Below are 57,671 nucleotides of genomic sequence, written 5' to 3' on the forward strand. Positions count from 1 at the left end.
CAGCTAACAATTTAGCAGCCGGTACTTATACCGCAGTTATCACAGATGCTAACGGATGTACTTCAAACGTAAGTGTAACAATCACGCAACCGGCAACGGCTTTAGCTTCTACGAACACTACTACTAATGTATCTTGCTTCGGCGGAACTACAGGAAGTACAACAGTAACAGCTTCAGGTGGAACAGCTCCTTATACTATTTTATGGTCTAATGGTGGCACTACATTTACAGCTAACAATTTAGCAGCTGGTACTTATATCGCAGTTATCACAGATGCTAACGGATGTACTTCAAACGTAAGTGTAACAATCACGCAACCTATGATAGCTGTTTCAGCTTCAATTGCATCTACCCATGCAACATGTTGTACCGGTGACAATGGAATCATAGTGGCTACCCCAACAGGTGGAACTGCTCCATACACCATTTTATGGTCAAACGGAAGTACCGCTTTTGGTATTAACGGTTTAACAGGTGGAACATACACGTATGTGGTTACAGATGCTAACGGTTGTACTGCAACAGGTTCTGTAATCATACTTTCTGTACCGGTTTTAGTTAGTACGCATACAGCTACTGCTTTAACATGTACTACAACTAGTGCATCGGCAACAGTGACCGCTACAGGTGGTACTCTGCCTTATGCAATTGTTTGGTCTACAGGAAGTACAGCTTTCACAGTGAACAACTTAACGGCAGGAACGTATACTTATTTAGTTACAGATGCTAACGGTTGTCAGTCTAATGGAACAGTAACTATTGCTACTGCTCCGGCTATCGTAGCTTCAACTACACAAACCAATGTAACTTGTTTTACAGGAGACAATGGAAGTGTAACTGCTACAGTAACGGGAGGAACAGCACCTTATACTATTTTATGGTCTAACGGAAGCACTACTTTTACAATAGACAATTTAGCCGCAGGAACTTATACTGCAGTGATTACAAGTGCTAACGGATGTACTGCAAACGTAAGTGCTACCGTAACACAACCCGCTGCTTCTTTATTGGCAACTACAACACAAATTAACATGGGTTGTATTGCGGGAAGCTTTGGAAGTATTACTTGTACAGTTACAGGCGGAACGGCACCGTACACTATTTTATGGTCGAATGGAGGTACTACCTTCACGATAAATGATTTAGCTGTCGGAACGTATACTGCTTTAGTAACAAGTGAAGACGGATGTACTGCAAACGTAACTGCAACGATAACACAAGACGCCATACAAGCAGCAACTACACAAACCAACGTATCTTGTTTTGCAGGAAACAATGGAAGTGTAACAGCTACAGTTTTAGGCGGAACAGCCCCTCACACTATTTTATGGTCGAACGGAAGTACTAATTTTACGCTAAACAATTTAGCTGTTGGAACGTACACCGGATCAATCACTAGTGCGACGGGATGTACTACAAGCGTAAGTGCTACAGTAACACAACCGGCATCAGCCTTGGCTATCACGATGTCGCAAACACCAATAACTTCAAGTGGAGGATTTGGAACAGCTACAGCAACCGTAACAGGAGGCACTGGTCCTTATACCTACAGTTGGAGTTCAACACCAACTCAAACGACACAAACAGCAAGTTTGCAAGTAGGTTTCTATACCGTAACGGCTACTGATGCTAATGGTTGTACCATTACAGGAAACGTTGCGTTGTTATTTGGTGAGTGTAGAGGATTCAACACAATTAGTCAAGAAGGTTATGCTATTACATGTTTGAGTAATGATGAAAATTGTTATTTGAATGCTAATTTCGCAACATCATTTCCAAATGGACTTGTAGTGGGCTCATCAACAAGGAATTTGAGATTTACTTCAGCTGACGCTGTTCGTAGTTTCTTACCTTCAAATGCCGCTCCAAGAGCACTGAATCAAGGAACGATTTCTAATCCTTCCAACAGTGCTTATGACAATGGATTAGCAGCACAATTGGTAACAGCCAAGTTGAACATCGCATTCGGTAAAAATGCCGACTTTGCTTCAACTGACCTTTCGATTGAAGACTTATACATTGCTTCAGGAACATTTGAAGGAATGAAAGTAAGAGAAGTGTTGATAGTGGCTAATGCTATACTAGGTGGCGGTACTACAAAATACGCAATAAACGATGTTTACGAAGCTTTGATTGCCATTAATGGTAATTATGAAGAAGGTTTCGACTTCGCTTACTTGAGTTGTACCGGCCCTTCTGACGGAGATTTTGAAGCACCGATACCACAATTGGTATCTTATAAAGTGTATCCGAATCCTGTTACTGAAGATGGCTTAATAGAATATAGCTTGAATGAAAGATCAAGCGTTAGTATACAATTATACAACGTTAACGGTCAGTTAATCAAAACTATTTTTGAAGGCGAAGCAGCGGGTGGTCAAACACACACTGTTAAATTTAATGCGAATGAAATGGCATCCGGAGTTTATTTCCTAAGATTAGTAACCAACGAAAGTGCGGCTACCAAATCAGTGGTCATTTCAAACAACTAAAACTAAGTTAGTACGCTAACTGAAAAGAAGCCGTCTCAAGTAACATTGAGGCGGTTTTTTTGTTTTACAACTTTCCTTGCTATAAAATACAATCAACTATCATTCTTATTGTCCCGAAGCCTTAGACTCGACACTTAGGGCCGGATTTCCATCCCACCATTTCAAACCAACCCACATACATTTCTATAAAGAAATCTGAATCATGCAAGTTTTTCAAATAATTATACAAGTAGTTCTCCTTATGGGTTTTGCATCTTTGTAGTAATCACTTTTTGATGTTTGATGCGAATGCTATTGCTATAGTAAATGCTAAAATAGAGCACTTCGCAAGTAACTTGGCATTTTTGAGAAAGTGCACTAATAGTACCCAAACCAACCTAATTTTAAACCATTCAAAAAGTGTTCGAAATAAGAGTAAAAGAACTAAGTAAACCAACAATCTATCATTACAAACCATTGCTTCAGGCAAGTAAAGAATCACAAGATGCAAACGATACTTCTCACTTCAAATAATCCTGCCCTTGCATTCAAACAATTGCAAAAACAGTTGGGTGGTACGTTGTTGTTAAAATCTAAAGAATATAGTTTAAAATTAAACAACGATAAGGCTTCAGGAACCATAACCGGTATTGCAGTTGAAAAAGCAATAAACTACATAGAATTTGATATAACAGTGACCGGTTCCTTGGCTATTCTCTATAAAACAGCTGATACCGATTCCCTTCATTTTGGTTATTGTTCAAAAGGGGAAATGCAACAAAGCTTTGGTAAAAAAAACACCAAAAATAAAATGGGGCAGTTTCAAACCGGTATCTTTTCAACATTTCAGAGAAACACCTTCTTCTTTTTTAAAAAAGAGAAAGAAGTTAAATTTTCAATAATTACAGTAAATGCAGCAACCGTTTCAGATAAGGAATTACAAAATCAACTAAGCAACACCTTTTTCAAAGAACCTAAACAAGACCGTTACTGCTACATTAGTTCTTTTAATGTGAAAATAGCAGAAAAAATTGAAGAACTCAACGCTATCAAGCAAAACGGATTGGTACGCAATCTAATGAACAACAGCATTGTGTTTTTGCTTTTGGCCTTAGAAATTGAACAACATACAACGGATCAAGCCAATGCTGAAAATCACTGTGCCTCGCTTACAAAATCCAACATGCAGGCTGTTAAAGAAATTGCACAATTCATTAGAAATTATCCCGAAATACACTATACACTGAAATACTTGAGTAGAAAAGCAGGTCTGGCACCGCTTAAATTACAACAAGGATTTAAAGTACTCCACGATAGAACGGTCTCCGATTATATTAGAAACGTTCGTGTAGAAGTAGCAGAAAATCTGATTAGAACTACCGAACTCAATATTTCGGAAGTGGTATACAGTGTGGGGTTAACCAGTAGAAGTTACTTTTCAAAAATCTTCAAAGAAAAATACAATTGCAGTCCCAAATATTATAAAAACAATCAAAATAGTTTGAGTAGCACCGCGTAGCACCAAGGTGAGGGAAACTGGAGGAAGCTGAATGACATCCTCTCAATTCCTGTAAAAAAAGAACACAACACTATTCATTTGAGTTACCATTTGATGTTTTTCGATTAATTACAAGTAAGATTAGTGATTACCTTTAGATGATAAACCAAAAATCAAAAGAGGAATAAACTATGAAAACATTACAAGAATTATTTGAACACCAATTAAAAGATTTGTACAATGCAGAAAGTCAATTGGTCGAGGCATTACCAAAGGTAATTGAACACACCAACGACAGCTCGTTAAAAGCGGCTTTTGAAGAGCACTTGCAGGAAACAAAAGAACACAAAAAAAGAATAGAAGCGATTTGCGATAATTTAGACATTGCTCCGAATGGTGAAACTTGCAAAGCCATGAAAGGTCTAATTTCAGAAGCCGAAAGTTTTATGGAAGAAGCAGAAGATGAAGACCTGATGGATGTGGGACTAATTGCCGGAGGACAACGGATAGAGCATTACGAAATCTCCGGATATGGAACTGCAGTAAGATTCGCTAAAGAGTTAGGACTGCACGATACTGCCGCCATATTGCAAAAAACCTTGGACGAAGAATACAAAGCCGATCAAAAATTAAACAAAATAGCAGAGAGCAGACTCAATCAAAAAGCTGTATAGTGTAATTTACAGCTGTTACTGCCTATAAAATAAGAAATGCTCACCCACCTTTCTTAGTTTATAGGCGGTATTTATTTAGACATATAGTCCTAAAAGGGAACCATAACGGAACAATGTAGCAAAAAAAGTTGTTCACATCAGTAAAAGTTAACCTATAATAAAAGCAAAATGGCGGTAACAGTGAATCGTAAAAGTTTGAGCATACAACCGGATTCGAGTAGAGTAGTAGCCCGCTTTTTTAACAATGGGGATGTTAGGACTACTAATTTGGTAAAACGAATCATGGCATTAAGTGAAATACAGGTCAAAGAGCTACTCGAAACTACTTTTAACACCTTTGCGAGTCGTCATAGAAATGTATCGGATATCTTCCTAAAACATGCCAATAACTACCAGAACTTAATTAATTCTATCGGAATTGATTACAAAAAACTGGCGTTAGAATGCAAACTGTTAATCGGTTCCTACAGCACTATGGAGTATTCGCTGGAATCGGCCGCTTTGTTTAATCCCTCTATTGTGGAAGATTTTGATCAAACCTTTTTGGAAGAAGGAGAAACAAGAGTGATTTTATCCTTGCGGGCTACAGGTGAAGGTCATTTGTCTTCCATCGTCTTCCGAAAAGGAATTCTCGATATCGCTAATAATTTGCGATTGGCTGTGCCCCATCAACATATCGATTTACCCGAAATTATAAAGAAAAAATCGTATGACAAGAAACGATTTATAAAAAAAATGGAGGAGATGAAAATCCCAAAATCACACACTACTTCAATAATGGACGGAATGCCGGATCGCTTTGAATATTATGATTTAAAAAATGCCGTACGAATGATGCAATCGTTCGATATTGGCGAACAGCGAAAACAAGCCCTAAAGGAAATGACCTGGCTGGTAGATTCCTATTATGATATTGAATTCCATAAAGATTCCGACATTTCAAGCCGTGCCATTCTCCCCATCTCTTCCTCTGAAAGTCGAGGTATTGAAGATGCCCGGTTTGTGCGTTTCACCGAAGACGACGGGACACAAAAAATCTATGCCACGTATACGGCCTATGATGGACTTACCGTTTTGCCCAAGTTACTCTCTACAAATGATTTTTTAAATTTTAGAGTGATGCCCATGCATGGTAATGGGGCACAAAATAAAAATTTTGCACTTTTTCCCCGAAAAATAAAGGGTAAATATGCCATGTTAGCCCGAATTGACGGGGTAAACAACTACCTTTTTTATTCCGATAGAATAACGCTTTGGAATAATCCGATAAAAATACAAGAACCAAAATACCCCTGGGAGTTTACCCAAATCGGCAATTGTGGTTCGCCCATTTTCACAGAACAAGGTTGGTTGGTCATTACTCACGGGGTCGGACCCATGAGACGGTATTGCATTGGAGCTTCACTTTTAGACTTGGAAGATCCTACTATTGAATTAGGAAGACTAAAGGAACCGTTGCTTTCACCACTCGAAGAAGAAAGAGATGGCTACGTACCTAACGTGGTTTACTCCTGCGGAAGTTTAATCCACAAAGACCACCTCATTTTACCCTACGCCGTTTCAGATTATGCCTCTTCCTATGTTACAGTTAATTTGAATGAACTATTGACAGCCCTTACTTCTGATGCGAATTCGATGGAGTAGAAGCTAATAAAACAGAACTAATTGCCAATCTTCTAAAAATCCATTTCACCATAACTTCGCTTTTTTGAAGTTTAACTGCAATCCCGATAATTAATTATCGGGAGCTAAGTTTAACGCAAAGTTCACAAGAACAGTGAATTGTTAAATTAAGATCGTATCAAATAAATAACGAACTGTCAGGCTGAGCCTGTCCGAAGCATTTTTTGTTGCTAATAGGGTGTTATTTAGGTAAAGATACTAAAGCGAACACCCACGTATACCCATGTCCCACCGGATTTTGTTCCGTTGATACTAAAGCATTAGGTCTGATTTCAATCCGTTTGCATCGAAATAGGAAACCATTTTCAATCCCTTTTGATACATCCCAATCAAGTACCATGCTGTCTTTTTAAACTTGTTTCAGCATCTCTTTCATATCAAACAAATATCATCCTAATACAAACTAAACTTATTAACAAAAAGACAATCTAACTTGTTGATAGTATATTCTTCAAACAAGATAAAAACATCCTATTTAAATTAAATTTGATAAATTATTAGTTAGATTAATTATTCAAATTGAATTTTATGGAAAAATATGTCATTAAAAGAAACGGTATCTTCAAACCATTTGAATTGTTCAAAATAGAACAAGCAATCGAAAAAGCTTTCGAAAGCGAATTACAAAACTATAATCCCCATGTAGTAAACGATGTACTGGATAAATTAAAGGATAAAGAAACCTGGGCTGTAGAAGAGATTCAGGATATCATTGAAAGAGTGCTGTTCACTAGGGGTTACTTTTCCGTGATGAAGTCATTTATGGTCTACAGGCATACTCGAAAAATGCAAAGGGAACACATACTGGGCTTAAATGAAGACACCTCATATGTGGATAGTACACAAACCATTGAGGAGTATATTTCGCAAACCGATTGGCGAATTAATGCCAACGCAAACACTTCCTATTCCAATGCCGGCTTGGTAAACAACGTGGCCGGAAAAATTATCGCCAATTATTGGTTAGACAAGGTGTATTCGAAGGAAGAGGGTTTTGCTCACCGCAATGGTGATTACCACATTCATGATTTAGATTGTCTAACGGGTTATTGTGCAGGTTGGAGTTTACGAGTACTATTAAACGATGGTTTTAACGGAGTTCGTGGACGAGTAGAAAGTAAACCACCCTCTCATTTTAGAGAAGCTTTGGGACAAATGGCAAATTTTTTAGGCATTTTGCAAAGCGAATGGGCCGGTGCACAAGCTTTTAGTTCGTTTGATACTTATTTGGCTCCGTATGTTTTTAAAGACAATTTGAGCTTCGAGGAAGTGCTGAAAGCCATTCGAAGTTTTGTGTATAATTTAAACGTTCCTGCTCGATGGGGACAATCACCATTTACAAATATAACCTTAGATTGGGTGGTGCCGGATGATTTAAAAGTTCAAATACCAACCCGAAATAATGAGCATTTGTTTTTAAATTTTAAATCAGATGAGTTTTTGAAACGGGCAAAAAAGAGGGGAGTGGTATCACCATTAGAACTTCGTTACGAACATTTTCAACACGAAATGAATTTAATCAACAAAGCCTATTATACCGTAATGACAGAAGGGGATGCTAACGGACAACCTTTTACATTCCCAATTCCAACTGTAAACATTACTGAAGAGTTTGATTGGTATGGTGAAAACACCGATATTCTTTTTGAAAATACAGCTAAGATTGGCTCTTCCTATTTTCAAAATTTTATTGGAAGCCAATATGTTTATGATGAAAACGGTGAAAAAGTAGAAAATCCGAACGCCTATAAACCCAATGCCGTTAGAAGCATGTGTTGCCGTTTGCAGCTCGACCTGCGTGAATTACTAAAACGAGGAAACGGTTTGTTTGGCAGTGCCGAAATGACCGGAAGTATTGGCGTAGTTACCATCAATATGGCTCGTTTGGGTTATTTATATCCGGAAAATAAAACAGGGTTATACCAACAGGTTGATTATTTAATGGAATTAGCCAAATCTACGTTGGAAAAAAAACGTGTGTTTGTACAAGACATGTATGATCGCGGATTATATCCCTATACCAAACGTTATCTACCTCATTTTAGAAATCATTTTTCTACGATTGGCGTCAACGGCATCAACGAAATGATTTTAAATTTCACAAAAGGGACACACGATATTACAAGTGCTTTTGGAACGGAGATGGCTACTGAACTACTAGAATATATCAGAAATAGAATGAAACAGTTTCAAGAAGAAACAGGTAATTTATACAATTTAGAGGCAACTCCCGCTGAAGGAACTACCTACCGTTTTGCGAAAGAAGATAAAAAAAGATATCCTAAAATTATTCAAGCCGGAACGGGTGAAAATATATACTATACCAATAGCTCGCAAATTCCTGTGGATTACACAGAAGACCCTTTTGAAGCTTTATTAATGCAGGATGATTTGCAGTGTAAATATACCGGAGGAACCGTTTTGCATTTGTATATGAATGAAAAAATTAGTTCCGTTGAAGCATGCCGCAACTTTGTTAAAAAGGTAATTACGAATTTCAAACTGCCTTATATTACCGTAACGCCTGTGTTCAGCGTTTGTGCGATTCACGGGTATCTCAACGGCGAACATGAATATTGTCCGAAATGCGATGAAATTTTAATAGAAAAACTAAATACAAATAAACATGAGAACACAAACATTAATTAAATCAGTTTTAGAACAGCACAATGAAATGCGAACAAAATGTTTAGTTTACACCCGAGTGATGGGCTATCACCGACCGGTAGAAAGCTTTAACATTGGAAAAAAAGGAGAACACAAACAACGCACTCATTTTAATGAAACCAAGTGCTAAAAAGAGGATTCACAGTATTACTGCTTTCACACTACTGGACTATCCTGACCATACGGCGTGTATTCTTTGGTTTGCGGGATGTAATATGAAGTGCAGTTATTGCTACAATCCGGAGATTGTTTTCGGGAAGGGAAAATATTCCATTCCCGAAATACTTTCTTTTTTAGAAAAACGCAAAGGCTTATTAGATGCAGTCGTATTTAGTGGAGGAGAATGTTTGTTGCACAAAGAAACAATAGATGCCATGCAGTCAATTAAAGCAATGGGTTTTTTGGTGAAAGTGGATACCAATGGTAGCCTGCCGGATCGGTTAGCAGCAGCTTTGAAATTGCAATTGATAGATTATATAGCCTTGGATTTTAAAGCCACTAAAAGGAAAACGAAAAACATAACAAAGGCTGACTTTTACTACCAATTTTTTGAAAGTTTGAGTGTAATTCAAAAACATGGTGTTACTCATGAAGTGCGAACAACCGTTCATTCCGATTTATTAGATGAAGAAGACATCACAGAAATGATTCATTTGTTGGAGATGAATGGCTACAATGGAACGTATTACTTACAACATTTTAGAAATGAATCGGTAACCATAGCACCTCTTCAACATTCAAATGCTGCAGATTACAAGCAGTTGTCTTCTACGAAAATTCAGATTACGATGAGGTAGTATGATTTAAATCATACCAGCTCATGTTATATCTTTATAATTTTGCCCGTAGAATTGTGAAAATAGTGCTATTTTTGAATTAAAAAATGTTATCGAAAACTTGTGAATATGCCGTTAGGGCTACCATTATCATTGCGGCCGAAACGCAGCAGGGTCAACGAATTAGTTTACGTGAAATTGCCAGAAAAATAGATTCTCCGGAGTCCTTTACGGCTAAAATTCTTCAAAATTTAGCCAAAAATAAAATTGTTGATTCGTTAAAAGGAAATGGTGGCGGTTTTTTTGTTGCTAAAGAAAAACTCGCAACCATAAAATTAGGAGATATTATTTTAGCTATTGATGGCGATTCGGTTTATAAACGGTGTAGCCTCGGCTTAAATGATTGTTCTGAAGTAAAACCTTGTCCGTTTCATAAGCAATACAAGCCCATCAGAGAACAATTAAAAAATGCACTAGACACAACCACCTTGGCCGATTTGATTGCTGGTTTAGCAGTGAATGAAACCTTCTTGAAAATTTAAAAAATTTGATTCTTAATAAGACAAAAATGTCCTATTACAATGAAAAAAGAAAACGTACTACAACAAAAAATTATAGCACTCAAGCAGCAAAAAAAGGCTGTCATTTTCGCTCATTACTATCAATCGCCGGAAATACAGGAAATAGCCGACTTTGTGGGAGATAGCTTAGAGCTTTCACGAAAGGCTGCAGAAACAGATGCAAAAATTATTGTGTTTGCTGGAGTTTATTTTATGGCAGAAACTGCAAAAATTTTAAACCCTACTAAAATAGTTATAGTACCTGATATAAATGCCGGATGTTCCTTGGCGGATGGATGCCCACCTGATAAATTTCGAGATTTTCTAAAAAACTATCCAAACCATAAAGTGGTTACTTACATAAACTGCTCTGCTGAAATAAAAACCATGAGCGACTATGTTTGCACCTCTTCAAATGCTGTGAAAGTGATTAATGCAATTCCACCGGAAGAAAATATTGTTTTTGCACCCGATAAAAATCTTGGTAAATACCTTATCAATGAAACCGGAAGAGACATGGTTTTATGGGAAGGTTCTTGTGTGGTTCACGAAGCTTTTTCACTGGAAAAATTAATTGATTTGTACCAAAAAAATCCGGATGCAGTGATTGTGGCTCACCCCGAATCGGAGGCTCATATTTTAAAAACGGCTCAGTATATTGGTTCCACTTCGGGAATGATCAATTACATAAAAGCGTCACCGAAACCAAAATTTATTATTGCCACCGAAAATGGGATTCTACACAAAATGCAACAAGAAGTTCCTCATAAAATTCTTATTCCCGCACCTTCAAAAGAAGACAACACCTGTGCTTGTAGTGAATGTGCTTTTATGAAAATGAATTCGTTGGAAAAACTCTATAAGTGTCTTCTGAAAGAATCTCCTGAGGTGCTACTCGCAGAGGAACTCATAACCAAAGCTCAAAAACCTATTCAACAAATGCTTAAAATATAATTCGATGAAAACATGTGATGTAGTAATCTCCGGAACCGGAATAGCAGGACTTTCATTGGCCATACAAATCCATGAAAAAAATCCGGAATTAAAGATAGTTTTACTGACTAAAAAGGAACCGAAAGAGACAAACACCTCGCTCGCACAAGGTGGCATTGCAGCAGTTTGTAACCGAATTACAGATAGTTTTGAAGAACATATCACAGACACTTTGAATGCAGGTCAAGGCAAATGCAATAAAAAGGTGGTGGAAATGGTCATCAAACAAGCACCGCAACGTTTGAATGAACTAATTAAATGGGGTGCTGAATTTGATACTACAACAAGCGGCAATTTGGATTTGGCTTTAGAGGGCGGTCACCGTCACAGTCGCGTAGTGCATTACAAAGACAAAACTGGCTTTCATATACAAGAGGTGTTGTGGGCTAAGATTGCGGCAGCCAAAAATATTGAAGTACTGGCCAATGCTTTTTGCGTGGATATCATTATGGATAGTGAGTCAGAGGAGAGTATAGCTATTGGGATGTCATATATGACAAGAAATGACAACGAAGAGAAAGCTATTTTTGCACAAGCAATCGTACTAGCGACAGGCGGAAGCGGTCAATTGTTTAATTACACTTCCAATCCTGAAATTGCGACCGGTGATGGGATAGCAATGGCCTTTAGAGCAGGAGCTACGATCACCAATATGCATTACATGCAGTACCATCCCACCGCTTTGTATGAAAAAGGTAAGAGCAATCTGTTTCTAATTTCGGAAGCAGTGCGAGGTTTTGGCGGTCACTTAGTAAATTCTAAAGGAAAAAGATTTCTATTTGACTACGATACTAGAGGAGAATTGGCCACCAGAGATATCGTCTCTGATGCCATTACCAAGGAAATCATTCAATCGGAAGAAGCGTACATGTATTTGGATGTGCGTCATGTAAACCAGGAGGACTTCAAAAATCATTTCCCAACAATTCTTACTAAGTTCAAAGAAATTGGACGCAATCCGGAGACGGATTTAATTCCGATTGTGCCGGTTGCCCATTACCAATGTGGTGGCATTGAAGTAAATGAATTTGGGCAGTCGGATGTGAAAAATTTATATGCATTGGGAGAATGCTCTTGCACCGGTTTACACGGAGCCAATCGGTTAGCCTCGAATTCGCTTTTGGAAGCGTTAGTCTATTCCTTTAATGCTTCACAGCAAATAATCTGCAACACTACCCAAATTCTGCAAAGACAACCGGTTATCCAAAATAGTGCGGTAGAGGCCCATGAAATTATTGTTCCAAAAGTATTGGACAATTTCAAAAAGCAAGTGAAAAGTTTGATGACCTATCACGTTCTGCAAGGAAGTCAAGAAGAAAAAATGAAAGTTTTAACTCAATTGATAAAAATTCATACCGATTTGATGGAATGTGAAGAATACTATTATCGGTGCAGAAATTGTTGCGAACTGGAAAACATGTTGCAAACCGCCATGATAATTATCAATCAATCGTCGATGGCTCTGCATTTAGAAACAAACAAAAAGAGGGAATATGCCTTCAGTTAAAGTAGCACCGATTACGATTTTTATAATGTTAAGCGTTTTATTTCTTATCTATTCCGTTGCTATTTATCTGAAACCGTTGCGAGAAAAAGACCATCAAAAGGCAACGATACAAAAACAAGCTGCTGCCGGAAAAGATGTTTGGCAAAAACACAACTGCCATACCTGTCACCAATTGTATGGTTTGGGAGGCTATTTGGGCCCTGATGTAACCAACGTAACTGCAAAACCAGGATATTCGGATGCTTTTTTGAAAGCAGTCATCAACAATGGAATGGGGCTTATGCCTCCTTTTGATTTAACAAATCAAGAAATGGAGGACCTACTTGTATTTTTACAATCCATGAATGAAACAGGAACTGCAAATCCGCAGCATTATTCACCTAAAATAAATGGAACTTTTACTTTAAATGATTAAAATGAAATCAGGAATTTGGGTGCTTCGATTAGCATTGTTACTGCTTTTTTTAGGAGTACTTTTTGGGTTTTTAGCTTCATTTGCCTATCGTTTATCCGATGCTAAATCAGACTTCATAGGCTTTCTTAAGCTACGTCCGTTGCACGTCACCAGTGCCTATTTTGGTATTGTTTTAGGAGGATTAGCTTGTGTAGCTTTAGCCATTCAAAGAGATGCCGTACAACGCAGTGCAACCCGTTTATTAAAAGTGCATTTACTTTTATGGCTTGTGGCTCTAGTGGGAATATTTTATAGTTATCTCACGGGTGATTTTGGTGGAAGAGAATACTGGGAATTTAAACCGATATGGGCATTACCCATTTTACTTTCGTATTTTGTATTCTTAGTCTATTTTTTAAAAAACGTAGGATCCTATAAATCATGGCCGGTATATTATTGGATGTGGTTCACAGGAATTGTTTTTTTTGCTTTTATTTTTATAGAAAATTACCTCTGGCTATTTCCTTATTTTAGAGAACATTTAATAGCCGATATGACCATTCAATGGAAGGTAAACGGGTCAATTGTAGGTGCTGTCAATCAAATAATTTATGGTTTGGCTTTTTATTTAATGACTAAAATTTCAGGCAATGAAAAAATGGGTCATAGCAAATTAATTTTTGCCATGTACTTTTTAGGATTGTTTAATTTAATGTTCAATTGGGGACATCATATCTACATTCTCCCAACAGATCGCTACATTCATCATATTTCCTATATCGTAAGTATGACCGAATGGGTTATTCTAATTCGTATTTTTTATAATTGGAACCAACAATTAAATGAAAATCGAACGCATTATTACTTTTTTCCTTATCGATTTTTAATGGCTGCCGATTATTGGGTGATAATCAATTTAGCTATTGCTTTATTGATGTCAATACCTGCCTTTAATTTATATACACATGGCACACAGATTACGGTTGCTCATGCGATGGGTACCACCATCGGGATCAACACCATGATTGTTTTAGGTGGAGCTTTTTACTTCATCAAACCTACCTTTGAGAGTGGGAAAGCTTTAATGAGAATGACGCTTGTTTTTTGGACAACGCAAATTGCGTTGTTATTGTTTTTAATCACATTAGCCGGAATGGGTATACAAAGAGCCTTGTGGCAAGCCGGAATTTCCGGAGCTGCTTTTGGTCAAATGATGCTAAAAAGTCGTCCCTGGATGATTGGATTTATCATCACAGGAACGCTTTTGTTTGTAAGCTTAGCGAGTGTAGTTTTGTATTTACTTTTTCATTCGTTTAAAACAAAAGCTACTTACCAACTGCATAGGAAAGTTTGAAAAAATACAAAATTTTTAACAGGTTAGATTTAGTCATATAAGTCATTTAGTTTTTACCTACCTCAAAAAAGGAACTGATATGCCTTATATGGTTTCAAAAAAATCATCAACATGTTGAATTCGAACATTCACACATTTTATTTATGAGATAAAGATAAAGACTAAAAATTGCCAAGGGTATGATTGCAATCATAAATTTTTGAATAATTACTCTGGAAATTTGTGTCATAATTTTAACCTAAATTAATATGAACAAAATGTATGCACTAGCACTTGGTTTACTCTTATTCATTTCATGTGGAAAAGATAAAACCAATGCCGGAGAGGATTTTTCGAAGTCTTCTTCAACAGAAACTTCAGATCCAACTTCGTATGATCCAAACCGCGGAGAAGGCAAATATTCTACAGTCGACTTAGGTACCGGATTAAATGTAGCAATGGCTGCTGAAGGCGAAAAAGTGGCCGGAGTTAAATGTATGTCTTGCCACAAATTGACCGACGAACGTTTAGTGGGACCCGGTTGGAAGGGAGTAACTGAACGCAGAACGCCACAATGGCTTATGAATTTCGCAATAAATCCGGACCCAATGATTGACAAAGACCCCGAGTTGCAAGCACAATTAGAATTGTGTTTAGTTAGAATGCCCAATCAAGCACTTACGGATGATGATGCCAGAAACATTTTAGAATATATGCGTCAAAATGATGGTGTGAAGTAATTTGAAACAGTTAAAAACAATATAAATCGAAAGTATATGAACACAAAATTTTTAAAAATTACTGCTGCACTAATTTTAATTGTAGCCTTCTTGGGGTCCTGTAAACCCAAAAATACGAGTGATGCAGTGAGTGGCGATGCGGCTCAAAAAGCCTATGTTGCTCCCGGTAAATATGACGAATTTTACAACTTTGTGTCCGGCGGATTTAGCGGACAAATAAGTGTTTATGGTCTTCCAAGTGGAAGATTATTTAGAGTTATTCCTGTTTTCTCCGTAGATCCGGAAAAAGGGTGGGGCTATAGCGAAGAAACAAAACCCATGTTGAATACGTCACACGGATTTGTGCCTTGGGATGATTTACACCACACAGAAATGTCGCAAACCAATGGGGAAATTGATGGGCGTTGGGTGTTTGGTAATGCCAATAACACACCCCGTATTGCTCGTATTGATTTGAAAACATTTAAAACCGCTGAAATTATTGAGTTACCAAACAGTGGTGGTAATCACTCTTCGCCATTTATTACTGAAAATACCGAATATGTGGTTGCCGGAACTCGTTTTAGCGTTCCCGGTGATTATGAAAATGGTGATGTACCAATTAATACATACAAAGAAAACTACAAAGGACACATCAGTTTTGTAAAAGTGGGTAAAGAAGGCGAAATGGATATCGCTTTTCAAATTATGACACCAGGCGTAAATTTTGACTTATCGCATGCCGGTAAAGGTAAATCTCATGGTTGGTTTTTCTTCTCTTGCTATAATACGGAACAAGCCAATACTTTGTTAGAGGTTAATGCTTCACAAAAAGACAAAGATTTTATCATGGCTGTCAATTGGAAAAAAGCAGAAGAGTATGTAAAAGCCGGAAAAGGGAAAAAACAAAAGGTGCGTTATGCTCATAACACTTGGGACGAACATACACACACAGCTAAATCGGTTATTAAAACAGAAGTTTTGGTGTTGGATGCCTCAGAGTTAAAAGACATTTGCTACATGATTCCTTGTCCAAAATCACCTCATGGTTGTGATGTGGATCCAACAGGTGAATACATTGTTGGTTCAGGTAAATTAGCCGCTTTAATTCCGGTATTTAGTTTTGATAAGTTGCAAAAGGCGATTAAAGACAAATCGTATGAAGGTGATTACGGCGGAATTCCGGTGCTGAAATACGAATCGGTGTTACATGGTGAAGTTAAAAAACCGGGTCTGGGACCATTACATACCGAATTTGACGGAAAAGGAAATGCTTACACCACCATGTTTGTTTCTTCTGAAGTAGTAAAATGGGATATTAAAACACTTCAAGTTTTGGATAGAGTGCCAACCTACTATTCAGTGGGTCACTTGTGCATTCCTGGCGGGGATAGTAAAAAACCATTCGGTAAATATTTAGTGGCATATAACAAAATTACTAAAGACCGTTATTTGCCAACCGGACCTGAATTGTGTCATAGTGCTCAATTATATGACATCAGTGGCGATAAAATGCAATTGATATTGGATTTCCCAACCATTGGTGAACCGCATTATGCTCAAGCCGCACCTGCCGATTTAATTCGAAACAACGGGCAATTGAAATTCTATAAAATTGAAGACAACAAGCATCCCTATGTAACGAAAGGTGAAAAAGATGCCAAAGTGGTTCGCGAAGGCAACAAAGTTCATGTGTACATGACTTCTATGCGTTCGCATTTTGCTCCCGACAATATTGAAGGTGTCTTCTTAGGTGATGAAGTGTATTTCCACGTAACCAATTTAGAACAAGATTGGGATGTGCCGCACGGATTTGCAATAAAAGGTGCTGATAATGGCGAATTGCTAATCATGCCGGGTGAAACCACTACGTTGAAATGGGTTCCGGATCGAGTAGGAACATTCCCTTTCTATTGTACCGACTTCTGTAGTGCTTTACATCAAGAAATGCAAGGCTATATTCGGGTCTCTCCCAAAGGTTCAAATATTCCGCTTCACTATAGCTTAGGGACCAACGTACCGGCTACTAAATAAGTAATTCAAAGGGAGCATCATTTTCTAGATGCTCCCTTAATTCAAATAAAAATGAAAACAGCAAAAATAGCTTTACACTCAAGGGTCTTGCTCTTGATTGTAACAGGATTGTTTTTTGGGTCACTTTATTTTCCCATGTGGCAAATTGATTTAGATGCTCCGCAATATCCTGAAGGATTGGTGTTAAAATTACATGCTCACAAAATTGGTGGCGATGTTGAAATAATCAATGGACTAAACCATTACATCGGCATGGCAACTTTGCATACCGAAAACTTCATCGAATTTAAAATATTACCTTATATTATTGGGTTTTTTGGTCTTTTTGCACTAGCAATGGCTATAATTGCTAAAAGAAAAGGTGTTGTGGCTCTATTCAGTGCGTTTATCCTATTTACCATTTTAGCAGGTGTCGATTTTTACCGCTGGAACTACGAATATGGACATAATTTAGACCCCAATGCCGCGATAAAAGTACCGGGAATGTCTTATCAACCGCCGTTAATTGGCTACAAACAATTATTGAATTTTGGTGCGTATTCGGTACCGGATATCGGTGGGTGGATGTTGATAACTGGCGGATTGCTCATCTTTATTGTTTTAACGTTAGAATTCAAATGGTACCAACGTTTTATGAAAGCAAAAGTGGCTTTGTTACTTGTACCCATTTTTTTTCTTACAGCTTGTGGAAGCAATGAAGCACAGCCGATTAAATTAAATACCGATGCGTGCGAATTTTGTAAAATGCCGGTATCTGACGGTAAATTCGGAGCAGAAATTCAAACCCAAAAAGGTCGTTTTTATATGTTTGATGACATCTCCTGCTTGGTGAATTACTGCGAGGAAAATAAATCCACAAAAGTAAAAAGTTATTACGTGCATGACTACACCCAAAACAACCAATTGATTGATGCAACTAAAGCATTCTATATTAAAGGCGGCGATATCAATAGTCCGATGCACGGAAATATTGCAGCATTTGCTACCTTTTCAGATGCCCAAAATTTTGGTGATAAATTAAAAGCCACAGCCATTAGTTGGAACGAAATTTTAAATCAGTAAAGAGATCATGAACCGATTGTGCCTCCTTTTTTTGTTTGTTGTTGCTACTTTTCAGGCTCAAGTGCTGGAAGTAGGAACAAACAAACCATTTAAAACCATCAAGCTGGCTCTAAAAGCTTCCAAGGCGGGCGACACAGTAATAGTGCATAAAGGATTGTACAAAGAAGGAAACATTCGTATCGATAAAAAAATTGTCTTTTTGGGAAAAGATTTCCCGGTTATAGATGGTCAGAAAAAAACAGAAGTACTTTCCATTCATGCCGATAGTGTCGTTGTCAAAGGATTCAAAGTAATCAACTCCGGCTATGCAGCCTTAGATGACCCTTGTGGGATTAAAGTCTACAATAAATCTTTTGTATTGATAGAAGGCAATCAACTCGACGATAACTTCTTCGGCATTTACATTCAAAACGGGAGAAACTGTATCGTTAAAAACAACACCATTATTGCTTACGGAAAAGAAGAACAACAAATCGGAAACGGCATTCACGCCTGGAAAAGTAATGACTTACAAATTATCGGAAACACCATTCGAGGACATCGTGATGGTATCTATCTTGAATTTGTGCACGATTCAGTCATTTGGCGAAACATCGCAACCAATAATATTCGTTACGGATTGCATTTTATGTTTTCCTCCAACGATTCTTATATTACCAATATTTTCAGAAATAATGGTGCGGGAGTTGCCGTCATGTTTTCTAAAAAGGTAACGATGATCAATAATTATTTTGATGAAAACTGGGGAGCCTCCTCCTACGGACTTCTATTAAAAGAGATTTCAGATAGTTATATTCACTCCAACCATTTTAAAAACAATACCTCCGGAATTTACATGGAAGGAACCAACCGCATCAAAATTGAAAAAAACAGCCTTCAAGGCAATGGTTGGGCCATGAAAATTCAAGCCAGTTGCATGGATAACGAAATTGTAAACAACAATTTTCAAGGCAATACTTTTGATATGGGAACCAACGGAAGCTTAGTATTAAATACGTTCAACAACAACTATTGGGATAAATATGAAGGTTATGACATCAACAGAGATGGTTTGGGCGATGTGTCTTATCATCCGCTAAGCTTATTTGCCGTTTTGGTAGAAAAAAATCCCTCTGCCATGTTGTTGTTTCGAAGTTTCATGATCACGTTATTAGACAAATCCGAAAAGGTTTTACCTAGTATCACACCCGATAATTTTGTAGACAAAGCCCCACTGATGAAGCCCCTGAAGTTATGATAGAAATTAAAAATTTAAATAAAAAATTCGGGAAGTTAAACGTGCTCAGCGATGTTTCACTTACCTGTAAAAAGGGCGAATGTATTGCGTTGATTGGCCCAAACGGTTGTGGAAAAACCACCTTGATTAAAACAATTTTAGGAATGGTTTTACCTGATGACGGTGCCATTAAATTCAATAAAAGAAGCATCGTCAAAGAGTATTTATACCGTTCAACTATTGGTTATATGCCACAAATTGGTCGCTATCCCGATACGATGACCATTGGTGGCGTAGTAGAAATGATTAAAGCAATTCGAAATTCAAATCAAGAATTGGACGAAGAATTATGGCACAGTTTCGACTTGGATACGATGGCCGATAAACAAATGCGAACGCTCTCCGGGGGAACCACCCAAAAAGTAAGTGCTACGCTTGCTTTTTTATTCAATCCCGACGTATTGATTTTAGACGAACCCACCGCCGGATTAGACCCGTTGGCTTCAGAGATTTTGAAAGATAAAATCATCAAAGAAAAAGAAAAAGGGAAGTTGATTTTAATCACGTCACATTTGTTGAGCGAACTAGACGATTTGGTAACCGAAATTATTTTTATGCAAGAAGGTAAAGTTCATTTTCATAAAAAAGTAGCAGATCTGAAATCGGAAACCAACGAAACAAAAATTTCCAAAGCCATTGCAAGTATTCTAAAACAAAAACAATGAACAGAATCATCAAAATAATATTGACCGACATCTTGAAAAACAAAATTGTAGTGGTATATACGATCGTTTTGAGTTTGTTGTCGTGGAGTGCTTTTGGTTTAGAGGACAATAGTGCCAAAGGACTTTTAACCATTTTGAATGTTATTTTATTTACCGTTCCATTGGTTTCCATTTTATTTACGACCATCTATTTATACAACAGCTCTGAGTTTATCGAATTACTCTTGAGTCAGCCTATCAAACGAAATAAAATTTGGCAAAGTTTATTTTTTGGTTTAAGTGCTTCAATGGTCTTTGCGTTTTTTATTGGAGCAGGAATTCCGTTGTTAGTCAATGCACCAAACGCTGTGGGTTTGATGATGATTTTAGTAGGCTGTTTGATTTCAGTTGTATTTATAGCACTAGCTTTTCTATGCTCAATTGTAACGCGTGACAAAGCCAAAGGAATCGGAATTGCCATCATGACTTGGCTTTATTTTGCTTTGATATTTGACGGTTTAGTGCTTTTTCTTTTATTTCAACTTTCAGAATATCCCATTGAAAAAGCAATGGTCGCAGTAACGGCATTAAGTCCGATTGATTTGGCTAGAATTCAAATATTATTGCATTTGGATGTTTCAGCAATGATGGGGTATACTGGAGCTATTTTTAAAGATTTTTTTGGAACAACGGTAGGACTTTTTGCCTCGTTTGGATTGTTGCTACTTTGGATAGTAATCCCGTTCTATTTATCCTTGCGAAAATTCATCCGAAAAGATTTATAATAACTATAATTGAAAGGTGATGAAAAAAGATATACAGAATAGAACAGACATCGTCCGATTGGTAAATGCATTCTACGAGAAGATAAAAACAGATAACGTCATTGGGTTTTTGTTCAATGAGGTGGCCCAAATTAATTGGGAAACGCACTTGCCAAAGATGTATGATTTTTGGGAAAACGTGTTATTTTTTACCGGAAACTTCGACGGAAATCCAATGCAAAAACACAAAGAGTTGCACAGCAAATGCCCGCTTTCTCATGCTCATTTTGAGCATTGGAATATAGTTTTCAGACAAACCGTAGACGAACTTTTTGAAGGTGAAAAAGCAGAAGAAATTAAAATGAGAGCTAAGAATATTTCGGATGTAATTATGTATAAAACTATAAATTAAAATTTTGTTTAAATGATATTTATCGATTTTTAACCGCTTTTTCATACCTTTACAATTGTTTAAATTTTGTTAAAATAACGCCATGGCAGTTTTTCAGAAGTTCAAACGTTTTCTGTTTAAACACAGTTTGGTGCCTACCAAAAAATGGCGTATGCCTGCCACTTTTTTAATGGCTTGTATCGTCGGCCTCGGACTGTATGTGTTACGATTGAGTAATGCAGCTTCTTATCTTTCTGATGACCCTGAAGCTTGTGTCAATTGTCACATCATGACACCACAATACCTCACTTGGACGCACTCTTCTCACAGAGAAGTGGCCCATTGTAACGATTGTCACGTTCCTCACGATAATGTTTTTAATAAATACTACTTCAAAGCGAAAGACGGACTTTATCATGCCTCCATTTTTACCCTCAGGGCAGAACCGGAAGTTATTCGTGCTTTAGAACCTTCCATTCGAGTGATTCAAAGCAATTGCGTGCGTTGCCACCAAGATCAAGTGACCGATGCCAAAATGGCTGCTTTTGTAGATAACCATCAAGAACATCGCACCGACCGCCTGTGTTGGGATTGCCATAAAGAAGTGCCCCACGGAAAAGTAAAAAGCCTTTCGGCTGTGGGTCATCAAATTGAACCTATTAAAACACACCTTCGCGAAGATCAACAAATCATTCCTGCCTGGCTGCAGAAAGAAATGAATAAAAACCAAACTAAATCAACACAACCAATTAAATAAAGAAACTATGAAAAATTGGGTACTTTTCATCATCACGGCAATAGTCGTTTTTTTACTCGGCATGTTGTCGTATTCCATAATGGACCGAAAAACGGAAGCCCGTTTTGCCTACCAACCCAAAGTACTTTTGGAAGGTATTGAACCACGCGATTCGGTGTGGGGGTTAAATTATCCACGTCAGTATCAGTCCTATATGAAAACAGCAGATACGACTTTTAGAGGTTATGTGTCAACCAGCGGTTTTAAAGATGCATTAAAAGACCAGCCTGAATTAGTCATTATTTGGGCCGGATATGCTTTTAGTAAAGACTACAACCAACCTCGCGGCCACGCCCATGCCGTTACAGATGTTCATAACAGTCTAAGAATCGGTGCTCCCATGAAAGCTGGTGATGGCGTGATGCCTTCCACTTGTTGGACTTGTAAAAGTCCGGATGTTCCTCGATTGATGAGCGAAATGGGTGTCACTGAATACTACAGTAAGAAATTATCAGATTTTGGTTCAGAAGTCATAAATCCGATTGGTTGTGCTGATTGTCACGACTCCAAAACCATGAATTTAACTATAACCCGTCCTGCTTTAATTGAAGCCTTTGAGGCCATGGGCAAAGATATCAGTAAAGCGTCTCATCAGGAAATGCGTTCGCTAGTGTGTGCTCAATGCCACGTGGAATATTATTTCAATAAAAATATACCGGGAAAAGAAGGGGCTGCTTATTTGGTGTTTCCATGGAAAGAAGGTATGACCGTAGAAGATATGGAACGGTATTATGATAACATCGATTTTGCAGACTGGGTACATCCCATTAGTAAAGCTAAAATGCTAAAAGCACAGCATCCCGACTATGAATTGTATATGATGGGAGTTCATGCCAAAAGAGGGGTATCTTGTGCCGATTGTCACATGCCTTACAAATCAGAAGGCGGACAAAAGTTCACTGACCATCATATTGGCTCTCCCTTGGCCAATGTAGAAAATTCTTGTTTTGTATGCCACCGGGAGAAAAAAGAAAGCTTGATTAACGATGTGTATGAACGGCAACAAAAAATAAAAGAAGGTTCTTCAAAATTACAAAAACTGATTGCCATGGCTCATATCGAAGCTGCAAAAGCATGGGAATTGGGAGTAACAGAAGCTCAAATGAAGGACGTTTTAACGCTGATTCGTCACGCCCAATGGCGTTGGGATTTTTCAGTAGCATCACACGGAGCTGCCTTTCATGCTCCACTGGAAACCAGTCGCATGATTACATCAGCAACCGATAAAATTCAGGAAGCCCGATTAAAGTTAGCGAGACTACTAGCTTCTAAAAATTTCAACCAACCGGTTCCAATGCCTGATTTTACAAGTAAAGATGCGTTGCAAAAATATATCGGTTTAGATATACCCAAAGAAAAAGCGGAAAAACAAGTGTATTTATCACAAATAGTTCCACAATGGATTCGTGACGGTAAAGCCAGAGAATCAAAAAAGAAGATTACTAAAGTCAATTAATTTTTAAATTCAAATCTCATGAATACTAGTTGGAGGGGGGTGTGGTTGTCCTGCCTAATCCCTGTTATTGCTTTGGCTCAAGAGCCGGAAAAAGGAAAATTCGTCTTAGATGGTCAATTGTTACAACGGGCAGAATACCGCCACGGCCATATCGAACCCCTTTCAGAAGAACAAGAAGCAGCTAAGTTCATTACACACCGTGCCCGTTTGCAGGCTCACTATTCTTTCGAAAACCTTACCTTATTTATGTCGGTTCAAGACATCCGAACTTGGGGCGATAGTCCGCAGGTAAAACGCGATGATAACAACCTGTCGCTTCACGAAGCTTGGGCTCATTACAAACTCGATAATGCCTGGTCTATCAAAGTTGGACGTCAAGAATTGAACTATGATAATGCTCGTTTTTTGGGAAATTTAGATTGGTTCATGCAAGGAAGAGCCCACGATTTTGCCATGATTAGTTACGAAAAAGGCAACCGAAAATTGCACATTGGTGGGGGATACAATCAAAACGGAGGAAATTTACCTGTAGCAGAGGCTCCCTTTGTAGTTCCTAATCAGTATAAAAGTGCCCAAATGCTCCGTTATGAAAACAAATCCGAAACATGGCATTATTCCTTTTTGGTGTGGAATGAGTCCCGTCAAAACGCACAGTTTGAAGGAAATCCTCATTTTGACAACCTAACTGTTGGTTTACCCACTTTGCAGTATACGCATGGAAAAAACCAATTCTCGGGATTTGCCTATTATCAAACCGGAAAGGATTTTATGGGTAAGTCGTTATCGGGTTATGATGTAAGTGCACAATATCAGCGTACGTTTTTTCATGATGAAACGGCCGGAAAGCGATTTCGTATGATTGCCGGATTCGAATTGATAAGCGGTACAAACACTACCGAAATCGAGAATAATTATTCCTTCAATCCGCTGTATGGCACAAACCATTTATTCAACGGCTATATGGATGTTTTTTATGTGGCCAACCGGCACCTAAACTCAGTGGGATTGAACGATTATTACCTCAAAGGTCGCTATGATTTCTCGAAGAAATTTTTCACCCAATTGGATTATCATTATTTTCAGGCAAATGCCGAGGTAAATAATGGTGTGGAAAATTTAAGTTCAGCTTTGGGTTCAGAAATTGATTTGAGTTTGGGCTACATAGTGAGTCCGGCTTTCTCCATTCAAGGTGGATATAGCCATATGTTTCAAACCGATACCTACGACTTTATCAAAGGAGACAATTTACAACCTACACAAAACTGGGCCTATGTTATGCTAATTTTCAGACCCAACATGCCACAAAAATTTATTGGAATTTTATTTTAAATGTAAGGAATAATTCAAAGTTATGTTAAAAGCTCTTTCATTTGTGTTCTCCACAAAAATGGCCCTAGTAGTATTACTGCTTTTAGCCACAGCCATGGCGGTAGCAACTTTTGTTGAAAATGATTTTGGAACACCCACTGCAAGAGCGTGGTTTTATGAAGCCTGGTGGTTTGAGCTGCTATTGTTGTGGCTGTCCGTTAATTTTTTATTGCATTTATCACAATACCAAATGCTGAACAAATTCAGCTGGCCTATTGGTATGTTTCATTTGGCATTTATACTTATTTTGGTGGGTGCCGGCGTAACGCGTTATTTTAGTACCGAAGGACTGATGCACTTGCGAGAAGGACAAACCAACGATACTTTTTTTACTCAAAGTAAATATTTACAACTACAAACGGTGCAGGGCGAACCGGTTATTTATCAACAGCCTTTTACCTTGATTCCGCAGGGTTTCAAACCTTTTGAAAAAAACATTGGTTGGAAAGAAGAATCTTGGAAAGTTCAGTTTAAAGGTTTTCATCCGAAAGCAGTGCTAGACCCGCAACCCGGGAATAAAGATTATTTCGAAATTGCCGTCGCTCTCGGTCAAGACGGTAGAGAAGATGTGATGCTCGAAGTAGGCGAGACCGTTACCCTAAAAAATCAAACCTTAAGTCTGAATGCCGACAAAGAGGGGGATATACAAATTTTTAAACGCGATTCCACTTGGATAATCAAGTCAAAGGCTGCTTTGCAGATGATGGAAATGGCCACGCAAAAAATGAGTTTTTTACATGCAGGAGAAGAGCAAGTGTTGTTTCAACGCACCTTATATCAGTGGGAAGGTGGAGCTTTTGTGGTCAAGCAAATACACGAACAAATTCAATTGAGCTATCGAAGTACCGAGGAAGACCGCGATGATTTGCCTGATATTATACATTTTAGTTTACAAGACAGTCAAGGTAAGGAACTCGTGGAGCACTTTGTAAAAATGGTCAGTTTTCAATCAGAATGGAAGTATTTTGAACACGAAGGAAATAAGTATAAAGTAACCTTCGGTTCTAAACCAATCGTTTTACCTTTTGCATTGCAACTTCAAAAATTTGAACTGGAGCGATATCCTGGGAGTCAAAGTCCGTCAAGTTATGCCAGTCAAGTACAAGTTATAGACGGTGATGAAAAATTCCCGTACCGCATTTTTATGAATAATGTATTGGATCACCGCGGTTTTCGTTTTTACCAATCCTCCTACGATACTGATGAAAAAGGCTCAGTACTGTCGATCAATCAAGACCGTCCGGGAACAATTTTGACTTATTTAGGTTATTTTTTCCTTTCGCTTGGTATGTTTTTAGCCTTTTTTAGCAAAACTGGAAGATTCCGTAATTTGAACCGCCAATTGCAAACATTACAAAAAACAACAGTTATTTTGTTGCTGTTTTTAATGAGTACTACTTGGGCGTTGGCACAAACACCTTCAAGAGCGATGGTAGTGGTTCCTGAAGATTTGGCTGCGAATTACGGCACTTTAATCGTTCAAGATATTGACGGAAGGATGAAGCCGATGAACACCTTGGCCAATGAAATTACACGAAAAATACACGGGAAGTCAACGCTTCGGTTACCCGGTGAACAAGCGACTTTACATTTAACAGCAGAACAATTTTTGTTGGCCATGCAACTCGATCCACAGGGATTTATGTTGCTGCCCATTATTAAAAATGACCACCACAAGTTGTCAAAGGTGTATGAAGTCATTTCCAAAAAACCAACACCGTATCTGGCGTTCCAAGATTTGGTAGATCGTGAAGGTGCCTACTTAATTCAAGCACTAGTGGAAGAAGCCAATCGATTAAAGCCGTCAGAGCGAAACGAAAGCCACAATGAAATTCTAAAATTAGATGAGCGATTCAATATTTTTTACGGATTAGTCAGCGGTGATTTTCTTCGGATTTTCCCCAATCGAAACGATACACAAAACACCTGGTTTACGATGCATCAAAGCCAGCAAGGTTTTGATGAAGAAGACGCTACTTTTGTGCAAAATATCACCCCAATGTTCCTTACAGCCATCGAAAATGGATTAGAAAAACAGGATTTCAGCGAAGCCGAAAAGGCACTCGACTATCTTCATCTATATCAACAAAAAGCGGGAGCGGAGGTCTATCCTTCCGCAACTCAAATTAGTGCGGAATTGCTCTATAACCGACTTCAATTAGGCAATCGCTTGTTTGGGTTGTTTTGGATAATTGGCATCGTACTGCTTGTGGTAGCTTTGGTAAAAATTTTCAATACGTCACTAATATGGAACGTGCTCTGGAACGTGGGTGTTGTACTGTCCTGGCTTGGGTTGTTAGTCTTTACGTTTCATTTAATGCTCAGATGGTATATAGCCAAACACCCTCCATGGAGTGATGGCTTTGAAATGTTGGTTTTTGTGGCTTGGGGGGTATTGTTCATTGGAATTGCTTTGGCAAAAAAATCCAGGTTTACCTTACCTATGGGTTTACTGTTTTCGGGAACCTTATTGTTTGTGAGTTTCCTAGATTGGCTGAACCCTGAAATTACCAACCTAATGCCGGTTTTACATTCCTATTGGCTTAAGATACATGTTGCTGTTATTGTGAGCGGATATGCTCCTTTGGCTCTATCGGCAGTATTGGGCTTGTTGAGTTTGTTGTTGCTTATTTTCAAACCAAAGCAAGTGCCTCACAGTTGGTTTAAAAGCTTGCGTGAGTTGATGATAGTCAATGAAATGGCTTTGATGATTGGTTTGTATTTACTCACCGTCGGAACATTTTTAGGCGGCGTTTGGGCCAACGAAAGCTGGGGTCGCTATTGGGCTTGGGACCCAAAAGAAACTTGGGCCTTGATTTCGATTGTAATTTATGCGATTATTTTGCATTTTCGTTTGATTCCCGTTTTGCGAAATGTTTTGATATTTAATATAGTAGCTCTATGGGGTTTTTCTACAATCGTGATGACCTCATTCGGAGTGAATTACTATTTATCGGGTTTGCACTCCTATGCCAAAGGAGATCCTATTCCGGTTCCTGGCTGGGCATATGTTACGGTGGCTATACTTCTGATTATTTCTGTGTTCGCTATCTGTAAATATAAAAGACTTACGTTGCAAGAAAAACAAGCTCTGGAGTAGAAAAAAAGAAATATAAGTCGTTATGACTAGGGTCATACTATAAGCTAAAGTTTCACCGTACTATTGTACAATTATTAAACTTAAAGTTATGATCACAATGACACCCGAAACTACTATTGGAGAAATGGTAGCCCAAGATTATAGAGCAGCATCCGTTTTTGGAAAACACGGCATTGATTTTTGTTGCAAGGGTCACAGAACCCTGCAGGAAGCCTGCGAAAGAAAAGGATTTTCACAGGAACAAATTCAAAGTGAATTGAAAAATGTGTTGCAGGAACCACCCGCTAACGCGATAGATTTTAAAACATGGCCGCTGGATTTGTTGACCACTTACATTGAAAAAACACATCATCGTTACGTGGAAAAACAAATTCCTGTGCTGCTACAATTTTTAGAGAAATTATGTAAAGTGCATGGTGGACGTCATCCTGAATTGCATGATATTTATGATTTATTCCGTTTTTCTGCCGGCGATTTAACGCAGCACATGAAAAAAGAGGAATTAATCTTGTTTCCTTTTATACAAAAAATGGTAAAAGCCCAAAACGAAAACCAACGTATCGAACAACCACCTTTTGGTTCCGTTGAAAATCCAATTGCTATGATGAAAGACGAACATACTACAGAAGGGGATCGTTTTGCTACCATTGCGACCCTCACAGATGGTTTTGCACCTCCCGAAGACGCGTGTACTACTTATAGGGTAACTTATCAATTGTTGGAGGAGTTTGAGCAAGATTTACACAAGCACATCCATTTGGAGAATAACATTTTGTTTCCAAAAGCTATCGCACTGCAATTGGAATTGCAATAACAAATTCAAATACTAAGAACCGAAAATTGATCGCCTTTTTTTAAGGCAGTCAATTTTCAATTTAAAAATAAACAAGATGAACACAGGAGTTAAATGGGTAATGATGCTGGGGATTATAGGAATGTTATCGTGTAATCAAAAGGAAAGTCAAAAGGGAACAGATGAAAAAACGGTAATAGAACAGGAAGATGCGTTCCAAATACCGGCTGTATCCTTAAACAGCGGTAAGCTATGGGAAGCCAATGCTGCAACTACCGAAGGCATCAAAAACATGCAAGAAGTAATGGCAGCTTATACCATTGAGACGGGCGATGCTGAAAAATTAGTAGCCGATTTAAAAGCGGAATTTGCGATGATTTTTAAAAAATGCACGATGACTGGTGAAGCCCATGACCAATTACACAATTATTTACTTCCTTTGAAAACAAGAATTGATAATCTATCAGAAGAAGTAACTGCCGAAAATACTGCCGATATCAAAACGTACTTAAACGACTATTTTAACTATTTTCAGTAAGCTCATTTCTTTTGGTTACAAAGATGTTAATTGGCAATTAGTTACTATTTTTGAAAAAAAAACAAAGCTATGTTTTCAAAATCATGTGAATATGCAATCAAAGCAGTAATTTTTATCACTACCAATTCGTTACAAGATAAAAAAGTAGGATTTGTTGACATCGCCATAGAAATTGATTCCCCCGAAGCTTTTACAGCTAAAATTCTTCAAAAATTGGTAAAAAAGCATATCATTCAGTCGGTCAGAGGAGTGAATGGCGGCTTCTATATTCCATTCGCAGGAATTTCAAAAGTAAAATTAACCCATATCGTTCAAGCGATTGATGGGGATGCTGTCTTTAATGGTTGCGGATTAGGCATGGAAAGATGCAATGCCAAGCATCCGTGCCCCTTGCATGACAAATTCATGTCCATTCGCAATGACTTGCGACAAATGCTGGAAACAACCAATTTGGAAGAATTAGCACTGGGTTTAAAATCGGGGGAATCGTTTCTAAAACAGTAATCCTCTAATAGACTACTTCTTGTTCCAGTTTCAATTCCGTTTCAAAACGGTCTAATACTTCAGAAATACCAGTTTGCATCGCTTTAAAGTATGGGGTGCTTTCAAACATCTTTTTATAGTAAAGAATACCATCCAATAAATTCATTCTGAACTGATTTGCTTTTTTTAATTGTTGAGCAGACGCTGCTTCTAAAACAGCAATTTCTTTACTATAATAAGCAACATATAACGACAATTCTTTGATGAAAAAGTGGGGACGGTTGGCGGCTACTAAATCGTTGGTGGTGCCGTAAATGTGTTGCACCATTTGAAGCAGCGAAACTTCCTTGTCAAAATAGGCTAAATTAGGCCCCGGACACACCACAACGCCTTGTGACTGACCTTTTATAGGAATGTCCATTTCCAAATAACTGGAATTGGCCAAACCAACACATAGACACGATTTTTCGGTAATTTGATGGAATTCTTTTTCAAATTGCTCTCCAGAGATCTCATTCTTACGTTCCTGCAACAATGCTAATTTGATATCTTGGTATTTTTTTGAAGCCGTGCAACTTCCCGTTGGATCGTACTCCTTACTCAAGGCCAAAAACTTTTTAGGACACGAACTCCCGGCTTTTGCTGCTTTGATGCGTTGCGTTTTAAAAAAGTCGTTGGTAGTTCCTTTTAAGGTGTTAAACGGAACTCCCAAAGGCGATATGTTGCTTAAATAGAAATCGGCTTCTTTGGCATTTGCCAACAAATCACGGGTTTCTTGATCTAAAGAGGTGGCCTCGGGAACCAATAAAAAGGGAGAACCCCAACCTACGGAATCTACCTCGTAATAATCCAATAAAAATTGATGCTCTTCGGCTGTTCCAACGCCTCCTTGCACTGTGATTTTTAAGGGTAAAGGTTGTTCCGGTACCGCTTTGCCTTTGGTCAACAGAGCTTTGTTGAGCAAATCGGTAGTGGATTGTAGTAATTCTGTTTTCTTCTGTTTGAATTCTTCTAAAATCGGACCCAGCAAAAACCCGTCTGTAGCAAAAGCATGTCCGCCACAATTTAATCCCGATTCTATTCGGTATTCAGAAACCCAGATTCCTTTTTTTGCCAATAAATTGCCTTGGATTAAAGCCGAGCGATAATCACTCACTTTTAAGGTGATTTTTTTGTTCCGTTTTCCTTCCATTGAGGGAAAAAACACATCAAACTGTTCCATATAACTAAATAACCGCGGATTCATTCCGGCAGAAAGAACAAGTGAAGAGGCAACAGTGCTGTTGGCAAACCCACGTAAAGCCGCGTGGGCATCATTAAATTCAACCGGCAATTGTTCCTTTCCATCAAAATTATCTTTATCCAATTTGGTCATAATATTGACATCAATGCTTCCCGGCGAGAGATTTTTTTCTAAAAAGCTTTTTATTTGGGTGGGGCAGAAGACACCCTCAGATAAAAAGGTAGTTAATTTGGTTTTTAATTCTGATTTGGTGGGGAGCATTGCCATAAAATGATCCAATTTAGCTTTGCTGTGAGCTAATTCTGTTTTGTAATGTTCAAATTTTTCTTTTACAACCAAATCGACCAAATTCAAATAGGAGGTGATTCTTTTGGCCCTGTAATCCTGCATTTTTTTTGAAATCTCCTGATAAGGAAGTTGGAATTTTTCAGCATAAAAGGCATTCATTTTTTCAATTAATTCATCATCTGCAATGGAAATAACCGAATCGATGCCATATTGTGCTACGCGAATCGGACTGTCAATAGTAAAGGCTAATCCCATTACAGGGATGTGAAACGTATGTGTAGAAAGTTGGGTTGTCATTAAATGGTGTTTTAGTATAAAGTCGCAAAGATGCTTTTTGTATAAAGAGCAGAATATGATTTTAATCATGTTCATTCATATTTAATAAAATTATAAATGGCAGTAATAGAAAAAGCGTGAATACGACCGTTCACGCTTTTTCCGAATTAATAATTAAAACAAAAAATACTTTTATTTAGGCAGTAAAACCGCTCCAATCACATGGATAATGCCATTTGATGTAGGGATGCTGGCCACAATTTCAGAGCCATTAACAAACGTTTTATCCCCTTCTTTTGTAATGGTTACTTTTCCTCCAAAAACCATATCAAACTCTTGGCCGTCTTGCATGTATTCTGTTTTTAGGGAACCAACATAGGTGTGGTACCCTAAAATATTTTCTAAATCGCCTTTTTTCTCGGGTTTAAGTAAACCTTCAACAGTGCCTGCCGGAAGTTGATCAAAAGCGGCATTAGTAGGGGCAAAAACGGTAAAAGGTCCTGCATTGCTCAAAGAAGTGACTAATCCTGCAGCTTTAACAGCGGCAACCAAGGTGGTGTGATCTTTACTTCCCGAGGCAACTTGAACAATATTCGGATTGGACGTTTCATCTACAACTCCTTCTTGTCCAACACTTAAATCCACACCGTTTTCTGATGTGGCAGCTGGAGGAGTTTCATTGTTTTGCTTGCAACTTAACACCAGTATGCAACCGGCTAAAACGAGAAGTTGAATTGTTTTTTTCATAATTAGGGTGCTTTAAAATTTCAGAATCAAAGTTCCTTGTTTTGTAAAAACTATTTTATGAGTGTAATCATAAGAAATGACTTTTTCAAATTTTTTTATGATTAAAATATACAATCCCCAATATACCGGTTACTAAAATAATAGCCACTATAAAAAGCAGCTCATTGGCATACGGAATTAATACATAAGCAAAAGAAAAAATACCTTGAAGTGCCAATAGTAATTCGTTTAAAAAAATACCGATACTAAATATGAATAAGAAGAATTGAGTTTTAACAGAGCGATATATCAAATGATTCGTATAGAGATAAGCCAATAAAAAACCGGAAATGATGGCCAATAAAACCAAATGCATATAGGCAATTACAATCGGTCTAAAGCCAAATGCCAATTGGCTTACCACAGGAAAAACGGAACCCAACTGCAAGAGTAGTTTGAGTGTGACACAAAAAGCAATTCCTTGAAATACTATTTTTAAAAATGGGGTGATGGTGGGATTGGTTTTGAACACAGCAAGTGATGCCCATGCCAGTTTCCACCAGGCGTACACTTGTACAAGTGCCGCAAGTACAGCTAATCCATACACCCAAACAGGTAATTGCATCCACAAAACCGACAACAAATAGGCGGGAAGGCAACTCCAAGCAAAAAGGCGATATGCAAAGGTATTATCTCGGGTCAATTTCAGGGTGGGTTGTAATAAACTCACAAACAATCCGGTGCAGGCAAACCAAAACCAGCCGTTGTACTGAAAATGCAAATAGAAATAAATGGAAGACAAATACCAATCTTGGGGTACATTTTTTGTAGCCATCATATACGCTAAAGCAAAGGTGCCTAGGGAAGAAAGCACCCCAAAAAACAGGGATAGCAAAAACCATTTTTTACTTAAAGAATGGGAGGGAATTTCTTTAGCGTCCTGATAAAACCAAAGGGCAAACCAGACAAATACAAAAATACTGAGTGTTGAAAACAAAATAGAAACAAAGCCATATCCTTGAATGACAAAACTAATGAGCATGCTGTAGGCTACAATAATGTTGACCCAAAAGAGGTGGTTGTATTTTTTGATTTTTGTTTCCGAGGTATATTGCGATAAATAGCGAACCATTAAAACCATCAAGAGCTGTGTGACCCATCCTGAAAAAGCAAAATGAGAGTGGGCATGCTGTAGGTTCTTTTGAGCTAAAAAAGGCAATTCAAAAGCAATCTTATACCGCATTAAAAGCCCCATGAGAGCCACTAGAAATAAGCTGAAAAGTGTGATTTTTATCCATTGGAGTAGCGAGAGGGACTTCATCAAAAAAATAATTTATGTTTATCAATACGTACCTTATTGGATTTATTCATTTCTGAAAGTGTGCGAATAACCGTTTCAACCCGTAAACCGGTAAAGTCTGCAATTTCTTGCCTTGTATAAGGAATGTACGTTTTATCATCAACACAAAATTGGTTTTGCTTTTTATAGTTTTCTAAAAAGGATTTAATGCGATGTTCCGGCTTTTGATTGATAATTTGTTTGGTCGAAATGGTTTTGTCATAAATGCGTTTTGCCATCAATTCCAAAAATGCTAATTTCACTGAAGGATACTCTTCCAAAATACGCATCAATTTATCTTTTGACAGTTTAATTATTACACTGTCTTGTGAGGCTACTGCAGTGGTGGGATACACTTCATTGATAAATAAAGGCGGTTCTCCAAAACTACGACCTTCACAAAAAACACCTTGGGTAAATTCTTTGCCCTCATCATTTGAATTGTACATCCTAACTGAGCCTTCCAGGATTTGATAGTAAAATAGAGCCCTGTCATCTTCATAGAAAATGATGTCATTTTTTTTGTATTTTTTTGCTACAGCCCCCCAAGTGAAGAGTAAATCCAAATCGATTTGCATAGTAAGAAACAATTAAAGATGTAAATATCTTTAATTATATTGAAAGCGTAAATGATAATTATCATAAACTTTCTTTTTTTGTAATTTTATGTGCAACGAAATGCAGTCGCAACCTATTGACATGGCAAGCAAGACAGGTTTTCAACACCTTTATACAAACAAACACCTCCCAGAGACGTAGCATCGACCCATATTGTAGGGCCGGTTTCAATCCGGTCCTATCGGAACAGCAAGCCGTTTTTCAATCCCGTTAGACAAAACCCAATTCAACGCACCGCTGTTCTAATGAGCCTGTATTTTTTCTACTTATGATTATAAGAGAGAAATATAGTTTTTTTGACATTAAGACACTACGCTTTGGTTTCTTGAAGAGGCAGTAAGGGCTCTCACTGAAAACACTAAAGACACAGAGTTTTTTATGATGCCCATCCGTAGCGACCTTTGCTTAAACTTAGCGTTCTCTTTGCGGTTAAAACTGCCTAATCCGCGTTCCCATTTTAGCATAAAACGTAACGAACTCCTACACGAAAAATAAAAGTTAACTTTAATAGTTAACCTATCGATAGCAAGAACAGTATTCAAAAATAGAGCCTATAACCATTAAATCAAAAACCATCCAACTTCTCAAAAACCATTCTTGCCAATAAATAACTTACCGTTGATTCTGCTCCTTGATTCAAATTCACATTCTTTTCCTCAATCCCGTCATGACAGCCACCTGTGCAATAGTTGTACACAATTTGATTCAAGTGATTGTTACCTAAAAACCAACTAAAAGCGACCTCCATTCTTGCTTCATAATCATCCAAAGGGAAGGCTAACGAAAATTGTTGCAATGCCAAGATGGTATAGGCCACATCAATTGGTTGCTCACCTCCCGGTAACGTTACTTTTTCTTCGTTGCCTTTCAGCAACCAATGCTGATTTGAAATTACTTTGATAGTATCTGATACAAAAATTTTGGAAAGTAAAAAATCAAAAGAAGTTTTAGCAATCTCTTTGTAGATGGGTTCTCCTGTGCACTTCCAGGCAAACAATAATGCTTCAGGCAAAACACTGTTGGCATAAGTGAGGTAGGGTTCAAACCATAGCCAGTTCTCGTCAGCATTATACTCATATAAGGTTACTAGTTTTTGAGCAGCCTCTCTGATAATAAGTAATAAATCGGCATCGTCTTCTTTTTGATAAAAATAGTATAACCCTTTGATAGCAAAACCAATCGCTCGCGGCGAATTGAAATGCCTAAAGGCAGGTATAAAAGCATACACTGCTTTCCTGATATATTCATTACTTCTAAAGGAGAGTTCATTTTCTTCTTGCAACAAATGATATACATAACCCAATGCCCAAATGGCTCGCCCATTCGCATCTTCCAAATTGACTTCAGTATTTTGTCGGGTAAATTTTTGATGTTGGTCCACATAATTTAAAAACAAACCTGTGGGACGTTGACATTTGAGTATAAAAGTAAGGTAGGTCATCATCAGATTAAAATCAACTTGGTTTTGCGTTTGCTTAAAGTATTGACCGGCGGAAATGAGTGCTCGGGCATTATCATCCAACGTATAACCGGAATCTAAATCAGGGGTGGTGATTTTTGAAAATTGAAGCATACCTACATCGGTTGTCATGTTTTTTAAATGATTGACATTCAATGGCGGTTTTTTATACTGTAAAGGAAGATCGCGGTGGATTTGTTTTGCAAAAAGTTGCCCATGAGCAATGGCAGCATTCTGCCACGAAGTAGCAGCAGAAATAGAAAGAGCTTTCATTTTCATGGTTTGCAATAAGTCGCGGTCATCTAATAAGCGGTTCAGTTTTTCTGCTAATTGTTGGGAATTACCAAAGTCAAACAAAACACCATTTTCTTGAGTCAAAACTTCTCGGGCATGCGGTATTGGAGTGGAAACAATTGGGCAACCACAGCTAACAGCATATGAAAAAGTACCGCTTACAGCCTGATTCGGATCTATGGAAGTAAAAACATAACAATCTGAAAGCTGTAAATAATCCAACAATTCGGGTAAAGGAACAAACTTGTTGACAAACTTAACATAGTTTTCCAAATGCAATTCAGCCACTCGTTTTTTTAACGATTCTCGGTAGGTGTCACCTTGATGTTTAAATAGCGTGGGATGAGTTTTCCCCACAATTAAGAACAAGAGGTCTTTGTGCTTTTCTATGAGAGTGGGTAAAGCCTCGATAGTAGTTTCGATGTTTTTTCCCGGACCCAAAAAGCCAAAGGTGGAGATAACCTTGCGGTGCAAAAGACTGTACTTTTCTTTTAAAAGATTTTTATCCGCATGTTCCACCAAATGAGTGCCGTGAGAAATGATAGTTACTTTTTCCTCGGGTAAGCCATAGATGGAAACGAGTAACTCACTGGCTGACTTGGTCATTACGGTAACACCGGCAGCCAAAGAAGCCATTTTTTGAACATGGATTTTCAACTCGCTGTTCGGTTCCGGAAGTATCGTGTGAAAAGCTACAATAAAAGGTTTTTGAAGGCTTCCCAAAAAGGTAAGGAAGGCTTCTTCGTTCTTTTTAAACAACCCAAACTCGTGTTGCACCATCACCATTTCAATTTCTGTACTGAAATTGATGCGAGTCGCCAGAGCTCTATACGATTTGGAATCCTCGGTATTTAGAAAACATTCCACAGCTTCAGAATCATAGATATGATTTTCATTTTCAGCAGCTAAGGCACAAACTTTTACGTTAAAACAATCCTCAAAATGATCGTCCAACGCTTTTTTTAAATCATAGGTATAGCTGGCAATGCCACACTCTCTGGGTGGATAAGTAGCAATCAGCAAAATTTTGGGAGTTAATGGTGCCTTTTCCTTAGGCAAACGGAACTCGGTTCGCACATCCAACTTTTTCTTTTTAGAAAATTTTAAAATCAAATGGGTTGCTGTGTTAAATTTCTGTATCATAATAGTAGGGATAATTTGGATTTGGAAAATTGTTTTTTAAGTAGGAAAAGAGCGGAATCCGCAACGAAAAGGCGTCTTTCATAAAAAAGCTAAAATAGCAACTAACCCAATTTTGTATTAGCCGTAAAAAACAATTTGTTACCCCAATCAAACAAATAACAAAAAGGAGTTATTTGGTAGGTGTTCAAAGATTTCTGACCAGTAGGAGGTAAGAAATGCCAACTTCACTTAAAATCGACAAAATACAAGTAAAGTACAGGGATTTTTTTTGCGTTAATTTTTATCGTAATTCAGTCGGTAAACCGTTTTGATTTAGTGTTATTTTGTTACAATTTCCAGCACAACTAGCTATGAAAAAGCCGTCAAAATTTCCAATACAAGAACAACCGCTACCGGGCGATGAACACAAAATGAATCCGATACCCGAGTTAATTCGAAAGAATTATAAAGGAGCCGATAAATTAAAAGGAAAAGTAGCTTTGGTAACAGGTGGCGATAGTGGTATCGGTGCAAGTGCCGTTTTGCATTTTGCAAAAGAAGGAGCTGACATTGCCTTGGTCTATTTGAAAGAAACTAAAGACGCCAAAAACATTCAAAGTCAAGTGGAAAAAATGGGTAGAAAATGCCTACTTCTCAAAAAAGACCTAACCAGTGAAACCAACTGCCACTTTTGTGTAAAAAAATGTGTGGAGGAATTGGGACAATTGAACATTGTAGTAAACAATGCTGCAGTGCAATTCTCAAAAGACTCTTTGACTGAGATAACCAAGAAGCAACTGCATACTACGTTTGAAACGAACATTTATCCCTATTTTTATATCACCCGAGCGGCATTGGCACATTTAAAAGAAGGCGACACCATTATCAATACCAGTTCGGTGACGGCCTATAGAGGTAGCGAGCACCTGATTGATTATGCGAGCACAAAAGGAGCTATTGTGAGTTTTACCCGCTCCTTGTCCGCCCAATTAGCACCCAAAAAGATACGGGTAAACGGAGTTGCTCCCGGTCCTATATGGACACCACTCATTGCGGCTTCAATTGGCGACGTAACCGATTTCGGGCAAGATACCCCAATGGGAAGGGCAGGCCAACCCGGAGAAGTGGGACCCGCCTATGTTTTTTTAGCCTGCGAAGACAGCAGCTACATCACCGGTCAATTTCTTCACATTAACGGGGGTGAAATAATTGGTGGATAGATATTGAAAAATGAGATTATAGTGAGTAGTTATTAGTGATTAGTGAATAGTAAATAGTAATTAGTATCTATCTAACATGTAACTTCTTCTATTTTTCTATTCTCTATTTTCTATCCTCTATTCTCTATTTTCTATTCTCTATTTTCTCCAATTCAAAAAATCCTACACTTCATTACCAAAATAATGTAACACTTAAATCTTGATTAGCAACTACCTTGCCGACCAAGTGAAAATAAATTCATTTGCTAATAAATTAAAAATGAGAAGTTTAAAAGTTTCGATTGAAGCCTGTTTAGAATGTTTACTAGCCTGCGAAAGATGTATTACCGACTGTGTGAAGGATGCCAATCATGACTGTGTAGCCTTATGCCGCGATTGTGCCGACATCTGTACGTTATGTGCAAAATTTGAAGCTAGAGGTTCCGTGTTCAGTAAAAAACTCCACGCCTTATGTGCTGAAATTTGCAATGCGTGTGCCATAGAATGTGCCAAGCATGCCGACCATCACGCCAGTTGTAAAGAATGTGCAGAAGCCTGCCGAAAATGTGCAGAAATTTGTGCTCAAATGACGTCAGTTACTGCCTAATTTCTCGTAAATTTACTTTGTAAAACAATTTTAACTCCCAACTTCCATCCCATGACCATCAAACAAATAAAAGAAAAACTAAAAACAGCAACCAACCCTATTGCACAATCACTACATAGCGGGACAGGCTTTAACGTATTGCTCCTGGGTTTCAATAAAGGTATGGTATTAAAAGAACACAAAACCCGAACTCGAGCCAAGTTAACTGTCTTAGAAGGGCTCGTATTTTACCGAGAAGGGAATAGAGTAGTAGAACTCCAACAGTATGATGAAATGGATATCCCCGTTGACGTCATTCATGCTGTAGAAGCTGCAGAAGATAGCCTGTGTCTCTTGACAAAAGGCGAATAAAACCAACTAACCACTAACCACTAATCACTAATCACTAACCACTAATCACTAATCACTAATTACTAATCACTACCTTAATAACCGCCCACTCTTTTAATTGCTGCTCAAAAGAAATACGGGCATTGGCAGGACTGGTAGACGGTAATGTAACTTGTTTGTATAGGTTGGAAACTTGAACGTACTTATTGAAATACTTCGCAGCTTTTTGACCGTTAAAAACAATTAGTTTCAAGTTGGGCAGTGTTTGTAAAAAAGATGTAAAATCATTAGGAACTTCTTCGGTTATCGCACTATCTAAACTGCCCTCCCTCACACAAGCTTGTAAAACATCCCAAAGAGCGAGGTTGTGTTTTAAAACTAACTGCTTTCGTTGCTCGTAATCGTTAGTATAGGGGTCTTCAAAAATAATAAACAATAATTTCCAAAAAGCATTTCGTGAATGTCCATAATACTGATTCAATTGCAAAGAGGCGACACCGGGCATGGTTCCTAAGACCAACACTTTTGCATCCGGATTGGAAATAGAAGGAAACGAATAGATTTTCATAGCATAGTATTTTGAAGTAGTAGGAACCCTGTAGGCTGTTTAATGGTAAAAGAAGTGTCTTTCAGCATCACCCTAGCTATTTTTTGATTTTTTAAATCCTAAGAGAATGTACAAACAAAAGTGGTTTTGTTCCAATTGTTTTACTTGATGGCCAACTACAAAGAAAGGTAATTTTTTAAATACTTGGTAGCAATCCTACTTTATAAATCCGCATTGTAACGACAAATTTCAATCAGGTTGTTGTTGCTATGGTTAATCTCATGACATCCAAAATAGTCAACCCCACACTCTCCTTTCCTCTTTATTTCTTTTCTCTTTTTTCTTTTTTCTTTTTTCTTTTCTCTCCTTTTAACATAATCTTTCCATTGTCTATCCATCATAAATTACTATTTTTAGCGAATTATTAACTAATTATATTTTATAAACCTTTTTATGAAAAAAATTACATTATTCCTGTTTGCCCTCTTTTCGTGTTGGCATCTACAGGCACAAGTAAATTTGTACTCTTTTGCCCAAAGCACTGAAACGTACACAGAGATTTCGGGTGGTACCGTTTTAGGTACAGCAACGACACCCACTAGTTTTGACTCGCAAAACTGGACTATTGCAGCCGGTTCGATTCCATTCGATTTTAATTACAATGGGGTAAACTACACAGGATGCACAGTCAACAGTAATGGATTCATTACTTTTGGAGCTACTGCTCCTGACACTTTTTTATCTTCACCAATTTCTTCTGCTACAGCCTATTCCGGTGCAGTATCTGCTTGGGGAGGTGATTTAGTTGGTGTTTTTGTCAACAACTTAATTACCGCTGAAACAAGATGGGAAGTAGTAGGGGACGCACCTAATAGAGAATTTGTTATTCAGTTTAAAAATTGGAGACCTTCTTATTCTTCAAGTGTTGCTGATATTTCGTTCATTAACTTTCAAATTCGTTTGTCTGAAACTACTAATCAAATCAAAATTGTTTATGGTCCTACAGGCTATGCAATCGGAACTCTTGCTTTTTCCGGTACTAGACAAATTGGATTACGTGGTGCAGCAAATACTGATTTTAAAACCAGAACCAATACAGCTGCACAGTTGTTTACCGCTTCTGCGGCAGGAACTTTAAATAGTTCTTCGCAGGCTTTTAATACAGTGAATGCTACACCGGGTATGCCAACTAATGGTTTAACTTATACTTATACACCTCCGGTAGCATGTTCTGGTACGCCTGTTGCAGGAACAGTAGCTCCAGCGGTACAAAATGTTTGTGTTGGAGGTACACCGGCTGTATTGCGATTAACAGGAAACAGTGAAGGCTTTACAGGTGTAACTTTTCAATGGGAAACTTCAGCGGATAATGTAGCTTGGGAAAATGCTACAGGTGCATCAGCTACAACACAAGTGTATTCACCACCAGCTTTTGCCGGACCGGATACAGTATATTACAGATGTAAAATTACTTGCTCAAATAGCGAATTGTTTTCGTTTTCGAATGCAGTGACGGTGAATCCGGCTGCAAACCCAACAGCACAAGCAACAAACTTAGCGTTTACAAATATTACGTATTTTGGATTCGCAGCAAACTGGACTAATGCTGACGGAAATAGACGTGTAGTTTATGTAAGTGATGCTCCAATTGTTGATCCTACAAACGGAAATGGTCCTGCTTTAGTGGCTAACACTACTTATGCCGGTACCGGACAACAAATTGTATTTGATGGAACAGGAACTGCTGTAACAGTTACAGGTTTAACACTTAACACGCAGTACTATGTAAAAGTAATTGAATACCTACGTTGTGGTTCAGCTGCTCCGTTTGATTTCTATTATAATCCTGCATCAGTATCGAATGCAGCTACAGTGACTACTTCTTCCGCAACACCATTACCATGGGAGGAAGGTTTTGCTACGACTACGTTGCCCACAAATTGGTTAAATCCGTCCTCATGGTCAATTAGTAACACGGTGACGGCAATCAATCCGGCATTAAATACCAATTATATTTCCAGAAATTTATATTCATTTGTTACGACAGCTAATTTTATAACTCCTATATTCGAACCTGTACCGGCCAATTATAGATATACATTCAATTATAAATTAGCCAATTTCTCATCGCCTTATGCAGCTACTCCTGAAAATTCATGCAGTACTATAATTGCTATTTCAACAGATAACGGGCTTACTTACACCGATGTTGAAACAATAATCAATAATGGTGCAGCAGGATGGCAGGTACATTCTTTAAATTTAGCGGCCTATACAGGTCAAAGCATTAGAATTAGAATGACCAGCAACTGGATTGCCGGAGATTATTATATTGCTTTTGATAATTTTAAAATCGAGGCGATTCCTTCTTGTACAGAATCTGCCGACTTAACGGTGACAAGTATTGGTATGGATAGTGCCGTCTTAGGATGGACCGAAGGAGGAACAGCTACATCTTGGGAAATCCAATACGGTGCTCCCGGATTTGCATTAGGCTCCGGAACTACTGTAGTGGCTACTGAAAATCCATTTACTTTAACAGGTTTAACGGAGAACACAAATTATGCGTATTACGTAAGAGCCGTTTGTTCTGTTTCCGATCAGAGTCCATGGACAGGACCTTTAGCATTCAAAACAACTTGTGCAGATAAAACCGATTATATTGAAAACTTTGATAGTTTAACTTCAAACTTCAGTACTACAATGCCGGATTGCTGGAGTAGAGTACTGGTAGGTACACCAAGTTTATATGTAACTACAGGAAGTGCATTGCCAATGTCACCTTCTAACAGACTATATATGTTTGTGTCAAGTACGGCTACACCTGCTCAACAAGCTTATGCAGTCTTGCCTTCCGTGTCAAACTTATCGGCAGGAACACACAGACTTCGATTCAAAGCTTTTTCAACACAATTGAATCGCTTTCTTGAAGTGGGATATATGACTGATCCAACGGATATAAGTACTTTTGTGTCTTTAGAAGAAATTACAATTCCGGGTACAGTAGTAGCAAATACACAACAATTTGTTGTAATACCGCCTGCATCGATACCGGCCGGAGTGAAACATCTAGTGATTTTAAATCCTGGTTTCCCGGGTGAAACTTCTACTGTATATATTGACGACGTAAGCTGGGAAGTTATACCAACATGTATAGAACCGTCAGGAGTTACACTAGGAAGTGTATTGGCTACAACAGCAACTTTAAACTGGACAGCAGCATCACCTGCACCGGCTGAAGGGTATGAATATTATTTGGCTACGACATCTACCAATCCGGATGCAGCAACAGTACCAACAGGTGCAGTTGCAGCCGGTATCACAACTGCTAATTTAACTGATTTAACACCGGCTACCGTTTATTATGTATGGGTTCGTTCGGTATGTACAACTTCTGATAAAAGTGCTTGGACTCTAATTACTACTTTTGCAACACCTTGTGCTTCGTTTGTACCGTATTATCTTCAAGATTTTACAACATATACATCTAATGCCACTTTAGAAGCTCTTTGTTGGTCTAGATACGGATCTGGTGATCAATTAACAGGCCCAACAGGAGGAACTAATACAGGAAGTTGGACGTCTGATAGTTGGTTGAATGGTCCTGGTACTACAGGTGCTGTTAAAATTAACTTGTACACTAACTTTATCAGAGGATGGATTGTATCTCCAATTTTTGATTTAGCTACAGGTGGTTATCAAGTGAAATATAAAGTGGGAGTAACTACATGGAATGGAACTGCTGCTATTACTATGGGATCTGATGATTTTGTATATTTCATGATGTCAACAGATGCAGGAACAACTTGGACTATTTTAGATACGTTTAGTGCTACCAATACACCTTCTAATTTAGGAGAATCTAAAGTGTACAACATACCAACAGTAAATACTGAAACAGTTAAATTTGCATTTTTTGGAACAGATGGAACTGTTGATGATACTCCGGATTATGATTTCTTTATTGATGATTTTGAAGTGCAAGCCATTCCGGTTTCAGCTCCTGCTTGTGCTACCAATGTTACTGCTACAACAGATGCAAACTGTGGAAATGTTGCAACGGTTATCTCTTGGGATCCTGCTTCAGGATCTGATGGGTATAAACTAACAGTTGGTACAACAACAGGTGGAAATGACGTGTTAGATAATTTTGTTGTAGGTGGAACATCGTATCCTTTTGTTGGAAATTTGAATACAACCTATTACTTTAAAGTTGTACCATTTAATGCTAATGGTGATGCTACAGGTTGTTTGGAACAATCATTCACTACGGCTATAGAAGGTTGTGCTTGTATTCCTTCATCAACTAATACGTCTGATTATATTTCTAATTTTTCAACTACAAATGCTGCGGTAAATTTGGTTTTCCCAAATGCTGCTATCTCACCTGGAGGATATGGAAATTATTATAACACTCAATCAATTAGTCACTTTGCTGATTCAAGCTTTAATTTTTCAAATACATTTGTTGGAGGTTCTAATGGATTAAGAATATGGGTGGATTGGAATAACAACTTTACTTTTGAAGATAGTGAGGTAGTGTTTTATCAAGTAAATGCAGATTTAACCAAAACAGGAACAATCACTGTACCTGCCGGTACTGCAGATGGAAACTATAGAATGAGAGTTAGAGCTCAATGGGGTAGTGCGGCAAGTCCAACAGCTTGTGGTTCTATCACTTGGGGTGAGGCTTTAGATTTCAAATTAATTATTGACAATACGTTGTCAACAGGTGGTTTTGATCTAACTAATTTCAGTGCATATCCTAACCCGGTGAAAGATGTGTTTAACTTTACATACACCAGTACGATTTCTGATTTAGTAATCTACAATCTTTTGGGACAACAAGTTTTAGCAACAAAACCTAATGCAACGCAAGGTCAAGTTGATATGTCAAGTTTCCCTAATGGAACGTATTTGGTTAAAGTAACATCAGAAAATCAAACGAAGACTATTAAAGTGATTAAAAACTAAGTAGTTTAACTTCTTGATAAACAGAAACCGCCTCGAGTAATCGAGGCGGTTTTTTTTTACCCTCGAGGGGTTTCCAACCCTTCGAGGCTTAGAACTTCCCTGCGGTTACTTTTGGAATGAGAAGTACATAATCAAATCCTTTTATGATTCTTGATAATTGAACATCATTTGTGGTTATTTCACCGTTTTCCAGTTTTTCTCTGATGGGTAACATTTCCAAACAATACCATGCCTTTTCATTGACAACAATGTCAAAAAAAGGTTTTAAGGCTTTTAAATTGGAACTGTTGGAGTCAATCGGGCTCTCAGGAAAATCTTTAAATGGTGATCCCTGTGAGCCTGATTTTCCAACAATTAATAGGTGTAAACTGGAAGTGTACTGGCTGTCAGCAATATTGTCCACCAAGTTGCCGAGGTCGTATATTTTTAAAAAACTTTCACCTTTGCTTACATGATTTGCACCGAACTTAAAGAGGTTTTTTTTGTCTTTCCACACCTCATACTGTTCCATCAATTGGTTTTTCATCAATTGAATTCTTAAATGATGGTTTTGTTCTTTGTATATTTTGGTAGTTAACTTTAGTTTTTCTATGACTTCTTTCTCATAGGTACTAACTTTTAAATTGGATACTTCTTCCAGATTTTTAGCATACTCCTCCGTCAGCATATACATGGGCTTGCTCGGGTCATTTAAAAATGCGGAAAAGTAATCTTTGGATTGGTCTTCTATTCGTTGATAAATTATTTTTGCGGCTTTGTTCTCTGTTATTAGTTTTAACTCACTACAAATAAGGCGATCGGCAATCATTAGGATTTGATCCGTTCCAAATACATTTGTTCCGGATTTGACTATTTTGGAGAGTAAATCAAATTCAGAAGCTAAGGCATAAAATGAAAATGTGTTTCCAAAATCATGTATATAATTTTGCAACTGTTCTTCTGTAAGCGTTTTAATTTTTGATTGAATGATGTTTGCTGAATAAGGGTCAATTTCACAAATGAAGTTGTCAAATTTTATTTTCGAAGTAAGAGCATTACAGAAAAACGGAACCTCATTGGTAAAATGATCTTCGCCAATTAATACAAAATCGCTCTTTTGTGCTGCATTTATAATTGTCTCCCAACCGGAACCTGTAAAGGAATCTTTTTCAACACTTAGTAGCGTATGATGATTTTGAGCCATTTGCGTAAGCAATGAGTCTTGTGCAAGAGAACAGAAGCACTGCAAGCCGATTACTATATGGAGTAAAAAAGTTGGTTTATTTTTCATTTTTTCTGTTTTAAATAGAGACGGAAAACGAAGACAATTGTTACATCTTATTTTTTTAGCTCCTGAAATTCAAATTTAATTTTAGGAATAGGGTAGAGAGGATGCACTTTTAAAACTAAAACCGGTTTTATGTTGCGATAGACATTATGTAGTACACCATATACTACTAGGAGATATTGTCAAACTCGTCTTATCATTTTGTTGCCTCAGTATGATTTGACTGCCTATTATAAGTGTAATAATATTGCATAGCAGTACACAAAACCTTAAATTTCATCCATTTGACATAATTCAGCATTTAACCGAAACGTATAAATAGCTGTGGCTGTTAGGTGAGGGGTTTTTTTAAAATACTGATGTATTGCTGAAAATGTTTGGTTTTATACGCAAGGATTGAATCTAACTGCAGGAACAACTTATGCAATTGCGTTATAAGACCCCTCACTTCTGTGAATAATACAACATTTAAGAAGATTTATACAACATTACTGCTAATCCAATCTAGTACCTTTGATAGCGTATTTATACACAAAAAAGCAATAGCCTAACTCTATACCCATAAACGATGCAAGAAGAAATAACAACGGAAAAAGTGCTTAAAAAACAGTATGTGCCGGGCACCGCGTTTTATAGTCAAGTGATTGATAGTTTACATGACTATGCCATCTTTACGGTAGACATGGACTTGCAAGTAAACAGTTGGAATTCGGGTGCTACTAAGATTTTTCAATACGAGACGGATGAAATCCTCGGGAAACCTTTTGGTATCATCTTTACGGATGAAGATAAAGTGAGTGGTATACCTAAAAATGAAATTGATTTGGCGATGCAAAACGGACGTTCAACGGATATCCGTTGGCACCTTCGGAAAGACAATTCCACGTTTTATGCGGATGGTTTGGTATTTCCTTTAAAAGATGAAGAGGATGTTGTGATTGGGTATGTAAAAATTTTACGAGATATCACCGCCAGAAAAGAGTCGGAAGACGCATTGAAGAAGTATGCCAAAGAGATGGAAGATTTGAACTCGCACAAAGAAAGTGTTTTGGCTATTTTATCACACGATTTAAGAAGTCCGCTTTCAGCGATCATACAAGGAACCGAATACCTCTCAACCAACTTTGACAGTGTCGGTCCGGAACTGGCGGTAGAACTGGTAAAAGAGATTCATACCGCCACCAAAAACCAATTGAACATGTTAGACTATTTGGTGGAGTGGGCACGAATAAAATATGCAGCGGAAGCGTTCAATCCCACTACTATTGCCTTGTTGCCTTCTGTAAATAAAGTACTGGCCAATTTAAAGGAAGCGGCAGCTCTGGGTGATATCAAATTCCGCAATGAAATTGGAGCCGATTGCAGTGTGTATGCCGATGAGAAAATGGTGCTTTCCATACTACAAAATTTGATTTCTAATGCCATCAAACATTCACATAGAGGCGGATATATTAATTTATTCGTAAAAGAAAGTGAGGGCAAAATTACTATAGCCATTCGAGATAGAGGCACCGGTATTGCCAAAGAAACACTCCACACCCTTTTTTCACCCCAAGTGAGCAAGCTTACGAAAGCTGTTGAAACCAAACAAGGAGCCGGAATTGGTTTATTGTTAGTCAAAGGCTTTTCAGAGAAAAATGGCGGAACTGTTTGGGTAGAAAGTGAAGAAGGCAATGGAGCCTGTTTCTACTTTACTTTACCGGAAGGTAAATCGAAAGGGCAATGGATAATGGAAGCGATTTGAGGGTAGCAGTTTGAGAGTGGATGAAAAGAAATTAGAGAAAAGAAATTAGAGAAAAGAAAATAGAGAAAAGAAAATAGAGAAAAGAAAATAGAGAAAAGAGAAAAGAAATTATAATCACTAATCACTAGTTACTAGTCACCACCAACACATAATAAAAGGGATGGGAATTTGTTTTGTCTTTGCAATTCCTAATGTTAAGTTTTATACTTAAAATAAAACTTAACATTGCCCTTTAACCTTACTGTGTTATATTTGTATAACACTAAGTTGTTGATAGTATAACAATTACTTTACAATCATACCCTATGGAAGATACAAATACACCGGCGAATACGCCAAACCCAATTAAAACAACAGAAACAGCAAAAGCAACGGCACCTAAAAAAGCCACAACGCCACGTACAACAGCGGCGAAACCTGCTTTGTCAAGAGCTACTACTGCAAAGCCAACAACAGCAAAAGCAATACCTGCAAAACCAACCACAACAAGAGCAACGGCAACAACAGCCAAACCAACTACTCTAAAAACACCGGCTAAGAAGTCGACTACTGCAAAACCGGCAGCTACAAAACCGATTACAAGAACAGCTATAGTAAAACCGTTAGAGCAAGTGCCACCTGGACCTCAAAAAGCACCAACACCAAGTAAAGCTACTAATGAGAACTCAGCCGAAGCTACAACAACAAAGTTGAGTAAAAAGAACCTTAAAAAATTAAAAAAGATGAGCACGAAAGCAAAAGAGGAAGAGAAAAAAGCAAAGGAGAAAGCGAAAAAAGCTAAACAAAAAGCTCAAAAGAAAGAAAAAGAAAAGAAAGCCAAAGAGAAAGCTAAGGCGAAAGAGAAAGCTAAAAAAGCTAAGGCGAAAGAGAAAGCAAAAGCCAAAAAAGCTAAAACTAAAAAAGCAAAAGGGAAAAAGAAATAAGTTTAAATGGAAATAGGTGATGGGCAGCAGCTCAGCACCTGAGCACCTCAGAACCTCAGCACCTTAGCACCTCAGAACCTTAGCACCTATTTCCCATCCCTCTTAACCACACGACCATCTTTCACAATCACTAAAAATTTCGTTTCAGGTTGGCCAATCAAGTCGATGTTTTCTAACGGGTTGCCATCCACTAAAATTAAATCAGCAAAGGCTCCTTGTTTTATAATTCCGAGTTCACCGGAGTAGGGACTTCTTTTTCCGGAAAGGGCTAATAATTGAGCATTATCATACGTGGCCATTTTTAAAATTTCATAAGGCGTAAACCAAGTTTTAAGTTTTAACAGATAAGTGTTTTGTTCTTCATTCAACCAAGGTTCAAATAGAAAGTCAGTACCCCATGCCATTTTTACTTTCATTTTTCGAGCCATCGGCAAAAGCAGTTGTTGGCCCTCAATCACCGGCTTGCGTTTTTCTCTTCGCAACGGGTCCATATCGGGTGTGTCTTCCACGAGGTATTGCGTACTCAACCAAACGTCTTTCTTTTTGATGAGTCGTAAGGTTTCTTTGTCTAAGAGTTGTCCGTGTTCGATACATTTCACACCGGCTTTCACTGCTCTTTGAATGGCTCTTGGAGTATAGGCATGAACGGTCACATAAGTACCCCAATCTTCGGCACTTTCTACTGCAGCCAGCATTTCGTCAAAAGTATATTGGGTAACATCCACCGGGTCATAGGCAGAGGAAGTACCACCTCCGGCCATTAGCTTAATTTGACTGGCACCCGACTTTAAATTTTCGCGTACAGCGGTTAACACTTCATCGCGTCCATCAGCAATGAAAGAAGCACCAAAATGTTCGGCTCTTGAAACGGGTCCAAAAAAGCGTCGCGAACGTTCCTCAGGAGTACGTAAGTCCCCATGACCTGAAGTTTGACTGATCATAGCTCCGGAAGGCCAAATGCGAGGCCCTTTGATTGTGCCTTTATCTATCGCTTGCTTTAATTCAAAAACAGGGCCTCCCACATCGCGTACAGAGGTGAAGCCACGGAGCAACATTTTTTCGGCTTGAGGAACGACTTTGCCAAATAAGGATTCGGGCGTAACATCCTGTGCCATCATGTCCCGCATGGTTAGAGCACCGAATATCATGTGAACATGAACGTCTATTAATCCCGGCATAAGCGTTTTGCCACTGCCGTTAATCACTAACGTGTTAGGTTCAACCTCGAAGGGTGTAGCAGATAGAGCTACAATACGATTGCCTTTTACTAACACATGGTGTTGGAGGAGTAGGGTTTTATTTTTTCCGTCAAAAACGGATACGTTTTCAAAAAGTATTGCGTCATAGGATTCTTGTGCAAGTGCACTTATTCCGGATGTCAACGCACTTAAAAGCAGAACTGTATTTAGTAAAAAGCGAAAACCAAAAAGGGAAGTGCGTTTCATATAAGAGTAGTGTTGAAAAGTTAGCACTTAAAATTATAAAAAAAAGTAATTAAACACTAGTTAAAATAATTGATGTAAAGAATGAATGATTATTTTGCAACTGAGAGTAGTTTGTTTAATAATGATTTTTTGTGTCAGAATAAAAGTCTAATACCATCAACAAAAAAGCCGAAACATCACTGTATCGGCTTTTCCATAAACTTAAATTACTATAAATTGAACAAACCCCAAGCTTATTCTATTACCAGTTTTTTTACAATAGTAAACTGGTTTTGAGTAACAATCTCTACCAAATAAACACCCGTACTCAATCCGGAGATATCCACCACCGTTTCATTAGGAGTGCCTTTTTGCTGGTGCACTACTTGACCTAATACATCCATCATGCGGATGTTGGCAATAGTATCAGTACTGTTGTTTACCGAAATTGTCACACGGTCATTCGCCGGATTCGGATACAACACCAAATTACCGGCTGTAAATTCGTCCGTGCCTAAAGTCGTCACAAACTCAGTCATGCACGTATTAGTGATAATCGGATCGTTAAAATCAAAATAGATCTGAGCGGTATTAGGAATAATATCTCCTACAGCATACCCTGATTTTGGTTTGATTTTAAAATGGACATAGCCTTGACTGTCAGCCTCACTTACAAGTGTTGGTACCAAATTGATAGCCGCAAACTCCCAAGTCAGGTCAGCACCAATACGGTTCATAGTATAGGCGTGACTGGCACTTATCATACGAATACTGGTTTCATCCAATTGGCTGTCCAAGAAATCAGTGATGATAACCGTTTCAGCATTAGCCGTACCCGTATTTTGAAAACGAATGGTATAATACAAATAATCATCTGCACCAAAAGTGCTGTACAAAATCTCAGGGCCATGAGCTTCCAACTTATCATTGGGGTCATACGAACCACTTACGATTTGTAATAAAGAAGCAGAATTGTTATTGGCATTAAAGTCACCAACACTAGTGGAGCTAACGCTGTTGGTCAATTGATCACCCAAAGCTACCGTAGGAATGGTAGGAGTGAGTAAGCCCACTTGAATAGTGCGTACTTCATTAGGAGCTAAATTGGTAAAGGCATAAGTGAAACCTGAAGCATTAGCAACTGTTCCGGCTTGTGAAACAGAAGTAATAGTCAGCACAGGGTCTTTCACATAGGTCAGCGTACCGGAAGCCGGGGTAACTCCATTGTTTTTATAACTGATCGTATTTGAATACGGAAACCCAGGATTCGGACCAAAGGTTGCCGTTAAGTTTACTTCCACATCGCTATACGGCTGCGTTACGGTGATTGGGAAATAATACACATTGTTACCGCTAGCGTTAAAAGTGATGTTGGAATGCGACGTAGTCGTATTGAAATAAGCCGCTACTTCAGGATAGATTTGATAAGTAAAATCATAGCTATCCGAAGTATTGTCCACCACAATATAAGCAATACCACTAGGTGAATAGGTTATGTTCATTTCAGGAGCATCGTTTATGTTGTGATTGAACGTACCTAAAGTATAAGGATTTTCACCGGCGTCTTTAACACCGTTACCATTACTGTCAATAAACGCCTCCAATTGAATTACATTCTGACATTGGGTCCCCAAAGCAAAACTTCCTCCTTCAATAAAAACGGCACTGTCAAAAATATTGTCTTGGCGGTCAGCAACCACTAATTTAATTCGATATTGTGTATTCGGAACAACTACACTGGAAGCTGTTAAAGGATGTGTTATGCCATTAAAATTAATAGCAGCACTATAATTACTTTGACCATTTGGTCCGTAAAAAGTATCAAAAAAATCAGGATTCACAGAAGTACAACTCATATTATAGAGTTGATTCCTGATTGTTACCACTGAAACAGGTTGTTGCGTTCCGGGAACCACGGCTAAATTTGTAGTAACTCCGGTTGACATATTCGTCAATAAAAAGGCAAAAGCATCTGCAAAATTACATTGATAAGTACCGTACTCTTCTGAAGCAAAAAGAAAGTCGAAACTGATAAAGTTGGTTTGTGGTACAAAATCAAATTCAATTTTAGTAGCGTTACGTGAATTCATAGGCTGACCGGTTGCGGCAAGAATAATAGAGTTGAGGTCATTGTCGCCAACCCATTCAGTAGTTCCATCGCTCAAAGTGGTGAGGTTAGCTCCCGGAATACTTGCTGCATTACCTGTGCTTAATACAATACCTTCTGCAAAAGGGAAATCAGAACCGTTTCTGTTGAAATAGCCAATACCATTAACCGAATTAAAATTTGTTCCGGTGCTCCAAGTAATATTGGAAGCAAGAGAACAATCGCTGTTAATTAGTATGTTTTCTATTAACTCTGGAACGGTAAATTCTGTAGTACTTACAGTAATAGGCGTATTTGGGGTAGTGATACAGATGTCAAATGTAGCAGTACCACTGGGGTTATCTGCAACGGCATATACACGGAGGTAATAAGTTTGACCCACCACATAGCTAGTGTGAAAACTGTCATTAGGGGCACTACAATAAATTAGGGTCAAATCATTACAAGGGCTTGTAGTACTGATTGCTGAGTAAACAGCATGATCTAAATTCTGTATGGAGCCCACGATGTTAGATAGTGTTAGGATATGTGCTTCATGGGTAGCCGTAAATTCAAACCAAATATCTGCATTAGACATACCTGAACAAGTATTGGTTTGTTGAGAGGGTGTCGCACCACTGAGGATAGCTGACGAAGTTACGGTACAAGTAGTATCCGAATTAACAGGTAGTACCTGTGCATTAGTACACGAGTCATTGGCAGGTGGTGGAGGTAGTTCTCGCACACATACATCAAAACTAACAGTTTGAAATGGGGTATTTCCGCTACTGTAGATACGAATATAATAGATTTGTCCGGGTGTTAAATTTTGAGCAGTACTGGTATTAGGGTCACTACAATACAGTAAGGTTAAATCAGTACAGCCGGTTGTGTTACTTGCTGTAAAAACCGCGTGATTTAAATTGGTAGTTGAACCGGAAATATTCGATAATTCGATAACATGTGAGGGTTGAGTTGCAACAAATTGAAACCATACATCATCGTTGGTTGTGCCAACACAAGTATTGGGTTGTGGTGATGGCGTAGCTCCGGTAATAGTGCCGGGAGTTGCTAAAGCACAACTAGTGTTGGTATTCACCGTTAGTTGTGTTGCGTTTTCACAAGCATCATTGGCAGGAGGCGTAGGAGCAGCTTCACAGCTCACATTCAAAGTAAATGCACCTTGAGATGTAGAGTAGCCATAAACGTAAACATAGTATATGGTGCCTAAGGTAGATACAAAAGTAACTTGCGAACGAGAACCACAAAAATCATCATTTCCTGCTACACAAGTAAAAGCACCACAAGAACCGGTTAACACCTGAATTTTGGTATCATACGATGAATTACATAAAGACATCGTGGCAATGTCTCCGGTGCCTACATAGGAATACCAAAGACCTCCTGCTCCCGGACTGGTACCACAAGTGAAGGAAGGGGCTCCTGCTATGGTAGCACCTACAGTAGACTGTGATACAGTGGTGCCACAAGTAACCGAAACAGCATTCGCACATAAATTATTTGATGCCGGACAAAAAGATTGGGTAAGTGTCTGACTGTTTGAAAAACAATTAGGATCGGTTGTATTTTGTGAAGTAATAACCACCGGTGTTCCATTAGGAAAAGGACCAAACTGTACCGTTCCCGGAGCTGTTACAACTTGAGAAAAACCACCTTGATTGGAGGTTATTGTAATGGAAGAAGCACTTCCCATGTTTGCAATAGTAGTCACCACATTAAATTGATCACCGTTAGCACAATCAGATACCACGCTATAGGAGGCAGTTAAGTTTGTACACGTATTTTCAACAATGGAAAGGGTATATAAGGTGCTTTGCGAATTCGTACTGGTTGCCCAAGAAGAAATTGCGATATAATAGGTTTGTCCGGCAGTTACAGGTAATACAATAACTCTTGGATTGGCACTGGAATTGGCCACACCGTCTATACAACTGATTCCGATATTGGCACAACTGTTATAAACAAATAAACCGGACCAAGTATTAGTTGGCGTCATGGTTATTGTCACTGGGTTGTTACTGGTTGCAGTAAAAGTATAAAAAACATCGTCTCCATTCAAATACGAACTAGAAGAACCACAACTGGCTGTGCCCGCTGTCCCACTATAATCATCACCATAATTGGCTGTATTATCCGTAGTGGTATAAGGTAAAGACGAAATAGGAATAGCCGTACTACATACTTCTCCCGGAGCATTCTCTTGAGAAAGGACCGGTAAAGAAAAAAATAAGGCAAAAAAGCAATAGAGTAGTGTTTGTTTCATTGGTTTGTTGGTTTGGTTGTTGGTTATACAATACTATTAAAATTTATTTTAATATCCTACAAATGAGGCGTTAAAAAATTAAAATAGCACCGTTCTCCTATTTTGTATTGTAACATAAAGCCGCCTTTCAACCCAACCAATCACTAATTACTAATCACTAATTACTAGCCTCTAGCCTAATCTACTCCCTCTTCCCTCCAAGTACCCAACCCAAATAAGCCATCGGGATATAAGCCAGCAAATCAACAATGGTAAACCAAAGGGGAGATGGCAATAAGATGATATTGATAATACCTGCAAATAAAAACAACATACCAATTAGAAGTACCAATTTTTTTATATGTGTGACAGCTAATTTTGTAACAACAAAAGCCGCGACTAAAGTACCTAAAGCATGAGCTAAAAAAGGAAATAAAAAATGTTTGGATTCAAACAAGTGCATGGTCGCTTTCAGACTTTCCATGTTGGAAACATCAGTGCCTTCCGGTGGTGGAATAATAATACCACTCAGCTGTATCAGTGCCATATTTACCATACTGCCCAAAATAAAACCAAGGATAACTGCTAAAATGTTACGAACTATCGGATGCATAATTTTTTGTTTTTAATGGAATAAAAATAGAAAAAAAAGGTATAAGTTGTTTGTTTGATTTTTGTTGTGTGGTGCAGTTTAAATTAGAATAATGGAAAGTATCGAAAATGCTTTGACGTAACGCAGCTTTTTATAAATCCTCGTTTTAAGACAGCTATCGGATTTCGTTAACAACTATCGATAAAAACTTCTGACAACGTTGTTTACTTATTATTCTTTTAAAATACTTTTGTATTTTTCAATAGCAATAGGTTTTGATAAAAATTCTTTAATACAGCCCGATTCATCAGCTTTTTTTATATCAACCGAATCAGTAGAAGAAGAAACCAAATAGATATCAATGTTGTCATTTGCATTCAAATTCAAACTCAAAAATTTTTCAATAAATTCCCAACCATTCATTATGGGCATATTGATATCTAAAAAAATAATAAAATGTTCATCTTTAGAATATTCCTGAAGTAGCTTCTCTAATCCGATTTCACCATTCGGACATGAAAATACAGGGCTGTCTGCTCCGAGTTTAGCAATGGTTTTCTTTGAGATGTATTGATGGATATCATCATCATCAATTATCAAAATAATTTTAGTCGTTTTCATAATTTTCCAAATTTATTAATTGACTTTCATTTACAATGTCACGAACAATCGTGTCCATCTCATTGGTTGAAACTCGTAACTGACTGAGTAAAAATGATAAATCGTCTGAATCTTCTGTTATCATTTCAATGAGGTTTAAAATGCCGAGTATTCGCGAAATGGGAGCTCTGACAATATGCGATTGGGTCCAGGCTATTTTTTTTAATTTTTTATTTTGTTCTTCAATGGTTTTTAAATGGGTTAATTTATCAGTGATGTCATTAGATAAAACTATACGGGCTCTTCTGCCATTGTATTCCATATCACCGCTGTGAATTTCCACTTGTATGTTTTCACCTGATTTTAGTGTATGTGTATAGAGACCTGCAAAATCTTGTTGCCGTTCTTCCTCCGATTTTGTGAGTTGCTTTTCTAAGGCTTTCAATTCATTTTTTGGTCGAATTTCTCGAATGGTCATACTTAGAAATTCTTCTTTACTGTATCCATATTTTCTAACCGCTGCTTCATTAACATCTAAAAATTGTAATGTTTCAGCGTCATACAGCCATAAAGGCTGGGGCGTGAAGTTGAAAAGGTGTTGGTACACCACCTTAGACTTTTGTTGCTCACACAAAAATTTCTTTCGTTCAATGGCATAAACGATAGCTTTATAGAGATTTTCAGCAGTAATATCATCCTTAATCAAAAAGTCGGAGATACCTTTCGATAAACTTTCTTTGGCAATTTTGATGTCGCTGTAGCCGGTTAAAATAATGATGGGTACCCCCTCCGATTTTTTCTGAACACTTTCCACTAACGCCATACCATCAAAGTCAGGTAAATTTAAATCTAACAGTATGACTGAAGAATCTTTTCCTGAATCCAAACGTGTAAGAACCGATTGATAATCCGCACAGTGGTCAATCACCAAATGATTAAATTTCTCATTCAAATGATCTTCTATTAAGAGATAATCCCCTGGATTATCTTCTACAACAAGTACGTTTATTTTAGTATTTTCCATAAAGACACAGCATTATTAGTTTCATTAAAATTAGTGTGTTTTTCTTTAGTACTAACGACAAAGAAAGGATACGTTTTATTAGGTAGATTTACTTTGGGGCACGATTTTAAGTTTTTCCTTTACTTAGCAAATTTTGATAATTGCAACCAAAACTCTTCAATTTTTAAAATGGCATTTAAAAAATCATCCATATCTATTGGCTTGGTGACAAAACTATTGCAATGACTTTCATAAGCTCTATTAATATCTTTTTGACTCGACGAGGTAGTAAGCATGATAACGGGTATCTTCTTTAAAATAATATCTTCTTTGATTTTTTTTAAAATGTCATGGCCGCTATAAATAGGAATATTAATATCCATTAATATTAAATCAGGAGTACCAACGTCAGCATAAGCTGCTCGCTTGAAAAGAAAATCCAAGGCCTCCTGACCGTTTCGGGCGATACTGATTTTTGTTTTAACTTTGCTCTCTTCAAAAGCATCAAGCGTTAAGACAATGTCACCTTCATTGTCTTCTACTAATAAAATGTGTACTTCTTTAATCATAGGACTAAATTATTTGTTCAATGTAAAATAGAAGGTACTTCCTTTATCTAATTCGGAAGTTACCCAGACTCTTCCTCCCCACATTTCAACGTGTTTTTTTACAATAGCAAGGCCAATGCCGGTACCGTCATATTGATTTCGATTGTGTAATCGCTGAAATATAATAAATATTTTTTCAAAAAACAATTCATCAATACC

48 protein-coding genes (1 of these 48 running past the window's edge) are annotated in these 57,671 nt (G+C 37.9%); 32 read left to right on the forward strand and 16 right to left on the reverse strand.

What is annotated here, in order from left to right; genetic code table 11:
- From IEV15_RS12970 to IEV15_RS12985, 4 genes are all read left to right on the forward strand, one after another.
- Positions 1 to 2,492: T9SS type A sorting domain-containing protein (locus IEV15_RS12970; RefSeq protein WP_188362963.1), on the forward strand; the 2,492-nt coding region annotated here is incomplete at its 5' end.
- A gap of 484 nt (positions 2,493 to 2,976) precedes the next feature.
- The gene (locus IEV15_RS12975) at positions 2,977 to 3,990 is read left to right on the forward strand and encodes a helix-turn-helix domain-containing protein (protein WP_188362964.1); all 1,014 of its coding nucleotides are present in this window, start codon (positions 2,977 to 2,979) and stop codon (positions 3,988 to 3,990) included.
- Between the two features lie 170 nt (positions 3,991 to 4,160).
- Entirely contained in the window at positions 4,161 to 4,643 is a 483-nt protein-coding gene (locus tag IEV15_RS12980) for a YciE/YciF ferroxidase family protein (protein ID WP_188362965.1), read from the forward strand.
- 168 nt (positions 4,644 to 4,811) lie between these two features.
- Complete coding sequence (locus IEV15_RS12985) at positions 4,812 to 6,287, forward strand: glycoside hydrolase family 130 protein (protein ID WP_188362966.1); 1,476 nt, start codon at positions 4,812 to 4,814, stop codon at positions 6,285 to 6,287.
- Between the two features lie 220 nt (positions 6,288 to 6,507).
- On the opposite strand, the gene IEV15_RS12990 is transcribed toward IEV15_RS12985, so the two are convergent.
- Positions 6,508 to 6,666, reverse strand: a complete 159-nt coding sequence (locus IEV15_RS12990; RefSeq protein WP_188362967.1) for a hypothetical protein — start codon at positions 6,664 to 6,666, stop codon at positions 6,508 to 6,510.
- 188 nt (positions 6,667 to 6,854) lie between these two features.
- Between IEV15_RS12990 and IEV15_RS12995 the strand changes: the two genes are divergently transcribed.
- The 22 genes from IEV15_RS12995 (at position 6,855) to IEV15_RS13100 (ending at position 30,001) form a co-directional block, all read left to right on the forward strand.
- Positions 6,855 to 8,975 carry a ribonucleoside triphosphate reductase gene (locus IEV15_RS12995; RefSeq protein ID WP_188362968.1) on the forward strand — a complete coding sequence of 707 codons (2,121 nt, stop codon included), beginning with the start codon at positions 6,855 to 6,857 and terminating at the stop codon, positions 8,973 to 8,975.
- Entirely contained in the window at positions 8,953 to 9,123 is a 171-nt protein-coding gene (nrdD, locus tag IEV15_RS14675) for an anaerobic ribonucleoside-triphosphate reductase (RefSeq protein ID WP_188362969.1), read from the forward strand. The genes IEV15_RS12995 and nrdD overlap by 23 nt, the downstream gene beginning before the upstream one ends.
- Positions 9,107 to 9,790: an anaerobic ribonucleoside-triphosphate reductase activating protein gene (locus IEV15_RS13005; RefSeq protein ID WP_188362970.1), complete on the forward strand. Its 684-nt coding sequence runs from the start codon at positions 9,107 to 9,109 to the stop codon at positions 9,788 to 9,790. Before nrdD ends, IEV15_RS13005 begins: the two co-directional genes overlap by 17 nt.
- Before the next feature lie 86 nt (positions 9,791 to 9,876).
- Positions 9,877 to 10,311 carry an RrF2 family transcriptional regulator gene (locus IEV15_RS13010; RefSeq protein WP_188362971.1) on the forward strand — a complete coding sequence of 145 codons (435 nt, stop codon included), beginning with the start codon at positions 9,877 to 9,879 and terminating at the stop codon, positions 10,309 to 10,311.
- Between the two features lie 39 nt (positions 10,312 to 10,350).
- Complete coding sequence (gene nadA, locus IEV15_RS13015) at positions 10,351 to 11,283, forward strand: quinolinate synthase NadA (RefSeq protein ID WP_188362972.1); 933 nt, start codon at positions 10,351 to 10,353, stop codon at positions 11,281 to 11,283.
- Between the two features lie 4 nt (positions 11,284 to 11,287).
- A complete protein-coding gene (gene nadB / locus IEV15_RS13020; RefSeq protein WP_188362973.1) occupies positions 11,288 to 12,829 on the forward strand; it encodes an L-aspartate oxidase in 1,542 nt (513 codons plus the stop codon).
- Positions 12,816 to 13,244, forward strand: coding sequence for a c-type cytochrome (locus tag IEV15_RS13025; protein ID WP_229734160.1), 429 nt, complete (start codon positions 12,816 to 12,818; stop codon positions 13,242 to 13,244). Before nadB ends, IEV15_RS13025 begins: the two co-directional genes overlap by 14 nt.
- A gap of 1 nt (position 13,245) precedes the next feature.
- The gene (locus IEV15_RS13030; protein ID WP_188362974.1) at positions 13,246 to 14,577 is read left to right on the forward strand and encodes a cbb3-type cytochrome c oxidase subunit I; all 1,332 of its coding nucleotides are present in this window, start codon (positions 13,246 to 13,248) and stop codon (positions 14,575 to 14,577) included.
- Positions 14,578 to 14,825: 248 nt separating this feature from the next.
- Positions 14,826 to 15,296: a c-type cytochrome gene (locus IEV15_RS13035; protein WP_188362975.1), complete on the forward strand. Its 471-nt coding sequence runs from the start codon at positions 14,826 to 14,828 to the stop codon at positions 15,294 to 15,296.
- A gap of 36 nt (positions 15,297 to 15,332) precedes the next feature.
- The gene (gene nosZ, locus IEV15_RS13040) at positions 15,333 to 17,309 is read left to right on the forward strand and encodes a Sec-dependent nitrous-oxide reductase (protein WP_188362976.1); all 1,977 of its coding nucleotides are present in this window, start codon (positions 15,333 to 15,335) and stop codon (positions 17,307 to 17,309) included.
- Positions 17,310 to 17,360: 51 nt separating this feature from the next.
- Positions 17,361 to 18,371, forward strand: a complete 1,011-nt coding sequence (locus IEV15_RS13045) for a nitrous oxide reductase accessory protein NosL (protein ID WP_188362977.1) — start codon at positions 17,361 to 17,363, stop codon at positions 18,369 to 18,371.
- A gap of 7 nt (positions 18,372 to 18,378) precedes the next feature.
- Positions 18,379 to 19,608 carry a nitrous oxide reductase family maturation protein NosD gene (locus IEV15_RS13050; RefSeq protein ID WP_188362978.1) on the forward strand — a complete coding sequence of 410 codons (1,230 nt, stop codon included), beginning with the start codon at positions 18,379 to 18,381 and terminating at the stop codon, positions 19,606 to 19,608.
- On the forward strand, positions 19,605 to 20,312 hold the full coding sequence (locus tag IEV15_RS13055) for an ABC transporter ATP-binding protein (protein ID WP_188362979.1): 708 nt from the start codon (positions 19,605 to 19,607) through the stop codon (positions 20,310 to 20,312). Before IEV15_RS13050 ends, IEV15_RS13055 begins: the two co-directional genes overlap by 4 nt.
- Positions 20,309 to 21,076: an ABC transporter permease subunit gene (locus IEV15_RS13060; protein WP_188362980.1), complete on the forward strand. Its 768-nt coding sequence runs from the start codon at positions 20,309 to 20,311 to the stop codon at positions 21,074 to 21,076. Before IEV15_RS13055 ends, IEV15_RS13060 begins: the two co-directional genes overlap by 4 nt.
- A gap of 19 nt (positions 21,077 to 21,095) precedes the next feature.
- Positions 21,096 to 21,467 (forward strand): group III truncated hemoglobin, encoded by a 372-nt coding sequence (locus IEV15_RS13065; RefSeq protein WP_188362981.1) that lies wholly within the window; start codon positions 21,096 to 21,098, stop codon positions 21,465 to 21,467.
- An 82-nt stretch (positions 21,468 to 21,549) separates the two neighbouring features.
- Positions 21,550 to 22,203, forward strand: a complete 654-nt coding sequence (nrfH, locus tag IEV15_RS13070; protein WP_188362982.1) for a cytochrome c nitrite reductase small subunit — start codon at positions 21,550 to 21,552, stop codon at positions 22,201 to 22,203.
- A gap of 7 nt (positions 22,204 to 22,210) precedes the next feature.
- A complete protein-coding gene (gene nrfA, locus IEV15_RS13075) occupies positions 22,211 to 23,698 on the forward strand; it encodes an ammonia-forming cytochrome c nitrite reductase (RefSeq protein WP_188362983.1) in 1,488 nt (495 codons plus the stop codon).
- An 18-nt stretch (positions 23,699 to 23,716) separates the two neighbouring features.
- Positions 23,717 to 25,027 carry an alginate export family protein gene (locus IEV15_RS13080; protein ID WP_188362984.1) on the forward strand — a complete coding sequence of 437 codons (1,311 nt, stop codon included), beginning with the start codon at positions 23,717 to 23,719 and terminating at the stop codon, positions 25,025 to 25,027.
- A gap of 58 nt (positions 25,028 to 25,085) precedes the next feature.
- Positions 25,086 to 28,166, forward strand: coding sequence for a cytochrome c biogenesis protein (locus tag IEV15_RS13085; protein ID WP_229734161.1), 3,081 nt, complete (start codon positions 25,086 to 25,088; stop codon positions 28,164 to 28,166).
- A gap of 88 nt (positions 28,167 to 28,254) precedes the next feature.
- Positions 28,255 to 28,980, forward strand: coding sequence for an iron-sulfur cluster repair di-iron protein (gene ric, locus IEV15_RS13090; protein ID WP_373282171.1), 726 nt, complete (start codon positions 28,255 to 28,257; stop codon positions 28,978 to 28,980).
- A gap of 76 nt (positions 28,981 to 29,056) precedes the next feature.
- Positions 29,057 to 29,497, forward strand: a complete 441-nt coding sequence (locus tag IEV15_RS13095; protein WP_188362986.1) for a hypothetical protein — start codon at positions 29,057 to 29,059, stop codon at positions 29,495 to 29,497.
- A 69-nt stretch (positions 29,498 to 29,566) separates the two neighbouring features.
- On the forward strand, positions 29,567 to 30,001 hold the full coding sequence (locus IEV15_RS13100) for an RrF2 family transcriptional regulator (protein WP_188362987.1): 435 nt from the start codon (positions 29,567 to 29,569) through the stop codon (positions 29,999 to 30,001).
- Between the two features lie 4 nt (positions 30,002 to 30,005).
- Here the strand turns inward: IEV15_RS13100 and IEV15_RS13105 are convergent, their stop codons facing one another.
- From IEV15_RS13105 to IEV15_RS13125, 5 genes are all read right to left on the reverse strand, one after another.
- Entirely contained in the window at positions 30,006 to 31,808 is a 1,803-nt protein-coding gene (locus IEV15_RS13105; protein WP_188362988.1) for a hypothetical protein, read from the reverse strand.
- 171 nt (positions 31,809 to 31,979) lie between these two features.
- Entirely contained in the window at positions 31,980 to 32,534 is a 555-nt protein-coding gene (locus IEV15_RS13110) for a fasciclin domain-containing protein (RefSeq protein ID WP_188362989.1), read from the reverse strand.
- Positions 32,535 to 32,619: 85 nt separating this feature from the next.
- Positions 32,620 to 33,834 (reverse strand): hypothetical protein, encoded by a 1,215-nt coding sequence (locus tag IEV15_RS13115; RefSeq protein ID WP_188362990.1) that lies wholly within the window; start codon positions 33,832 to 33,834, stop codon positions 32,620 to 32,622.
- The gene (locus IEV15_RS13120; protein WP_188362991.1) at positions 33,834 to 34,430 is read right to left on the reverse strand and encodes a Crp/Fnr family transcriptional regulator; all 597 of its coding nucleotides are present in this window, start codon (positions 34,428 to 34,430) and stop codon (positions 33,834 to 33,836) included. Before IEV15_RS13120 ends, IEV15_RS13115 begins: the two co-directional genes overlap by 1 nt.
- Before the next feature lie 605 nt (positions 34,431 to 35,035).
- Complete coding sequence (locus tag IEV15_RS13125) at positions 35,036 to 37,366, reverse strand: glycosyltransferase (protein WP_188362992.1); 2,331 nt, start codon at positions 37,364 to 37,366, stop codon at positions 35,036 to 35,038.
- A 350-nt stretch (positions 37,367 to 37,716) separates the two neighbouring features.
- Between IEV15_RS13125 and IEV15_RS13130 the strand changes: the two genes are divergently transcribed.
- From IEV15_RS13130 to IEV15_RS13140, 3 genes are all read left to right on the forward strand, one after another.
- Entirely contained in the window at positions 37,717 to 38,565 is an 849-nt protein-coding gene (locus IEV15_RS13130; protein WP_188362993.1) for an SDR family oxidoreductase, read from the forward strand.
- A 259-nt stretch (positions 38,566 to 38,824) separates the two neighbouring features.
- Positions 38,825 to 39,151: a four-helix bundle copper-binding protein gene (locus tag IEV15_RS13135; RefSeq protein WP_188362994.1), complete on the forward strand. Its 327-nt coding sequence runs from the start codon at positions 38,825 to 38,827 to the stop codon at positions 39,149 to 39,151.
- Positions 39,152 to 39,202: 51 nt separating this feature from the next.
- Entirely contained in the window at positions 39,203 to 39,502 is a 300-nt protein-coding gene (locus tag IEV15_RS13140; protein ID WP_188362995.1) for a cupin domain-containing protein, read from the forward strand.
- A gap of 55 nt (positions 39,503 to 39,557) precedes the next feature.
- On the opposite strand, the gene IEV15_RS13145 is transcribed toward IEV15_RS13140, so the two are convergent.
- Together IEV15_RS13145 and IEV15_RS13150 are read right to left on the reverse strand one after the other, a co-directional pair.
- Complete coding sequence (locus IEV15_RS13145; protein WP_188362996.1) at positions 39,558 to 40,049, reverse strand: DNA-deoxyinosine glycosylase; 492 nt, start codon at positions 40,047 to 40,049, stop codon at positions 39,558 to 39,560.
- Between the two features lie 200 nt (positions 40,050 to 40,249).
- Entirely contained in the window at positions 40,250 to 40,429 is a 180-nt protein-coding gene (locus IEV15_RS13150) for a hypothetical protein (protein ID WP_188362997.1), read from the reverse strand.
- A 52-nt stretch (positions 40,430 to 40,481) separates the two neighbouring features.
- Here IEV15_RS13150 and IEV15_RS13155 point away from each other — a divergent pair, with 52 nt between their 5' ends.
- Positions 40,482 to 45,002 carry an NIDO-like domain-containing protein gene (locus IEV15_RS13155; RefSeq protein WP_188362998.1) on the forward strand — a complete coding sequence of 1,507 codons (4,521 nt, stop codon included), beginning with the start codon at positions 40,482 to 40,484 and terminating at the stop codon, positions 45,000 to 45,002.
- 88 nt (positions 45,003 to 45,090) lie between these two features.
- On the opposite strand, the gene IEV15_RS13160 is transcribed toward IEV15_RS13155, so the two are convergent.
- On the reverse strand, positions 45,091 to 46,272 hold the full coding sequence (locus IEV15_RS13160) for a hypothetical protein (RefSeq protein ID WP_188362999.1): 1,182 nt from the start codon (positions 46,270 to 46,272) through the stop codon (positions 45,091 to 45,093).
- Between the two features lie 565 nt (positions 46,273 to 46,837).
- Between IEV15_RS13160 and IEV15_RS13165 the strand changes: the two genes are divergently transcribed.
- Both IEV15_RS13165 and IEV15_RS13170 read left to right on the forward strand, forming a co-directional pair.
- Positions 46,838 to 48,013, forward strand: coding sequence for a PAS domain-containing sensor histidine kinase (locus IEV15_RS13165; RefSeq protein WP_188363000.1), 1,176 nt, complete (start codon positions 46,838 to 46,840; stop codon positions 48,011 to 48,013).
- 305 nt (positions 48,014 to 48,318) lie between these two features.
- Positions 48,319 to 48,936 carry a hypothetical protein gene (locus tag IEV15_RS13170; RefSeq protein WP_188363001.1) on the forward strand — a complete coding sequence of 206 codons (618 nt, stop codon included), beginning with the start codon at positions 48,319 to 48,321 and terminating at the stop codon, positions 48,934 to 48,936.
- An 86-nt stretch (positions 48,937 to 49,022) separates the two neighbouring features.
- Here the strand turns inward: IEV15_RS13170 and IEV15_RS13175 are convergent, their stop codons facing one another.
- The 7 genes from IEV15_RS13175 to IEV15_RS13205 all read right to left on the reverse strand — a co-directional run.
- Positions 49,023 to 50,381 (reverse strand): metal-dependent hydrolase family protein, encoded by a 1,359-nt coding sequence (locus IEV15_RS13175; RefSeq protein ID WP_188363002.1) that lies wholly within the window; start codon positions 50,379 to 50,381, stop codon positions 49,023 to 49,025.
- A 233-nt stretch (positions 50,382 to 50,614) separates the two neighbouring features.
- The gene (locus IEV15_RS13180; protein ID WP_188363003.1) at positions 50,615 to 54,730 is read right to left on the reverse strand and encodes a T9SS type A sorting domain-containing protein; all 4,116 of its coding nucleotides are present in this window, start codon (positions 54,728 to 54,730) and stop codon (positions 50,615 to 50,617) included.
- Positions 54,731 to 54,911: 181 nt separating this feature from the next.
- Positions 54,912 to 55,322: a hypothetical protein gene (locus IEV15_RS13185; protein ID WP_188363004.1), complete on the reverse strand. Its 411-nt coding sequence runs from the start codon at positions 55,320 to 55,322 to the stop codon at positions 54,912 to 54,914.
- A 210-nt stretch (positions 55,323 to 55,532) separates the two neighbouring features.
- Positions 55,533 to 55,922, reverse strand: coding sequence for a response regulator (locus tag IEV15_RS13190; RefSeq protein ID WP_188363005.1), 390 nt, complete (start codon positions 55,920 to 55,922; stop codon positions 55,533 to 55,535).
- Positions 55,909 to 56,925 carry a response regulator gene (locus IEV15_RS13195; RefSeq protein ID WP_188363006.1) on the reverse strand — a complete coding sequence of 339 codons (1,017 nt, stop codon included), beginning with the start codon at positions 56,923 to 56,925 and terminating at the stop codon, positions 55,909 to 55,911. The genes IEV15_RS13190 and IEV15_RS13195 overlap by 14 nt, the downstream gene beginning before the upstream one ends.
- A 119-nt stretch (positions 56,926 to 57,044) precedes the next feature.
- A complete protein-coding gene (locus IEV15_RS13200; RefSeq protein WP_229734162.1) occupies positions 57,045 to 57,473 on the reverse strand; it encodes a response regulator in 429 nt (142 codons plus the stop codon).
- 9 nt (positions 57,474 to 57,482) lie between these two features.
- On the reverse strand, positions 57,483 to 57,671 hold the 3' end of the coding sequence (locus tag IEV15_RS13205; protein WP_188363007.1) for a PAS domain S-box protein. Its footprint extends 4,332 nt past the window's final position; the window shows 189 of its 4,521 coding nt (coding positions 4,333-4,521); its start codon lies beyond the right edge, outside the window — the gene reads right to left on this strand; the stop codon is at positions 57,483 to 57,485.

Origin of the sequence: Flavobacterium orientale (genome assembly GCF_014638005.1) — a bacterium.
In the GTDB taxonomy this organism is placed as follows: Bacteria; Bacteroidota; Bacteroidia; order Flavobacteriales; family Flavobacteriaceae; genus Flavobacterium; species Flavobacterium orientale.

Coding starts and splice junctions, on each gene's coding strand:
- nrfH (WP_188362982.1), top strand. CDS start 21,550: ATGGCAGTTTTTCAGAAGTTCAAACGTTTTCTGTTTAAACACAGTTTG.
- IEV15_RS13125 (WP_188362992.1), bottom strand. CDS start 37,366: ATGATACAGAAATTTAACACAGCAACCCATTTGATTTTAAAATTTTCT.
- IEV15_RS13115 (WP_188362990.1), bottom strand. CDS start 33,834: ATGAAGTCCCTCTCGCTACTCCAATGGATAAAAATCACACTTTTCAGC.
- IEV15_RS13065 (WP_188362981.1), top strand. CDS start 21,096: ATGAAAAAAGATATACAGAATAGAACAGACATCGTCCGATTGGTAAAT.
- ric (WP_373282171.1), top strand. CDS start 28,255: ATGATCACAATGACACCCGAAACTACTATTGGAGAAATGGTAGCCCAA.
- IEV15_RS13150 (WP_188362997.1), bottom strand. CDS start 40,429: ATGATGGATAGACAATGGAAAGATTATGTTAAAAGGAGAGAAAAGAAA.
- IEV15_RS12985 (WP_188362966.1), top strand. CDS start 4,812: ATGGCGGTAACAGTGAATCGTAAAAGTTTGAGCATACAACCGGATTCG.
- IEV15_RS13130 (WP_188362993.1), top strand. CDS start 37,717: ATGAAAAAGCCGTCAAAATTTCCAATACAAGAACAACCGCTACCGGGC.
- nadB (WP_188362973.1), top strand. CDS start 11,288: ATGAAAACATGTGATGTAGTAATCTCCGGAACCGGAATAGCAGGACTT.
- IEV15_RS13035 (WP_188362975.1), top strand. CDS start 14,826: ATGAACAAAATGTATGCACTAGCACTTGGTTTACTCTTATTCATTTCA.
- nrfA (WP_188362983.1), top strand. CDS start 22,211: ATGAAAAATTGGGTACTTTTCATCATCACGGCAATAGTCGTTTTTTTA.
- IEV15_RS13005 (WP_188362970.1), top strand. CDS start 9,107: ATGAAACCAAGTGCTAAAAAGAGGATTCACAGTATTACTGCTTTCACA.
- IEV15_RS13095 (WP_188362986.1), top strand. CDS start 29,057: ATGAACACAGGAGTTAAATGGGTAATGATGCTGGGGATTATAGGAATG.
- IEV15_RS13060 (WP_188362980.1), top strand. CDS start 20,309: ATGAACAGAATCATCAAAATAATATTGACCGACATCTTGAAAAACAAA.
- IEV15_RS13160 (WP_188362999.1), bottom strand. CDS start 46,272: ATGAAAAATAAACCAACTTTTTTACTCCATATAGTAATCGGCTTGCAG.
- IEV15_RS13145 (WP_188362996.1), bottom strand. CDS start 40,049: ATGAAAATCTATTCGTTTCCTTCTATTTCCAATCCGGATGCAAAAGTG.
- IEV15_RS13165 (WP_188363000.1), top strand. CDS start 46,838: ATGCAAGAAGAAATAACAACGGAAAAAGTGCTTAAAAAACAGTATGTG.
- IEV15_RS13050 (WP_188362978.1), top strand. CDS start 18,379: ATGAACCGATTGTGCCTCCTTTTTTTGTTTGTTGTTGCTACTTTTCAG.
- IEV15_RS12990 (WP_188362967.1), bottom strand. CDS start 6,666: ATGGTACTTGATTGGGATGTATCAAAAGGGATTGAAAATGGTTTCCTA.
- IEV15_RS13140 (WP_188362995.1), top strand. CDS start 39,203: ATGACCATCAAACAAATAAAAGAAAAACTAAAAACAGCAACCAACCCT.
- IEV15_RS12975 (WP_188362964.1), top strand. CDS start 2,977: ATGCAAACGATACTTCTCACTTCAAATAATCCTGCCCTTGCATTCAAA.
- IEV15_RS13055 (WP_188362979.1), top strand. CDS start 19,605: ATGATAGAAATTAAAAATTTAAATAAAAAATTCGGGAAGTTAAACGTG.
- IEV15_RS13195 (WP_188363006.1), bottom strand. CDS start 56,925: ATGGAAAATACTAAAATAAACGTACTTGTTGTAGAAGATAATCCAGGG.
- IEV15_RS13120 (WP_188362991.1), bottom strand. CDS start 34,430: ATGCAAATCGATTTGGATTTACTCTTCACTTGGGGGGCTGTAGCAAAA.
- IEV15_RS13190 (WP_188363005.1), bottom strand. CDS start 55,922: ATGAAAACGACTAAAATTATTTTGATAATTGATGATGATGATATCCAT.
- IEV15_RS13175 (WP_188363002.1), bottom strand. CDS start 50,381: ATGAAACGCACTTCCCTTTTTGGTTTTCGCTTTTTACTAAATACAGTT.
- nosZ (WP_188362976.1), top strand. CDS start 15,333: ATGAACACAAAATTTTTAAAAATTACTGCTGCACTAATTTTAATTGTA.
- nrdD (WP_188362969.1), top strand. CDS start 8,953: ATGAGAACACAAACATTAATTAAATCAGTTTTAGAACAGCACAATGAA.
- IEV15_RS13085 (WP_229734161.1), top strand. CDS start 25,086: ATGGCCCTAGTAGTATTACTGCTTTTAGCCACAGCCATGGCGGTAGCA.
- IEV15_RS13155 (WP_188362998.1), top strand. CDS start 40,482: ATGAAAAAAATTACATTATTCCTGTTTGCCCTCTTTTCGTGTTGGCAT.
- IEV15_RS13030 (WP_188362974.1), top strand. CDS start 13,246: ATGAAATCAGGAATTTGGGTGCTTCGATTAGCATTGTTACTGCTTTTT.
- IEV15_RS13200 (WP_229734162.1), bottom strand. CDS start 57,473: ATGATTAAAGAAGTACACATTTTATTAGTAGAAGACAATGAAGGTGAC.
- IEV15_RS13010 (WP_188362971.1), top strand. CDS start 9,877: ATGTTATCGAAAACTTGTGAATATGCCGTTAGGGCTACCATTATCATT.
- IEV15_RS12980 (WP_188362965.1), top strand. CDS start 4,161: ATGAAAACATTACAAGAATTATTTGAACACCAATTAAAAGATTTGTAC.
- IEV15_RS13185 (WP_188363004.1), bottom strand. CDS start 55,322: ATGCATCCGATAGTTCGTAACATTTTAGCAGTTATCCTTGGTTTTATT.
- IEV15_RS13080 (WP_188362984.1), top strand. CDS start 23,717: ATGAATACTAGTTGGAGGGGGGTGTGGTTGTCCTGCCTAATCCCTGTT.
- IEV15_RS12995 (WP_188362968.1), top strand. CDS start 6,855: ATGGAAAAATATGTCATTAAAAGAAACGGTATCTTCAAACCATTTGAA.
- IEV15_RS13135 (WP_188362994.1), top strand. CDS start 38,825: ATGAGAAGTTTAAAAGTTTCGATTGAAGCCTGTTTAGAATGTTTACTA.
- IEV15_RS13025 (WP_229734160.1), top strand. CDS start 12,816: ATGCCTTCAGTTAAAGTAGCACCGATTACGATTTTTATAATGTTAAGC.
- IEV15_RS13105 (WP_188362988.1), bottom strand. CDS start 31,808: ATGACAACCCAACTTTCTACACATACGTTTCACATCCCTGTAATGGGA.
- IEV15_RS13170 (WP_188363001.1), top strand. CDS start 48,319: ATGGAAGATACAAATACACCGGCGAATACGCCAAACCCAATTAAAACA.
- IEV15_RS13110 (WP_188362989.1), bottom strand. CDS start 32,534: ATGAAAAAAACAATTCAACTTCTCGTTTTAGCCGGTTGCATACTGGTG.
- IEV15_RS13045 (WP_188362977.1), top strand. CDS start 17,361: ATGAAAACAGCAAAAATAGCTTTACACTCAAGGGTCTTGCTCTTGATT.
- IEV15_RS13100 (WP_188362987.1), top strand. CDS start 29,567: ATGTTTTCAAAATCATGTGAATATGCAATCAAAGCAGTAATTTTTATC.
- nadA (WP_188362972.1), top strand. CDS start 10,351: ATGAAAAAAGAAAACGTACTACAACAAAAAATTATAGCACTCAAGCAG.
- IEV15_RS13180 (WP_188363003.1), bottom strand. CDS start 54,730: ATGAAACAAACACTACTCTATTGCTTTTTTGCCTTATTTTTTTCTTTA.